The following is a 56,560-nucleotide window of genomic DNA, read 5'->3' as shown; positions in this document are numbered from 1 at the left end:
ACCGAACCCGAGACCGGCGCATCCACGAACTCGATACCACGCGCGGCAGCGTCGTTGGCCAGAGCCTGCGTATCGGCGGGGTTGGATGAACCCATGTCGACCACCACCGCACCACGCGCCAGCAGGGGCAGCAGGCGCGCCACGACGCCGTTGGTGATGCCGCTGTTGGGCAGCATGGTGATCACCAGGCCACAGCGCGCCAACCCTTCCAGGCTTTCGGCCCAATGCAGGTGCCGCCCCCAGGCACTCCAGCCCTGAAGGGTGGCGCGGTGGGTGTCCAGCGCATCGTGCGCCACGACGTCGAGGCCACCGGTACGGGTCAGGTTCTCGACCATGGGCATGCCCATCATGCCCAGGCCAATAAAACCCACGTGTGTGAAGTCAGGGATTGTGGAGGTCGTGTTCATGCCGCCGGGCACTGTACGGCGGCTCGCCAGATCTGTCGTATGTCAACTTGTCGGCGGCCTATGACCTTCGGTTATCCGCGCAACGCGGGATGCCTTTGCATGGCCTGCTCGCACACCATGCCACGCCAAGGTTCATCCGTGGTCGAAAACAGATGCCGTCTGCCAACGCCACACAGGACACGGGGAGACGACTAGCCTCCGTCAGCTCTCCACCACCGCCCTTGGGACACCACATGAACGAAGCCTCTTCACGTACCTGCCCCCGCTGCAAGGCCTCCATCCCCGGCCCGATGCTGGGCTGCCCCGCCTGCGGGGAATGCGACACGCCCGCCCCAGTCCAGCCGGCCTGGCAACCGATCCCGCTGGCCATCGTTTCTCTGCTCGGCCTCGTGCTCCTGACCGGACTGACCGCCCTGACCGTCGCCCACTGCTGGGGGGGCTGCCACCTGAAAACGAATGCGCTTCCCCTGGCCTTGCTGGCCATGGCCACGATGGCGGAATCGATGCTCAGCCTGTACGCCATCCGGCTGGCGCTGACCAGCTCGGGCACGCGCAAGGTCATGGCCGTGCTGCTGGCGGCACCCGGGGCCCTGTTCTCGCTGCTCCTGCTCTTGTGGATCGCGTTTGCCGTGTCCGGCCTGGGCAAACTGCTCAGCCTGTAGGCAGAACCGGCCTCAGCGCCCGGTGAGCGCAAGACCCAGGCCGAAGAGCGCGCAGACACCGATCAAGGGCAACACACCCACGCGCCAGCGGACCAGGGCGAACACGGCCGCGCCTGTGGCGAGTGCGGCCAGCGCGTCGAAACGGCCGCCCAGCCCTTGCGGCCACCAGACATGCCAGGCAAAAAATAGCGCCAGGTTGAGGATCACGCCGACCACGGCGGCCGTGATGGCCGACAGCGGTGCGGTAAAACCGAGGCGGCCATGCGAGGCTTCCACCAGCGGGCCACCGGCCAGAATGAAGATGAACGAAGGCAGGAAGGTGAAGAAGGTCACCACCGCCGCGGCCAGCGCACCGGCGGCAAACAGCGCGTCCGGGCCGAGCACCTGGTGCTGCCACCCACCCAGGAAGCCGACGAAGGCGACCACCATGATCAGAGGCCCGGGGGTCGTCTCGCCCAGTGCCAGGCCATCGATCATCTGCGGGCCGCTGAGCCACTGGAAGTGCTCCACGGCGCCCTGGTAGACATAGGGCAGAACGGCGTAGGCACCGCCGAAGGTGAGCAACGCGGCCTTGGTGAAGAACCAGCCCATCTGCGTCAGAGTGGCCTGCCAGCCCTGCCAGGCCACCAGCACGCCCATGGCCAGCAACCACAGCAAGACGCCAGCGCCCAGGACCCAGGCAAGCCGCGTGAACGAGAAGCGCGCATGTGCCGGTGCGGGCGTGTCATCGTCGATCAGCGCCGGCGCATGGGATGCCGGCACCGGACCGCCGTGCGCGCCCGCGCCAGCGCCGGGCGTGAACGCCGCTGGCGAGACGCGCGCACCCAGCCAGCCCACCAGCGCGGCAGCCGCCACGATGGCGGGAAACGGCACGTCCAGCGCGAAGATGGCGACAAAGGCGGTCACGGCGACGGCCCACAACCAGGCATTGCGCAGTGTGCGCGAGCCGATGCGCCAGACGGCGTGGATCACCAGCGCGGTCACCGCTGGCTTGATGCCGTAGAACACGCCCGCCACCGCAGGCACCTGGCCCCAGTTCAGGTACACCCAGGCCAGCGCCACCAGGATGAACAGCGAGGGCAGCACGAACAGCACACCCGCGACGATGCCGCCCCAGGTGCGGTGCAGCAGCCAGCCGATGTAGGTGGCCAGTTGCTGCGCCTCAGGCCCGGGCAGCAGCATGCAGTAGTTCAGCGCGTGCAGGAAACGCCGCTCGCTGATCCAGCGGCGGCGTTCCACCAGTTCGGTGTGCATGACCGCGATCTGCCCCGCCGGCCCGCCAAAGCTGACGCAGCCCAGCCACAGCCAAAAACGGAAAGCCGCCATGCGGCTCGGTGGTTCGGGTCGTTCGCTCGGTGGCATGCGGGCACTGTAAGCGAGCCGCGTGAAGGTGCCGTGTCGGCACACCATGCGCTTACACTGGCGCCTGCTCCGGGGTGCACGGACCTGCCCAGGTCCGGCGCTGAGATGGCTTGATGGCCGAACCCGTGAACTTGATCCGGCTAGTACCGGCGAAAGAAGAGCGCGCGCCTTTGGCAGGCGTGCATGGCACCCGACCCTCCTCGCGTGGGCCATGGCGCATGCACACCTCCCTGGGCGGTTCTCCGGAGCGTTTTTGCAACCCCGAACGGAGACCGCCCGACATGAACGCCCCCAACCTCTTCCCTTTCGCCACCCAGCTCGCCCAGAGCCGGACCCCCTTCCCCGCCTCACGCAAGGTGTACGAACACGGCCAGACGCCGGGCGTGCAGGTGCCCATGCGCGAGATCGCGCTCACCAATGGGGAGCGCGTGACCGTCTACGACACCTCCGGCCCCTACAGCGATCCAGGCGCGACCATCGACGTCCGGCAGGGCTTGCCGGAGGTGCGCACCGCCTGGATCGCGGCGCGCGGCGATACCGAGGCCTATGCCGGCCGCGAGCGCCAGGCGCTGGACGACGGCGTGAAGGCCGACAAGCACGAAGCCGGCCGCATGGAGGCGCTGCGGCAGCAAGCCGCCGCCCTGCAGCGCACACCCCGGCGCGCGCGCGCCGGCCACAACGTGACGCAGATGCACTACGCGCGGCGGGGCATCGTCACGCCGGAGATGGAGTACGTGGCCATCCGCGAGAACGGCCGCCGGGAATGGATGGCCGACTACCTGGCAGATGCCGCGCGAGAGGAGCGCCTGCGCGGCAACCCTTTGGGGGCAAGCACGCCGCAGCACATCACGCCCGAATTCGTGCGCGATGAGGTGGCACGCGGCCGCGCCATCATTCCAGCCAACATCAACCACACCGAACTCGAACCGATGGCGATCGGGCGCAACTTCCGGGTGAAGGTCAACGCCAACATCGGCAATTCCGCCGTCACGTCCAGCATCGAGGAAGAGGTGGACAAGCTCGTCTGGGCGATCCGCTGGGGAGCGGACAATGTGATGGACCTCTCCACCGGCCGCCATATCCACACCACGCGCGACTGGATCGTGCGCAATGCACCGGTACCCATCGGCACGGTGCCGATCTACCAGGCGCTGGAGAAGGTAGGTGGCGTCGCCGAAGACCTGAGCTGGGCCGTCTTTCGCGACACGCTGATCGAACAGGCCGAACAAGGCGTGGACTACTTCACCATCCACGCCGGCCTGCGCCTGCCCTTCGTGCACCTCACCGCCAACCGGCGCACCGGCATCGTCTCGCGCGGCGGCTCCATCATGGCGAAGTGGTGCATCACCCACCACCGGGAGAGTTTCCTCTACACGCATTTCGAGGAGATCTGCGAGATCATGAAAGCCTACGACGTGAGCTTCTCGCTGGGCGATGGCCTGCGCCCGGGCAGCGCGGCAGACGCCAACGACGAGGCCCAGTTCGCCGAACTGCGCACCCTGGGCGAACTCACGCAACTGGCGTGGAAGCACGATGTGCAGACCATGATCGAAGGCCCCGGCCATGTCCCCATGCACCTGATCCAGGCCAACATGGAGGAGCAGCTCAAGCACTGCCATGAGGCGCCCTTCTACACCCTGGGCCCGCTGACCATCGACATCGCACCGGGCTACGACCACATCGCGTCCGCCATCGGCGCCGCCATGATCGGCTGGATGGGCACCGCCATGCTCTGCTATGTCACGCCCAAGGAGCACCTCGGCCTGCCGGACCGCGACGACGTGAAGCAAGGCCTGATCGCCTACAAGATCGCCGCGCACGCGGCCGACGTGGCCAAGGGCCACCCGGGTGCGCGGGCACGCGACGATGCCATGAGCAAGGCGCGTTTCGAGTTCCGCTGGCACGACCAGTTCAACCTGGGTCTGGACCCGGACACCGCGCGCGACTTCCACGACGAGACCCTGCCCAAGGACAGCAGCAAGGAAGCGCACTTCTGCAGCATGTGCGGCCCGAAGTTCTGCTCGATGAAGATCACGCAGGACGTGCGCGACTACGCGGAGAAGGGCATGGCCACGAAGTCCGCCGAGTTCAAGGCCGCGGGCGGCGCCTTCTACGTGCCGGTGGCGTCGCTGGTGCAGAACTAAACTTCCCGGCATGACCGACGACGACCTGCCCACGCTGCTGCCCACGCCACCGGGCCTCTACCGCCACTACAAGGGTGGCTGGTACGAGGTGCTGGACACCGTGCGCTGCAGCGAGACACTGCAGGGCATGACGCTGTACCGGGCGCTGTACGGCGGCTTCGGCCTGTGGGTGCGGCCAGCGGCGATGTTCGCCGAAGTCGGCGTGTTCGAAGGGCGCGAGCAGGCACGCTTCAGCCGGCACGACCCGGCCACCGTGCCGCTGGTGGATCTGCCCACGGCACGCGCGCTGGTGGCCCACCTGCGCGGCCTCGCACGGCGCCAGGGCCAGGACCTGGACACCGCCCTGCGCCCGCCGCCACCGGAGCCCCAGACCTGTTGCGGACGCGGCTGCAACGGCTGCGTGTGGGAGGGTTACTACGCGGCGCTGGGCTTCTGGCGCGAGGACGCGCTGGCGGCCATGCCGGCCCTCCCGCTCAGAACAGCTCCTGCTGTGCCCGCAGCGCCTGCGGCCTGAACTGCGAGGCATCCAGCGGCTCCCTTTCGCGGTTCAAGCCCAGGCGGGCGCAGGCCTTGTCGAAGCGCTGCCGGATCAGGTCGGCCCAGATGCCGCTGCCGCGCATGCGCTGGGCGAAGTCGGCGTCGTAGTCCTTGCCGCCGCGCATCTCCTGCACGCGGGCCATCACGCGCGCGGCGCGGTCCGGGTAGTGCAGCTCCAGCCACTGGCGGAACATGGGGCTGAGCTCCCAGGGCAGGCGCAGCACGGTGTAGAAGGCACGCCGTGCGCCGGCCTCCCAGGCCGCCTCCAGCACCTGTTCCATGTCTTCGTTGATGAAGGGGATCTGTGGTGCCACGCTCACGCCCACCGGAATGCCCGCTTCGGACAGGGTCCGGATGGTGCGCAGGCGCCTGTGGGGCGCGGCCGCGCGGGGTTCCAGGGTGCGCGCGAGCTTCGGGTCCAGCGTGGTGACCGTGACGTAAACGGCGGCCAGCCCTTGCGCGGCCATGGGCGCGAGGAGGTCGATGTCGCGCTCCACGCCGCTGCCCTTGGTGACGATGGCCAGCGGGTGGCGCGACTGGGCCAGCACCTGCAGCACCTCGCGCATGAGCCGCAGCTCGCGTTCGATGGGCTGGTAGGCATCGGTCACGGTGCCGATGGCCAGCAGGCCGGGCACGTGCCTGGGGCTGGCGAGTTCCCGCCGCAACACCGCAGCGATGTTGCGCTTGGCGACGAGCCGCGTCTCGAAGTCCAGCCCCGGCGAAAGATTCAGGTAGCTGTGCGTGGGCCGTGCATAGCAGTACACGCAGCCGTGTTCGCACCCCCTGTAGGGGTTGAGGCCGAGTGCGAAGCCGACGTCGGGCGAGTCGTTGCGGGTGATGGCGCTGCGGCAGTCCTCCCAACTCACTTCGGTGGCCGGCGGGACGGCCTCGTCGCGCGCGCGGGCCGCCTCGTCCCATGCGCCCCAGCCATCGTCGAAGGCCTCGCGCGCGTCGCGCTCGAAGCGGTGGGCTTGCCGGTGGGACACGCCCCGGCCCTTGATGGCCTGAACGGGAATGGGGATGATGCGCATGGTCCGGACACTGTACACAAAAACAGTGCTAAAGTGCAGCGCCTCAGGAGACTCCATGCAACACCCTTCGCAGGCGGTGAGCACCGCCGACCCCATCGTGTCCGTGCGCGGCTTGAGCAAGACCTACGCCGGCGGGTTCCAGGCGCTCAAGCGCATCGACCTGGACATCCACCGCGGTGAAATCTTCGCGCTGCTGGGCCCCAACGGCGCGGGCAAGACCACGCTGATCAGCATCATCTGCGGCATCGCCAAGGCCAGCGAAGGCAGCGTGGTCGCCGACGGCTTCGACACCGTGCGCGACTACCGCGAGGCGCGCCAGGCCATCGGCCTGGTGCCGCAGGAGCTGCACACCGATGCCTTCGAGTCGGTCTGGGCCACGGTGAACTTCAGCCGCGGCCTCTTCGGCAAGGCGCCCGACCCCGCCCACGTCGAGAAGGTGCTCAAGGACCTCTCGCTCTGGGACAAGAAAGACAACAAGATCATGACGCTGTCGGGCGGCATGAAGCGGCGCGTGCTGATCGCCAAGGCACTCTCGCACGAGCCAAAGATCCTCTTCCTGGACGAACCCAGCGCGGGCGTGGACGTGGAACTGCGCCACGGCATGTGGCGCCTGGTGCGCGAACTGCGCGAGCGCGGCACCACCATCATCCTGACCACCCACTACATCGAGGAAGCCGAGGACATGGCCGACCGCATCGGCGTCATCAACCACGGCGAGCTGGTCGTGGTGGAAGACAAGCACACGCTGATGCGCAAGCTGGGCAAGAAGCAGCTCACCCTCACGCTGCAGCACGCCCTGCCGCAGTTGCCCGACGCGCTGGCGCGCTGGCCGCTCGAACTCTCGGGCAACGGCCTGGTGCTGACCTACACCTTCGACACCCAGCGCGACGACACCGGCATCGCCGAACTGCTGCGCGCGCTGGGCGAGCAGCACATCGCCTTCAAGGACCTGCAGTCCAGCGAGAGTTCGCTGGAAGACATCTTCGTCAGCCTGGTCAGCCAGGCCCGGGAGACCCACGCACCATGATCAACATCCACGGTATCAAGGCCATCTACCGCTTCGAGATGGCCCGCACCTTCCGCACGCTCATGCAAAGCATCGTGGCACCGGTGCTCACCACCTCGCTCTATTTCATCGTCTTCGGCACCGCGATCGGCTCGCGCATGGGCGAGATCGACGGCGTCACCTACGGCGCTTTCATCATCCCCGGCCTGGTCATGCTCTCGCTGCTGAGCGAAAGCATCTCCAACGCCTCATTCGGCATCTACATGCCCAAGTGGTCGGGCACCATCTACGAACTGCTGTCCGCGCCGGTTTCCTGGGTGGAGGTGCTGCTGGGCTACGTGGGGGCGGCGGCCACCAAGTCGGTCATGCTGGGACTGCTGATCCTGGGCACGGCGCGCGTCTTCGTGCCCTACGAGATCGCCCACCCGGTGTGGATGGTCGGCTTCCTGCTGCTCACCGCGGTCACCTTCAGCCTGTTCGGGTTCATCATCGGCCTGTGGGCCGACAATTTCCAGAAGCTGCAGGTGATCCCGCTGCTGGTGGTGACGCCACTGACCTTCCTGGGTGGCGCGTTCTATTCCATCCAGATGCTGCCACCGGTGTGGCAGACGCTCTCCCTGTTCAACCCGGTGGTCTACCTCATCAGCGGCTTCCGCTGGAGCTTCTATGGCGCGGCGGACGTGCACATTGGCGTGAGCACCGGCATGACGCTGGTCTTCCTGGCCGCCTGCCTGGCCGTGGTCTGGTGGGTGTTCAAGACCGGCTACCGGCTGCGCCGCTGAACCCGGAGTCCGCCATGGAGCCGCGCATCACCGTCATCACCCTGGGCGTGGACGACCTGGAGCGCGCCGTCGCCTTCTACCGCGACGGCCTGGGCTGGCCCACGCAGGGCATCATCGGCACCGAGTTCGAGAACGGCGCGGTCGCCTTCTTCTCGTTGCAGGGCGGCCTGCGCCTGGCACTGTGGCCGCGCCGCAGCCTCGCTGCCGACACCGGCCTGCCACCACAACAGCCCACCAGCGCGCTGGAGGTATCGCTGGGCCACAACGTGGACAGCCGGGACGCGGTGGACACCCTCATGCGGCGTGCCGCGCAGGCCGGCGCGCGCACCGTCAAGCCCGCGCAGGACACCTTTTACGGAGGCTATGCCGGCTACTTCCTGGACCCCGAAGGACACCTCTGGGAAGTGGTGTTCAACCCGGGGCTGGCCGCGCTGGGCTGAGGCCGGAACCTTCACGGGCATATGGCAGAACATGAACAAGCTGCTGTCCCTCCTCGCCTTGGCCACCGCCGTGACATGGGCCGCAACGGCCTCCAGCGCAGACGAATCACCGCCCATTCCCTTCATCGATGCCCATGTGCACCTCAACGACGAGGGCATGCAGCTCGAACTGATGCAGCGACATGGCATCGAGCAAGCCGTGGTGTTCTGGGGACGCCACAGCGACAACGGGTCCGTGGCCGCTGCCGCGCAGCGGCAACCGGAGCGCTTCATCCCCTTCGTATCGGTGTCACCGGAACGCGCCGCCTACCGGCAAGCCTGGGCACAGGACGATCCGCGCCTGCTGGACACGCTCGATGCGCTGCTGGCCTCGGGCCGGTTCCGCGGCATCGGTGAAATATCGGTCACGCACTTTCCTTCGCCCGGCCTGCCAGAGGCCGATTTCGACCCGAACGGCGCCACGCTGCGCGGCATCCTCGGCCTGGCGCGCAAGCACCGCGTGCCGGTGATGGTGCATGCGGAGTGGACACGCCTGCGCGAGTTCTCGGCCCTGTTGGCGGCGTTCCCCGACGTGCCGGTGATCTGGGCGCACGGTGGCTACACACCCCTCTTCGTGGCACAGCGGATGCTCGATCAGCACCCCAACCTGACCTACGAACTCAGTGCGCGCACCTGGCCGGTGCACCCCCGGTCACCCGACTACACCCTCCTGCGCGACGGCCAGAACGTGTGGCCCCAATGGCTGGCGCTCATCGAAGCCCGGCCGGAGCGCTTCATCGTCGGCACCGACGCCAGCCACCGTTCCGCCGAGAGCGAGGCCATGAAAGCCCGCAGCGTGCAGAACTTCCTGCGCCAGCTCAGTCCCTCGGCACAGACCCTGGTGGCGCGCGTCAACCTGCTCAGGCTGGTGACGCCGCCGCAAGAGCCGAAGCCTCTCAGAACACCAGCACCGCCCTGAAGTCGTTCACGTTGGTGTGCGTGGGCCCGGTGATGACGAGATCGCCGAGCGGCTCGAAGAAGCCATAGGCGTCGTTGCGGGCCAGGTGGTCGGTGAGCTTGAGGCCCAGGGCTTCGGCCCGCGCCAGCGTATCGGGCGTGACCACCGCGCCAGCGTTGTCCTCCACGCCGTCGATGCCGTCGGTATCGGCCGCCAGGGCCCAGACGCCGGTCTGCACACCCAGGGCCTGCGCCAGGCCCAGGCAGAACTCGCCGGCCCGGCCACCGCGTCCGCGGGCCTGGCCTTCGGTGCGGGGGCGCACGGTCACCGTGGTTTCACCGCCGCTGAGAATGACGCAGGGCCGCGCAAAGCTGCTGCGCCCCTGCGCGGTGGAACGCGCCAGTGCCCCGTGCACCTTGCCCACCTCGCGCGACTCGCCTTCGATCTCGTCGCTGAGCACCACGGCATGCAGCCCGAGCGCGCGGGCCGCCTCGGCGGCGGCTTCCAGGCTCTGCTGGGGGGTGGCAATGAGGTGGACCTCGTTCCCTTGCAGGCGAGGGTCACCGGGCTTGGGCGTTTCCAGGGTGCCGCGTTCGAGCTCGGCGCGCACGCCGTCGGGCACATCGATGCGGTAGCGGCGCAGGATATCCAACGCCTCGGCGCAGGTGCTGGCGTCGGCCACGGTAGGGCCGCTGGCGATCACGCTCACGTCGTCACCCGGCACGTCGCTGATGGTCAGCGTGACCACGCGCGCGGGCGCGCAGGCCGCCGCGAGCCGCCCGCCTTTGATGGCGGAGAGGTGCTTGCGCACGGTGTTCATCTCGCCAATGTGCGCGCCGCTTTCGAGCAACTGGCGGTTGATGCGCTGCTTGTCCTCCAGCGTGAGGCCGTCACAAGGCAGCGTGAGCAGCGACGAGCCGCCCCCCGAGATGAGGCACAGCACGAGGTCGTTGGCAGTGAGACCTTGCGTGAGCGCCAGGACGCGCTGCGCGGCCGCGAGACCTGCGGCGTCCGGCACCGGGTGCGCGGCTTCCACCACCTCGATGCGCTGCGCCAGGCCCGGCGGGCGCGGCGGCGTGTGGTGGTAGCGGGTGACCACCAGGCCACTGAGCGGCGCATCGGCGGGCCACAGCGCCTCCACCGCCTGCGCCATGGCGCCCCCGGCCTTGCCCGCGCCCAGCACCAGGGTGCGGCCCTGGGGCGGTGGCGGCAGAAAAGCGGCGGTGTTGTGCAGCGGCAGCGCACGGCGCACCGCCACGTCGTAGAGCTGGCGCAGCAAGGCGCGGGGATCGTTCAGGCAGGGCGGGTTGGGCATGGGGGATGAGTGTAGTGCGGGCCTGCGCCGGCACGCACCGGTTTCAACGGGTGGCCTGCCAGCCCCTGGCCCGTCTGAACGTTCCCGCCTCGTCAGTCCGGCGCGATGGCATGGTTGGCCGCGATCTCCAGGCTGCGGCACAGCGCCGAATGGTCCAGACCGGCCAGGCCGTGGGCTGCGCAGCTCTGCATGAGCTGGGCGGCGCTGGCGGTGTGCGGCAGGCTCAGGCCCAACTCGCGCGCACCCTGCAGTGCGAGGTTCAGGTCTTTCTGGTGCAGTTCGATGCGAAAACCCGGCTCGAAGGCGCGCTTGACCATGCGCTCGCCGTGCACCTCCAGGATGCGGCTGGCCGCGAAGCCCCCCATCAAGGCCTGGCGCACCTTGGCCGGGTCGGCACCGGCCTTGCTGGCAAACAGCAGGGCCTCGGCCACGGCCTCGATGTTCAGCGCCACGATGATCTGGTTGGCCACCTTGGTGGTCTGCCCATCGCCGTTGGCCCCCACCAGGGTGATGTTCTTGCCCATGGCCTCGAACAGCGGCCGGGCGCGATCGAAGGCGGCTTGCGGGCCGCCGACCATGATGGTGAGACTGCCAGCCTTAGCGCCCACCTCGCCGCCGCTGACCGGTGCATCCAGGTAGTCGCAGCCCAGGGCACCGATCTTCTGCGCGAAGGCCTTGGTCGCGGTGGGGCTGATGGAGCTCATGTCGATCACCAGCTTGCCCTTGCCGAGACCCCGGGCCACGCCGTTCTCGCCGAACAGCACCTCTTCCACGTGTGGCGTGTCGGGCACCATGGTGATGACGACATCGGCGCGGCGCGCCACCTCGCTGGCGTTGGTGCAGACCGTGGCGCCCTGTTCGGCGAACACCTCCGGAACGCGGCTGCGGCTGGCCACGAAAAGCGCGTGCCCGGCCTTCATCAGGTTCAGCGCCATGGGCGTGCCCATGATGCCCAGGCCGATGAACCCCACCTTGAGTCCGTCGCGGGTCATGCGTGTTCTCCCTGCAAGGCCTGGCCATGCGCCGCCACCCAGGCCAGCCCGACGTCGGTACCGCCCGCGCCGGCATCGCGCGGCCGGTATTCACAACCGATGCAGCCACCGTAGCCGAGTTCGTCGATCAGATCGAACAGGCTGCGGTAGTCCATGTCGCCGGTGCCGGGCTCATGGCGACCCGGCGAATCGGCGAGCTGCATGTGCGCGATGCGCGGCAACTGCGTGCGCAGGGTGCGGGCAAGGTCGTCGCCCATGCGCCAGGCGTGGTAGAGGTCGTACTGCAGGAACAGGTTGTCCGACCCCACCTCGTCCAGGATGGCCAGCGCCTGCGCCGGCCGGCTGACGAAGAAGCCTGGCATGTCGAAGGTGTTGATGGGTTCGAGCAGCACGCGGATGCCGTGTTCGCGCGCGGCCTGGGCCGCATGGCGCAGGTTGGCCACCAGCGTGGCCCGGGCCTGCGCCTCGCTCACACCCGCCGGCGCGATGCCCGCCATGCAATGCAATTGCGGCACGCCCAGCGCCTGCGCGCAGTCCAGCGCCTGCGCCACACCGGTACGGAACTCGGTCTCCCGCCCAGGTATGCAGGCGGTGCCGCGGTCACCGGCCGCCCAGTCGCCGGGGGGCATGTTGTGCAGCACCAGCGCCAGCCGGTTCTCGCGCAGGCGATGCGCGATCTCCTCGGTCGCGAAGTCGTAGGGAAACAGAAACTCCACCGCCTGGAAGCCGGCGCGCGCGGCGGCGCCGAAGCGGTCCAGAAAGGGCAGCTCATTCCAGAGCATGGAGAGGTTGGCGGCGAACTTGGGCATGGTGTCGGTCCTTGTCTTTCCTGTTCAATCCAGCAGGCCGGCGGTCTCCAGCCCCTGGGGCGCACGGCAGTCGATGGCCTCGAATTCGTTGACGCGATCGATCTCTGTCCCCATGGCGATGTTGGTCACGCGCTCCAGTATGCATTCCACCACCACCGGCACACGGTGCTGAGCGGCCAACTGCTGTGCCTGACGCAGGGCGCCCTGCAGCTGTTCCGGGTCGGTCACGCGCAGGGCCTTGCAGCCCAGGCCTTCGACCACGGCCACATGGTCCACGCCATAGCCGCGCAGCCCACCCGCTTCGTCGCTCACCATGTTCTGGTTGTCGAAAGCCAGTTGCACGCAGTAGTCCATGTCAAACCCCCGCTGGCTCTGGCGGATCAGGCCCAGGTAGGCGTTGTTCACCAGCACATGCACGTAGGGCAGGCGGAACTGCGCGCCCACGGCCAGCTCTTCGATCAGGAACTGGAAGTCGTAGTCGCCGGAGAGCGCGACCACCGGTTTCGTGGGTTCCGCCGCCACCACGCCCAGCGCGGCCGGCAGCGTCCAGCCCAGCGGGCCGGCCTGGCCGCAGTTGATCCATTGGCGCGGGCCGTACACATGAAGAAACTGCGCACCCGCGATCTGCGACAGGCCGATGGTGCTCACGTACACCGTGTCGCGCCCGAACACCTGGTTCATCTCCTCGTACACACGGTGCGGCTTCATGGGAATCTGCTCGAAATGCGTCTGCCTCAGCATGACGCGCTTGCGCTCCGCGCAGCGGCCGGCCCAGTCGGCGTAGCTTGGCCACTGTCCGGCTGCCTTGCGCTCGCGCGCCACCTCCACGAAGAGTTCGAGCGCGGCCTTCGCGTCGGAGACGATGCCGTAGTCCGGCTCGAACACGCGCCCGATCTGCGTGGGCTCGATGTCCACATGCACGAACTTGCGGCCGCGCGTGTAGGTCTCCACCGAACCGGTGTGCCGGTTGGCCCAGCGGTTGCCAATGCCCAGCACGAAATCGCTGGCCAGCAGCGTGGCATTGCCGTAGCGGTGGCTGGTCTGCAGACCGGCCATGCCGGCCATGAGCCAATGGTCGTCGGGAATGGCGCCCCAGCCCATCAGCGTAGGAATGACCGGTACGCCAGTGATCTCGGCGAACGACACCAGCAGGTCGGCCGCATCGGCGTTGATGATCCCGCCGCCGGCCACGATCAAGGGCTTGGTGGAAGCGGCCAGCAGGTCCAGCGCGCGCTCGATCTGGCGGCGGCTCGCCGCCGGCTTGTAGACCGGCAGCGGTTCGTAGGTCTCGGGGTCGAATTCGATCTCGGCCATCTGCACATCGAAGGGCAGGTCGATCAGCACCGGCCCCGGGCGCCCCGAACGCATGAGATGAAAGGCCTGCTGGAACGCGCGTGGCACCTGCGCAGGCTCGCGAACGGTCACGGCCCACTTGGTCACCGGCTGGGCGATGCGCTCGATGTCCACCGCCTGGAAATCTTCCTTGTACAGGCGTGCGCGCGGCGCCTGCCCGGTAACGCAAAGGATGGGGATGCTGTCGGCCTGCGCGGAGTACAGGCCTGTGATCATGTCGGTTCCGGCAGGGCCGCTGGTGCCCACGCACAGACCGATGTTGCCGGCCCTCGCCCGCGTGTAGCCCTCGGCCATGTGGGAGGCGGCCTCCACATGACGGGCCAGGATGTGCGAGATGCTGCCGCGCTGGCGCATGGCGGCGTAGAACGGGTTGATGGCGGCGCCGGGCACGCCGAAAGCCTGGGTGATGCCTTCCTTCTCCAGCACACAGATGGCGGCCTGCGCCGCGGTCATACGGGCCATGGTTCGATTCCTTACCAGCGTTGATGGACTGGGATCGATGCTAGGGAAGACCCGCTCTCTTGAGAATGCCACCGCCGGTACGTTGATTCGGTACCTGCAGTATGCAATGCACCTCTGGCGCGTTTAACATGCCGCCATGGACCGCTTCAAGGAAATCGAGGCCTTCGTGCAGGTGATGGAACACGGCAGCCTGGCCGCCGCCGCGCTGCATGCCGGTATCACGCCAGCGATGATGGGCCGCCGCATCGACGCGCTGGAACGGCGCCTGGGCACGCAACTCATCCACCGATCCACACGGCGCCTGGCCCTCACCGAACAGGGTGCGCGCTTCCTGGACGAGTGCCGCACGCTGCTGGCGCAGTGGGCGCAGGCCGAGGCCACGGTGTCGGCGCAGAAGCACCGTGCCAGCGGGCACCTCGTGGTGTCGGCGCCCGCGGCCTTCGGCCGGCTGCACGTGGCCCCGCACGCAGCGGCCTTTCTCAAGGCCAACCCGGAAGTGCGGATCTCTTTCAACCTGACGGACCGCGTGGTCGACCTGGTGCGCGAGGGCTACGACCTGGGCCTGCGCATCGGCGGCGCCATCGACCCGAACTTCGTGGCGGTGCGCCTGGCCACCAACCAGCGCGTGGTGTGCGGCACGCCGGCCTACTTCCGCAAGCACGGCAAGCCCAGGACACTGGACGACCTGCGGCAGCACAACTGCCTGGCCTTCAACCTGCAAGGCGGCCAGCAGCGGGGCTGGTACTTCCTGCAGGACGGACGGACCGTGACGGTGCGGGTGGAAGGCAACCTGGACTGCAACGACGGCGAGCTGCTGCACCGCTGGGTCAGCGAGGGCCTGGGGCTGGGCTGGCGCTCCACCTGGGAGATACAGGCACAACTGCGGCGCGGCGAACTGGTCACCGTGCTCGACGAATTCGCCCTGCCCGCCTACGACATCCTCGCCGTCTACCCGCAGCAACGCCACCTGCCGGCCAGGATCCGCTTTTTCATCGAGCACCTGAAGAAGGTGTATGCGCGTCCAAACTACTGGCTCGGCGCCTGACCCCACCCGCCATGACCCCAACCACCCTGCTCATCCGCAACGCCACCTGCATCGCCACCTTCGACCACGAAGAGCCGTCGCTGAGCCGGGAGTTGAAAGACGCCTCCCTGCTCGTGCGCGGCCATGCCATCGAATGGATAGGACCCGACGCCGAATTGCCCCCGGCTCTGCGCGATGCGGCAGACGAGGTGATCGACGCGCGCGGCCACCTGGTGACGCCGGGCCTGGTGAACACCCACCACCACATGTTCCAGAGCCTGACACGGGCCCTGCCCGGTGTGCAGGACGCCGAGCTCTTCGGCTGGCTGCGCGGGCTCTATCCGGTCTGGGCAGGGCTCACGCCCGAGATGGTGCAGGTATCCACCCAGGTGGCCATGGCCGAGCTGCTGATGAGCGGCTGCACCACCAGCAGCGACCACCTCTACATCTACCCCAACGGCGTGCGGCTGGAGGACAGCATCGAGGCCGCGCAGCAGATCGGCATGCGTTTCCTCGCCACGCGCGGCAGCATGAGCGTGGGCGCCAGCGCCGGCGGCCTGCCGCCCGACGGCGTGGTGGAACGGGAGGACGCGATCCTCAAGGACAGCCAGCGCCTGGTCGAGACCTGGCACGATGCCGCGCACGGCGCGATGCTGCAGGTGGCCTTGGCGCCGTGCTCGCCGTTCTCGGTCAGCCCGGACCTGATGAAAGAAAGCGCCGCCCTGGCCCGTTCGTTCAAGGGCATGGGCGTGCGCCTGCACACCCACCTGGCCGAGAACGACCACGATATCGCCTACAGCCGCGAGGCCTTCGGCCGCACGCCCGCGCAGTACGCGCAAGAACTGGGCTGGCTGGGCGACGACGTCTGGCACGCGCACTGCGTGAAGCTGGACCCGGAAGGCATCTCGCTGTTCGCCGCCACGCGCACAGGGGTGGCGCACTGCCCTTGCAGCAACATGCGCCTGGCATCGGGCATCGCGCCGGTGCGGCGCCTGCTGGACGCCGGCGTGCCGGTGGGCCTGGGTGTGGACGGCAGCGCCAGCAACGACGGCGCGCACATGGTCAACGAAGCTCGGCAGGCGCTGCTGCTGGCACGCGTGGGCCGCGCCCTGCAACCGCCAGAAGTGCGCGAGGGCCGCACCTTTTTCGGCTGCGACCTCGGTCCTGCAGAGATGACCGCGCGCGATGCGCTGCACATGGCCACGCGCGGTGGCGCGCGCGTGCTGGGACGCAGCGACATCGGACACCTCGCACCGGGCATGTGCGCCGACCTGGCGCTGTTCGACCTGCGCACCCTGGGCTTTGCGGGCGGCGCAGTCCACGACCCGGTGGCCAGCCTGCTGCTGTGCGCCAGCCCGCAGGCCTCCCACACCGTGGTGCATGGCCGGGTCGTCGTGCGCGACGGACAACCGACCACCGTGGACCTGGGTCCGCTGGTCGAGCGCCACAATCGGCTGGCCCGGACATTGCAGGACAACGCCGCATGAACAACGACTCGTACCGATCAGGTCACAACAAGGGCCCCTTCTCAGGCGGCAACTGGGACGCGTTCCAGCAAGGCCGCAACGATCGGGCGCGCTGGGACGATGAAATGGCACGCCGGCAGGGCGGTGGCTCGGGTGTCCCCATGGGGGGCGGAGGCGGTGGAGGCGGCGGCGCCCTGATCGTGCTGGTGCTCGCGGTCGCGCTGCTCCTGGTCATCGTGCCCTCGGCCGTGCTCGCGGTGCCAGGGGCCCTGGTGCTGATGCTGCTCACGCCTCTGATGGCCGGCAGCCTTCAGCGCCTGCCGCCCTTCGGGCGCAGCTACAGCACCGCGTTCTACGCCTTTCTCGCCTATGGGCTGATCCATATGGCACTGCAGTCCGGCCTGTTCTGGCTCACGCTCAACCACCTGCAACTGCCCGGCCTGCTGCGCGATGCCGCGATGGCCAGCTCGGTGCCCCACATGCTGCTGAACGACCTGTACCAGCAGGCCATGGGGCGTCCGGCGCACATGGCGCTCGACGCCGTCCTGCAGGCGCCCGGCGTGCGCGATCCGCGGGCCATCGGGCTGGCGCTGCTGGTCACGCAGGTGCCCGCGCTGCTGGTCATGGTGTTGATCCTGGGCCGGCGCATCGGTCCGCCGTACTGGGGCTGGCTGGGTGGCCTGCGTGCGCTGGCCACCGCCGTCGCGATGCTGCTGGTGAGCGTCTCGCTCGCCGCGGTACTGGCGGTCTGGCTGATTCCGCAGGCCCAGCCCCTGGTGCCAGGCCGGCGCCTGCCGCTGGACTGCCTGGGGCCGGCGGCGGCCACGTCCCTGGTGATATGGCTGCTGGTGAGCGCGGCGCTGCTGGCCTTTGCGCTGCGCCTGCTGCCGCGCGCCATGCCTGGCGGCCTGCGCCTGAGCGGCGGCTACGGCACCTGCCTGCTGGGCCTGCTGCTGCATGCCGCCCTGCTGCTGGGCGCAATCTATGCCTTTCGCGGTGGAGATGCGTTCCTTCACTGGCTGTGGTCGCTGCACGGTAGCGGCTGGCGCCCACCGGGCATGGAGGCGCTGCGTGGCTGGCTGCCTTGGCATGCGGTAGCGGCGGTGGCCACCGCTTCGGTGGTGTCGGTGCGCCTGGGCGGCCCTTACGGCGGGTTCTCGGGCTGGCTGCTCTCGCTGGTCTGGGCAGGCGGGCTGAGCATGCTGATGGCGCTGGTGGGGCTGTGGGCCACGCTGGCGGTCATGCCATCCCTCTGCCGTCTCTGAAACCGACTCGAACCCGCTTCAACCGGTGCTGTTGAACTTCTGCGGCCGCTCCTCGAACTCGGTGTTGAGCACCACCGTGCTGGTGGTGCGCGCTACGCCAGGAATCGCCTTGATCTGGTAGAGCACGTCTTCAAGGGCGCGCGCGTGCGTGGTGCGGATCTTGGCCAGGAAATCGAACTCTCCCGCCACGCTGTGCAGCTCCAGCACCTCGGGCAGTTCGCGCAAGCGCGGCGCAACCTCGCGGCAATGCACGCCGCCGTCGTTGCGAATGGCCACGAACGCGGTGAAGCGCAGGCCCACGCGGTCCGGGTCCACGCGCAGCGAGAAGCGCTCGATCACTCCGCGCTCGACCATTTTCTTCACCCGCTCGTGCACCGCGGCCGTGGACAGCCCCACCTCGGAAGCCACGTCGGCGTAGGAACGTCGGCTGTCTCCGCTCAAAGCCGTAAGAATTCTGGCATCCAACTCGTCCAACTGTATATTTGCTTGCATATCGGATGATTTCTGATCAAAATACGGAATCCATCTACCTCGCCGGAAATTATCCTCCCAACTCCCGGTCATGCCATCCATTTTCAACCTCAAACGCCTGGATCGCCAGACATGGCGGCTGGGCGGCGCCCTGCTCATCGTGTACCTCGTCTGGGGAACGACCTACTTCGCGCTCGACGTCGCCATGCAAACCCTGCCGCCGCTGCTGCTCAACGGGGCTCGCTTCGTGGTTGCCGGGTTGCTGATGCTGGGCATCGCACGCTGGCAGGGGCAGGCCTGGCCCAACGCGGCGCAATGGCGTGCGAGCGCGCTCATCGGCGCCTTGATGGCCTGCGTGGCCATGGGCCTGGTGATGCTGGCGCAGAAGCTGGGGATAGGCTCGGGCCTGATGGCCACGGTGGTCACCACCATGCCGATGTGGCTGGCGCTGTGGACGCGCTGGGGCGGCGAGCGGGTGCCGTTCACCAGTTGGATAGGCCTGGCGCTGGGCGCCGGTGGCGCGGTGCTGCTGGCGCTTGAAGGTGATTTCTCCACCACCCTGGCTGGCACGCTGTGCGCCTTCGGCGCGCCGCTGGCATGGAGCCTGGGCTCCTACGCTTCGCGCCGGCTGGCCCTGCCGCCGCCGGCCATGGCCTCGGGCGCGCAGTGGCTGCTGGGTGGCCTGCTGGGCCTGGGTGTGGCCTGGCTGTGGGAGCCCGCCGCGCACCAAGTGGCGTGGTCGCAGGTGTCGCTGGCGTCGGCGCTGGCCTGGCTCTACCTGGTGGTCATGGGCACCATGGTCACTCTCAACACCTACCTCTGGCTGCTCAAGAACACCTCGGCCGCGCTGGCCGCCAGCTATTCGTTCGTCAATCCGCTGGTGGCGCTGTGCGTGGGCGTGCTGCTGGGCGGCGAACGCCTGACCGGCTGGGTGTTCCTGGCGATGCCGCTGATCCTGCTGGCGCTGGCACTGATCCTGTATGGGAGAGACCTGGCCCGCTTCACGGGCGGGATCATGCGCCGCCGAGCACCTTCAACAGCCACGCGTTGAGGTCTGCCACCTCTTCGGCGCACACCGAGTGCTCCATGGCGTAGCTGTGCCACTGCACGGCGTACCCCAGGGCCTGCAACCGGTCCCGGGAAGCCTGGCCGCGCTCGATGACCACCATGGGGTCGTGTTCGCCATGCGCGAGAAAGATGGGCACGTCGCGGTTGGCGGCGCTGCATTCGCCAGCCGTGGTGTCGGCCAGCGGCAGGTAGCCTGAGAGCCCCGCCAGGCCCGCCAGCCGGTGGGGTGCGCGAAGGCCAGTCATGAGCGTCATGGCGCAGCCCTGCGAGAAGCCCATGAGCACGGTACGGTGAGCCGGTACGCCACGCGCGGCTTCGCGGTCCAGCAATCCCTGCACCAGCGCCTGCGAGGCACGCAAGCCCGGCTCGTCTTCCGGCCTGGGTTCGCCGGGCCGCGACGGCGGCGGGAAGATGTCGTACCAGGCGCGCATGCGGTAGCCCCCATTGAGGGTGACCGGGCGCACCGGTGCGCTGGGAAACACAAAGCGCACCGGGCCGTGGGCACGCAGGTCCAGTTCCTGCGCGATGGGCACGAAATCGTTGCCGTCGGCGCCCAGGCCATGCAGCACGATGATGGAGGCCACGGGTTCGGCGGTAGGGCTGCCGCCGCTGACCAGTTCCAGGACGTCGATCGGGGATGAAGCGTTCATGGGCCGCAGCATAGCGCCTGCCGCGGCCCGGGCGGCGGCGGGCGCTACTCGACAAACCCGGGCAGCCAGAGCGAGAGTGCGGGAAAGGCGCAGAGGATGAACAGGCGCAACACGTCCACCGCGATGAAGGGCATGGTCCCTTTGTAGATCGCACCCAGCGGCACGTCGCGCGCGATGGAACTGATCACGAACACATTCATGCCCACGGGCGGACAGATCATGCCGAAGGTGACGGCCATCACCACGATCACGCCGAACCAGATCGGGTCGAAGCCGAGCTGCATCATGGCCGGGAAAACGATCGGCACGGTGAGCAGGATCATCGCCAGCTCATCCATCACCGCGCCCAGGATCAGGTAGCCGATCATGACCAGCGCCAGCACGCCATAAGGCCCCACGGGGAGGTGCACCAGGAAGTCCACCGCGTTCTGCGTGAACTGCGTGATGGTGAGGAAGTAGCCGAACAGGTAGGCGCCGACGACGATCATCATGATGGCCGAGGACACGCGCAATGCACCGATGAGCGCCGCCCTGACCTGCGGCCAGCGCAGGCGGCGGCGCATCAGGCCGATCAGCAGCGTGCCGATGGCGCCCACGCCGGCCGCTTCCTGCACCGTGAAGAGGCCACCGTAGATGCCGCCGAGCACGAACATGAACAGCAGCAGCACCGCCCACAGCGCACGCAAGGAGGCGAAGCGCTCACCCCAGCCCACGCGTTCACCGCGCGGCATGGCCTGCGGCCGCAGCCGCGCCACGATGGCCACCACCGCACTGTAGAAGCCGATGGCCATCAGACCGGGAATGACGCCCGCCGCGAACAGCTTGGTGATGTCGGTCTCGGTCATGATGCCGTAGAGCACCATGATCACCGAAGGCGGGATCATGATGCCCAGCGTGCCCCCCGCGGCGATGAGGCCTGCGGAAAAACCCGGGCTGTAGCCTGCGCGGCGCATCTCCGGCAGCGCGACCTGGGTCATGGTGGCGGCGGTCGCGACCGAGGAACCGTTGATGGCCGAGAACCCCCCGCAGGCAGCGACCGACGCCAGCGCCAGCCCGCCGCGCCGGTGCCCGAGCCAGGCACGGCCGGCGGTGAACAGCTCGGTGCTCATGCCAGAGTGCGAAGCGAAAGCCCCCATCAGGATGAACATGGGAATGACGCTGAGGTTGTAGTCCGTCAGCACCGACAGCGGCACGTTCGCCAGCAGGTTCAGCGCAGGCTTGGCGCCCGACAGCAGCGCGAAGCCGCCCACGCCGGCGATGCCCATGGCGATGCCAATCGGCACGCGCAGGGCCATGAGGCCGAACATGGCCAGAAAGCCCACGAGGGCCACGACGTCACGATCCATGCGCGGCTCCCGGCACGTCTTCTTCCAGCGGCTCGGGGCTGGCTTCCCGCCCCTGCCACAACTGCCACAGGCGCACCAGCGCCAGCAGCGACGCCACGCTGGCACCCACGGCGCCCGCGCTGTAGAACCACTTGAGCGGCAGGCGCAAGTCCATGGTGCCCTGGCTGCCGGTACCACCCACCTTGACCCAGACCATCCAGGCCAGCGGAGCCAGGAACGCGGCGGTGACCACGGTGGCGAACAGGTCCACCCGGCGACGCCCTGGCCGCCCCAGGTGCTCCCACACGATGTCCACACCGATATGGGTGCCGTAGTAGGTGGCCAGCGCGATGCCCCAGAACATGGCTATGCCCTGCAGCATCTGCGTCCCGTCGAACCAGTCGGGAATCTGCATGCTGAAGGCGTAGCGCAGCAGCACGTTGCCCGCCGTCAGCAACGCGATCAGCAGCAGGAACAACGCGGCCACCGTTTCGATGGCCGAGAACAGGCGGCGCATCAGTTGCCGGCCTGCCGGGCTGCCAGTTCCTTGCGCAAAGCCTCCAGCGCAGCGGCACCGGGGTTGCCCGAGGCATCGGCCGCCTTGGTCCATTGCGCATACACCGGCTCCACCGCCTTCTTCCAGGCATCCAACTGGGCCGGTGTGATTTTCACGATGGTGTGGCCCGCGGTTTTCTCCAGCTTGCCCTGGCCCGAGTCCTCCTCGTCGCCCCAGGCACCGCCGACCTTGGCGGCCCATTCGTTGTTGCAGTGGTCGTCGATGACCTTCTTCTGCCCCGCGGCCAGCTTGTCGTACCAGGGCTTGTTCATCACCCACACGAAGTCAGACGCATAGAAGCGCATGTCGCTGTGGAACTTGACCGCCTTGTCGATGCCGAAGGTGACGATGGAGTTCCAGGGGAAGGTGATGGCATCGGCCACGCCCTTCTCCAGCGCGTCGCGCGCCTCGGGTGCCGAGACCTGCACATTGGTCGCGCCCAGCAGGGTCATGGTCTGCGCCACGGTGCCGTTGGCCGAGCGGATCTTCATGCCCTTGAGCTGACCCGGCTCGGTGATGGGCTTCTTGGCATGGAAGGTGCCGATGTGCACGTGCGCGAAGCAGAACTTCACATCTTTCATCTCGGAGCCTGCATAGGTGCGGTACCACTGGTCCAGCGCAGCCGATCCCGGGCCGGGTTTGGCGATCAGGAAAGGCAGTTCACCTGCGGCGATCATGGGAAAGCGACCGGCCTGGTAGCCCGGATTGACCCAGGTCATCTCCGCGATGCCGTCGCGCGCCATGTCGTAATGGTCGGCCGCCTTGCCCAGTTGCTGGGCAGGGAACAGCGCCACCTTGATCGACCCCTTGGATGCCGCCTCCACCGACTTGGCCCAAGGCTCGAAACCCAGTTTGGCCAGCGGGTGCGAGGCCGGCAGCCAGTGGGCGAACTTGAGTTCGACCGGCTTGTCCTGCGCCTGCGCTCCCAGCGCACCCAGCATCAAGGTGGCCAGGGCCACGGCGCGAACAGGGAAAGAGAGTCGGTGGATCATGGTTGTCTCCTGTGGTTGAAGTTCTCTCAAGGGAAATCGCATGCTGCGGACCATCATGCGGCTGGGGGAATGGGGGTTTCCCGGGGGGGCTTGGCGGCCCAGAAGACAGGCTGGGCCTTCACGCCACCGTCGCGGTGGGCCTGGTTGAGGCGGCCCTCGGGATCGGCGAGCGTGGTCTTGAGGGCCTCGCGCAGCCGGGCAGCCGCCTCGTCGGCGGGTACGTCGTTGCGCAAGGCTGGCTCTACCTGCGTGGCCCAGAGGCGCTGGTAGTTCTCTCGGCCACGCAGTTGCGTGTCGCCGTAGCCCTTGAGCACCTGCGGCAGCCCCGCGAGCGCCAGCGCCAGCGCGGGCGAGCGCGGCAGCACCTGGTGCATGGCGTCCAGCCAGACCGCCATGGCGGCATGCTCCTGCGCGTGGCGCAGCGAGCGAGGCCGCAGCGGGCGCAGGCGTGCCAGACCGCGCAGCATCAGGTAGCCCCACAGGCTGGACGAACGGATATGCAGGCCAACGTGGGCCTTGCCCGTCCAGCCACGGCGCTGCGCAAGTGCCAGCAGGCGTTCGCCCAGGGCGCGTGGCAGCACGGCCGCCACCTCATCGATGCCGGGCTTGAAGTGCTCGGTCACCCGCACCACGTCGGTGGTCTGTGCCTGTGCCTCGCGGCGCACGCGCTCGAAGCGGCTGCGGCGGGTCTTGAGGTCGGCCACGCGGATCACGTCCTCGAAGCACATCCACAAAGCAAGCTGGCGCACGGCTTCGTCCAGCGCCTGCGTGGCATCTGCCGGGCTCGCCCCGACCAGGCCCTGCACCTGCGCGAGAAAGCTGTCCGCCAGGCGCGCGTCCTGGTAGTCGAGGCAGCGCAGAGCACCGTGAGCGGCCAGCAACTGAACCGACGCGGGCCAGGGCCGCAGCATCCGTTCCCACGCCGATCGCTGCTCCGATGGCAGCGCGGCATCGGCCAGGACCTGCGCGGCTTCACGCGCCACCGGCGCCCGAGCGGGCGTCGGTTCGCGGGCCTGCTCGAAAGCGGCGGCGAAGCCCGCGAGGCTGGCCTGCACCCCCTTGCCCGATGCGCGGATCACCGTTTCACAGACCTCGCGCGGCCAAGGCAGTGTGCCGGCACCCGCCAGCGCGCCGAACATCACCGCCGACACCACCGTGCCATGCTGTACCGTCACCGCCTCCATGTCGAACAGCACGGCGCGGCGCGCCAGCGCGCGCGCGGCGTCGGCCAGCCGCTGCGGGTTCTGGCGGCCGTCGGCCATGTGCATCTTTTCCAGCGTGGTGTAGACCCGGTGCGTGGACGCCAGCAGCGTGGTCCGTTCGGTGACGAAGCCGCGCTCGACCATGCGCGCGGCTTCGAGCAGTTCGCTGGCCACCACCACGTCCACCCGGCCGGCCACGGGCGTGAGACCCAACACCGGTGCCGCCGAGCCAGGCGGCAGCGGTTCGGGAAGCAACTCGATGTAGTAGCTGGTCGCGCCAGTGCGCTGCGCCACGCCGGGCACCGAAGTGGCCTGGACGGGCAAGCCCTGTTGCCGCGCGCAGTGCACCAGCCAGTCAGCGAGCACGCCGCCGCCCTCGCCACCGAGGGCCGCGATCAGGATGCCGAAGGACTTGTCGTATGGGGTCATGTCAGTGGTCTATGGCACCGGAGCGCCACACGCATCGCATGAAAAGGTTCCGCCCTGGTATCGCCCCCATTCCAGGGGACAGTGCCGAAGGCGCGCCGGGGGTTTCTCATGCTATGCAGGCTGCAGCAGGCCGATGAAGAAGCGGTTGAGGCGGTCGGTGAGGCGGTCCCACCAGCCCGGATGGGTGATGACCTCGATCTTGTGGAACGAGGGACACAGCACGGCGGCGTCGGCCACCTCGCCGCACAGGCCGCAGCCGACGCAACCGTTGGTGACATGGGCCACGGGCTCGCGGCGCAGCGGATCGGCCGAGGTCTTGACGGTGAGCGTGGGACAGCCCGAGAGACGGATGCAGGAATGGTCACCGGTGCAGGTGTCCTCGTCCACGCCGTAGCGGGTGCGCACAGTGCGCAGGCCTTCCTTGAGGCGGCGCGCGCGGATGGGCCGCAGGCGGCGCTGACGCTCCAACTGGCACTCGCCTTCGGCGATCACCACCTTGAGGCCTGCGAATGGGGTGTCCACCGCTTCCCTGAGCGCGTCACGCACGCGGGAGACACGGTAGTTGTGCACCGTGCGGATCCACTTCACGCCCATGCCGCGCAAGGTGTTCTCGATGGTCACCTCGTCCGCCGTGGCGCTGGACCCTTCGGCCACCCGCTTGGCCTCGGAGGCCGGCGTGGACATGGTCTCCTGCGTGCCGGTGGCCGAGGTGTAGCCGTTCTTCATGATCACCAGCACACCGTCGCCCTGGTTCAACAGGGTCGAACTCACGCCGGAGAGCAGCCCGTTGTGCCAGAAGCCGCCGTCGCCCATGATGGCCACCGGGCGGCGGGCAGAGAAGTTCTTCACCGCCGCGCTGGACGCCATGCTCATGCCATAGCCCAGGATGGAATTGCCAAACGAGAAGGGCTCGAAGGTGGCGAAGGAATGGCAGCCGATGTCGGTGGAGATGTGCAGGCGGCCCACCTCGCGCTCCACCAGCTTGAGCGCGGCAAACACCGGCCGCTCCGGGCAGCCCGTGCAGAAATTGGGTGGGCGTGGCGGCACGGCACTGCCCAGCGCCGCCTGGGCCTGCTGCCGCACCGCAGCCAGTTCGGCACCGAAGCGCTGCGCGCCGCCACCGTCCAGACCAGGCAAGTGTTCACCCAAAAAGGCACTCAGGCCCGCCAACACGATCTCGGCGGTGTATTCGCCGCCCATGGGCAGCAGGTCCTTGCCATGCAGGCGGGTCTGCAGGTCGGCGCGGCGCAACTGCGTGGCGATGTCCTGCTCGATGAATTCGGGTTGCCCCTCTTCCACCACCAGCACCGCGCGCTTGCCCGCGCAGAACGCGGTGATCTGCTCCGGCACCAGCGGGTAGACCACGTTGAGCACCAGGATGGGCACCTCGGTCTCGCCCATGGCATTGGCCAGTCCGGCCTGCTGCAGCGCGCGGACGGTGGTGTTGTAGAGCCCGCCCTGCACGATCAGCCCCACTTCCGCATGGCGGCCATCAAAGTGTTCGTTGAGCCCCGCTTCGGCAATGAAGCGGCGCGCCGCCGGCATGCGCACCTCGTACTTGTGCTTCTCGTGCCGGAAGGTCGATGGCGGGTGCGACAGCCGGTCGTAGCTGAAGGAGGCCGCCTCCTGCTGCAGATGGCGGCTGGAAATGGCGGGAGCCACGTTGTCACGGGCCACGAAGCTGCCCTGCACATGGCAGGCGCGGATGCGCAACTCCAGCATCACCGGCGTGCTCGACGCCTCGGAGAGTTCGAACCCCTTCTCCACCATGCGCACGATGGTCGGCAGGTTGGGGCGGGGATCCATCAGCCACAGCGCAGACTTCATGGCGAAGGCGTGCGTGCGCTCCTGGATCACGCTCGCCCCTTCGCCATAGTCCTCGCCAACCACGATGAGCGCGCCGCCCATCACGCCCGGCGAAGCCAGGTTGGACAACGCATCCGACGCCACGTTGGTGCCCACCACGGATTTCCACGTGACCGCGCCGCGCACCGGGTACATGATGGACGCTGCCAGCATGGCCGCCGCAGAACTCTCGTTGGTGCAGGCCTCGACATGCACGCCCAGTTCGTCCATGTAGGGTTTGGCCTGCACCATCACATCGAGCAGGTGCGAGATCGGTGATCCCTGGTAGCCGCCCACATAGGTCACGCCGGACTGCAGCAGGGCCTTGGTCACCGCCAGGATGCCTTCGCCGTGAAAGGTCTCGCCATCGCCGAGCTTGAGCGCCTCGATCTGCGCGTGGAATGAACGTTCCAACCGTGGGTCTCCTGTCGTTATGCCGCGCAATGTAGGAGTCCGTCCGGCATCTGGCAAATAGATTGATCGGATGTCACTCATTCACAAAGCGGATAATCCGGGTCAACCCTAGGAGCCTGCACCATGAACTTCCGGCAGCTCGATCTCAACCTGTTGCGCGTGCTTTCGGCCATCCACCGCACCGGCTCGGTCACCGCGGCGGGCAAGGCACTGGCCCTGTCCCAGCCCGCCACGAGCAATGCGCTGGCCCGCCTGCGCGACTACTTCAAGGACGACCTGTTCGTGCGCTCCCCAGGCGGCCTGCAGCCCACGCGGCTGTGCGAACGCCTCGCACCCGAAGTACAGATGCAGCTCAAGTTGCTGGAGGCCGCGGTGACCCGGCGCGACGAGTTCGACCCCGCGAGCACCGAGATGCGCTGGCGCCTGTCGCTGTCGGACCTGGGCGAGATCATGTTCCTGCCCGGACTGGCTTCGGTGCTGCGCCAGCAGGCACCGCTGGCGCATCTGACCAATGTGTCCGTGGCCGCCGAGGACGTGCCCACGGCGCTGGAATCGCGTGAGATCGACTTCGCCATCGGCATCCTGCAGCCGCGCCACCGCGGCGTGCGTTCGGACCTGCTGTTCCGCGAGCACTACGTCGCCCTGACCTCGACCGGTTGGCGCCCCGCCTCCGGGAAGGTGGGCCGCACCCTGAGCGCGCGGCAGCTCGCCGAGGCCTCGCTGGTGGTGGCCTCGCCCACAGCCACGTTCCACGGCAGCGTGGAGAAGATGCTGGTGCGCCTGAAGCTTTCCGAACGCATCGTGCTGCGCGCACGCCACTTTGGCGCCCTGCCCGACCTCGCGCTCAGCACCGATCTGATGACCATCGTGCCCCAGATGTACGCCGCCAACCTGGGCCAGCGCCGCGACCTGCGTGTCTGGGAACTGCCGCGGTCGGCCGCACCGCGCTACGAAGTCCGGCTGGTCTGGCACGAGAGCACGGCCCGCGACCCGGCGCATCAGTGGATCCGTTCGCAGGTGCACCGGCTGTTTGGCCGCGCCCAGGCCGAGGCCTGACTATCATGCATCGCATGCCCCAGACGACTTCCGCCCGAACATGACGCCACAGGCCCTTCTCGACCACCAGGACCACGGCCACCTGTGGGACAGGCCGCTGACAGACCAGGCCGGCTTCGGCCTTGACGACGCCTACGCCAGCGCACTCGCGGTGCGCGCCCTGCGCATGGCGCGCGGCGAGCAACCCCGCGGCTTCAAGATCGGCTTCACCAACCGCACCATCTGGGACCGCTACAACGTGCACGCGCCCATTTGGGGCAGCGTATGGAACACCACACTGAGCCTGTGCGAGCAAGAAGGCCAGCTCTCGCTGGCGGCCACGTGCCAGCCCAGGCTGGAACCCGAGACCGTTTTCGGCATGAGAAGCTGCCCCGCACCGGGCGCATCGCTGCAGACGCTCTTCGAGGCCATCGAGTGGGTCGCGCCAGGCTTCGAAATCGTGCAGTCGCACCTGCCCGACTGGAAGTTCCTGCCGGCCGATACCGTCGCCGACGGCGCGCTGCATGCGCGCCTGCTGGTGGGGCGGCGCATCCCGGTGGACCAGGTGGCGAGCGATGCCGCGGAACTCGACGCGCTGCTCGCGCGCGCCACCGTCACCCTCTCGCGCGACGGTCAACGCATCGACCATGGCGCTGGCGCCCACGTGCTGGACAGCCCGCTCCGCGCCCTCCACCACTTCCTGCCTGCCTTGCGTGCCTGCCCCGGCGCGCCCGATGTGCAGGCCGGCGACGTGGTGACCACCGGTACCTGGACCGACGCCTGGCCCGTGGCACCGGGCGAACGCTGGACGGCCTGCTTTTCCGCACCGCTCGGGACCTTGACGGCCACGTTCAGCGATTGAGACGGTGCCTCCCGCCGCAACGTGCGCGGCCCTGACAGGTGAAACCCTCTAAACAGGCCGTGGCTGGCTTGGTAGATTCGTCCAGGCTACCCACACACAAGGAGACACCTTCATGAGCCATGTACCCCCCGAACTGCTGGCCCTTCAGCGCCTCTACCACTGGGAGAAAACGGCCCCCACCCGTGTCGCGCTGACACAGCCCATGGGCGACGGCACGGTGCAGGACTTCACCTGGGGCCAGGTCGGTGAGCAAGTCCGCCGCATGGCCATGCACCTGCAGTCCCAAGGCTGGGAACCAGGCTCCAAAGTGGCCATCCTGTCCAAGAACTGCGCCTGGTGGATGATGAGCGACCTCGCCATCTGGATGGCAGGCTACGTCTCGGTGCCCCTCTATCCCACGCTGGCGGCAGAGACGGTGCGGCAGATCCTCACCCACAGCGAGTCCAGGGCCTGCTTTGTCGGCAAGCTCGATGGCTGGGAGAGCATGAAGCCAGGCGTACCCGCCGACCTGCCCTGCATCAGCTACCCGCTTTCGCCACCCGATGCGCTGCAGGCCTACGAGGACTGGGACGCGGTATGCGCCCGCAGCGCACCGCTGCAAGGCCAGCCAGTGCGCGCGGCGGAGGAGCTGGCCACCCTGATCTACACCTCGGGCACGACCGGCATGCCCAAGGGCGTGATGCACAGCTTCGGCAACTTCGCCTGGGCCCTGGACTCGGGCCTCAAACGCATTCCCATGTCGGGCGGCGACCGCATGCTTTCCTACCTGCCGCTGGCTCACGTGGTCGAGCGCATGCTGGTGGAACACGGCTGGCTGCGCACTGGCATGCACGTGTTCTTCGCCGAGTCCCTGGACACGTTCGCGGCCGACCTGCAACGCGCCCGACCGACCATCTTCTTCTCTGTACCGCGCCTGTGGGTGAAGTTCCAGCAAGGCATACACCACAAGATGCCGCCGGCCAAGCTCAACCGCCTGCTGGGCATCCCCATCCTGGGCGGCATCGTGCGCAGAAAGGTCATGAAGGCTCTCGGTCTGGACCAATGCCACTTCGCGGCCGGCGGCGCCGCACCCATGCCGATCGCGCTGCTGCAGTGGTACAGCAGGCTGGGCCTGAACATCAACGAAGGCTATGGCATGACGGAGAATCTCGCGCTCTCCCACATCACCGAGCCAGGCAAGAACCAGCAAGGCACCGTTGGCCCGGTCTACGAAGGCGTGGAACAACGCATAGACCCCGACACCGGCGAAGTGCAGATGCGCAGCCACGCGCTGATGCTCGGCTACTACAAGGAAGCCGAGAAGAGCCGCGAGGCCTTCACAACCGACGGCTGGCTCAGGACCGGAGACAAGGGTGTCATCGATGCCCAGGGCCTGTTGCGCATCACCGGCCGGGTGAAGGACCTGTTCAAGACCGGCAAGGGCAAGTACGTCTCGCCAGCGCCTATCGAGGACAAGCTGGTCATGCACGAAGCGGTTGAGGCCTGCGTGGTCACCGGTGCCAACCTGGGACAGCCCCTGGGCATCGTGATGCTCAACGCCGACGCTGTCGCGCGCGCTGCCGACCCCGGCCAGCGGGCCGCGCTGGAGACCTCCCTGGCGGAACACCTCAAAGCCATCAACGCCACGCTGGATCCGCACGAACAGTTGCAGTGCATCGTGGTGGTCACCACCGCCTGGACGGTGGACAACGACATCATCACACCCACTTTCAAGGTCAAGCGCAACCGCATCGAAGACTTGTATTCACGCCACTACGAAGCGTGGGAAACGTCCGGAAAGCGTGTGATTTGGCAGAAGGACTGAGGCGCACGGCGACCCGTGGGCCTGGGCGGCCCTAACATACCGCCCCATGCACATCCTCCTCACCGGCGCGGCCGGCTTCATTGGCATGCACACGGCCCAGCGCCTGCTGGCGCGCGGCGACACGGTGCTGGGCATCGACAACCTCAACGACTACTACGAGGTGTCCCTCAAGCAGGCGCGGCTCGCCGCCCTCGCCGCGCACCCGGGTTTCGACTTACGGCAGATCGACGTGGCCGACCGCACGGCCATGGCCAGGCTCTTCGAAGGCCCGCGCTTCGACGCCGTGGTGCACCTGGCCGCACAGGCCGGTGTGCGCTACTCCATCAGCCACCCCATGGCCTACCTGGACAGCAACCTCGCAGGCTTCGGCCATGTGCTGGAGGGTTGCCGCGCGCAAAAGCCCGATCACCTCGTCTATGCGTCCAGTTCCAGCGTGTACGGCGGCAACACCAAGATGCCGTTCGAGGAAACGGACCCGGTGGACCACCCCGTGAGCCTGTACGCGGCGACCAAGAAAGCCAATGAACTGATGGCCCACACCTACAGCCATCTCTATGGCCTGCCCACCACGGGCCTGCGCTTCTTCACGGTCTACGGCCCCTGGGGCCGGCCGGACATGGCCTACTTCAGCTTCACACGTGCGGTGCTCGAAGGTCGGCCCATCCAGGTCTTCAACCACGGCCAGATGAAGCGCGACTTCACCTACATCGACGACATCGTGGAAGGCGTGGTCCGCGTACTCGACAAGCCCGCCACACCAGAAACGGCGGGCGGGGCACCCTACCGCATCTTCAACATCGGCAACCACGACCCGGTCCCGCTGCTGGACTTCATCGGCTGCATCGAAACCGCCCTGGGCAGGTCGGCTGTGAAGCAATTTCTCCCCATGCAGGACGGTGACGTGCCGGCCACCTATGCCAGCACCGATGCACTGCACCGCTGGGTCGGCTTCGCGCCGGCCACACCTTTGCGCGAAGGCATCGAACGCTTCGTGCACTGGTACCGCGGGTACCACCGGGTCTGACCCTCGCCGCCGGCATCAGCCCCGCTGCATCGCCACACGCCGCAGCACGCCTTCGCCGCCAGCCTCGCACAACCGCAGCACGACCATGAAGCCTTCGGCGTTGCCATAGTAGGGATCGGGCACCTCGCTGCCATCGGGCTGGCCGGCATAGACCAGAAAGAGGTGCAGCTTGTGCAGGTGCTCAGGCGGACACTGGCGTTGCAGGTGCGCCAGGTTCTGCCGGTCCATCGCCAGGATCAGGTCGAACGCTGCGAAATCCTCGTCACGCACGCGGCGCGCACGCAGGGCATCGATCTGCGGGTAACCCTGGGCCTTGGCCAGCTCGCGAGCCCGCCGGTCAGGCTTCTCGCCCTCGTGCCCACCATAGGTGCCCGCCGAGTCGATCGCCACCGCGTGCTGCAACTGCAAGCGGGCGACTTGGGCCTGCATCACCGCCGCCGCGGTGGGCGAGCGGCAGATATTGCCCATGCAAACAACCAGTATCCGGAACATGCACCGAGGTTACCAAAGCCACGAAGACAAAAAAGCCCGCCAGAGGCGGGCCTTGAGGTACTGAGCGCCGAGACTCAGATGCGGTAGCTGTCCAGGCTCTTGCCCGAGGCCAGCACCGCGCGCACCCACTCAGGCTTGCGACCCGGACCACCGGCCCAGAGTTCGCCGTTCGGGCCCCGGTACTTGGCCGGCGCGCTCGACTTGGATTTGCCCGCTTTCTTGCCACCCGAAGCACCTCCGAGGTCGGCAGTGGTGATGCCAAATTGTTTCATCTTGGCTTTGATGTCGGCAATCACGGAGGCGATTTCGTTCTTGCGGGCCTGCTCAGCCTGAGCCATCAGGTTCTGGGCTTGCGCCATCAGTTCGGAATACGTTGCCATTGAAAAGTCCTTCTTCGGATATCGGTTCGGAATCGACCATTGCATCCCAACGATGCGGCTGTCATTCTAAATAAGGTGGCATCGATTCCATCCAGTTTTGCAGCTCCGAAGGTAATTCAGTTTGTAACGCCACCACGGCCTGCGTGGCCGGATGGGTCAACGAGAGCCGCCAAGCATGGAGAAACATGCGGCGCATACCATTGCGTACCAATTGGCGATTGAGTTCGAAATCACCGTATTTATCATCACCCAGGATGGGATGGCCGGCGCTGGCCAGGTGCACCCGGATCTGGTGGGTCCGCCCGGTCTTGATGGTCACTTCCAGCAGGGAAAACCCCTCGGGCGCGGCCGTCGCCAGGTCCACCGGCGCCTTCCAGCGCGCAGCCACCTTCACCAGGGAGATGGCGCGCATGCCATCGGGATCGTCGCGGCCCGCCACCCGCACGCGGCGCTCGCCGTCCGGCAGCAGGTACTTGTGCAAGGGCTGGTCCAGCACCTTCAGGCGCGCGGGCCAGCGCCCCTTCACCATGGCCAGGTACGTCTTGCCGGTCACGCGCTCGCGGAATTGATCCTGCAAGCCTTTGAGGGCACTTTTTTTCTTGGCAATCAACAGCAGTCCGCTGGTTTCCCGATCCAGACGGTGCGCCAATTCCAGAAAACGGGCCTCCGGGCGCGACTGGCGGATTTGCTCGATAACGCCAAAACTCACCCCGCTGCCACCGTGGACCGCAACACCCGCGGGCTTGTCGATGGCCAGAAAGGACGCGTCCTCGTACACCACGGGGAATTCACGGGCGGGAGCCGGGTTGGCGCTTTTTTCCAACACTTTTTCAGACAACCGGATCGGTGGTATGCGCAGCAAATCACCAGCAACCACCCTGTCGTCCGCACCCACACGGCCCTTGTTGCGGCGCACCTCACCCGAGCGAATGATGCGGTAAATATGGGATTTGGGTACGCCTTTGAGGATACGTATGAGGAAATTGTCCAGACGCTGGCCGGTCGATTCCTCGTCGACCGTGATCAGGCGGACTTCCGCATGCGACGTGGGGCTTGACATGATGCGAAATGGGGCCACCAGGAAGGCGGGAGCTGACTATAATGCGTCACACCCGTCGTGTGCCGTAAGTGATTGATTTGTTTCGAGTTTAAGCCAGTCACCTGAAGCAGGGGCCTGATCTTGCCGGGCAAGAGGCCGCACACGGGTTGGTTGCCACCCTCAGCACCCAGGTCCGGCACCCAGGCTGCATGCCCCTTTGCGCGCTTGCAGAACTGGTGCGGACACGGTGGAAGCTGCGGGCGAATCCGCTGAAGACAACGCGAACCCGAATACGGAATACCCCAATCGCCCAGCCCCGGCACAGGAGGCTGGGCGAGGACCCCAGTGAAAACATCGAGACCGGCCAGATCCATGTCACCGACAGACATCGAGCCCTCCCTGTTCACCGAGCTCCACGCGCCTACGCCCTGACTTGGCGGTTCGATGCGCATGCACCCCGGTGCATGCCCGTCTGAACGCCCGAACCGCCAGTCAACGGCTCTCCGGCAATTCCTCCCTTCGTTCGCTTGCCCCGCTGATTCACGGCGAGTTGGCGCCTGGGTTTTTCGCCCAGGCGTCGTTGTGAGCTGGAACGAAGGACATTCATCATGAAACGCATGCTGATCAACGCCACGCAGGCCGAAGAGCGCCGCCTGGCGATCGTGGACGGGCAGAAACTGCTCGACTATGAAATCGAAATCGAAGGGCGCGAACAGCGCAAGGGAAACATCTACAAAGCGGTGGTCACCCGAGTGGAACCCTCGCTGGAAGCCTGCTTCGTGGACTATGGCGAGGACCGGCACGGCTTCCTCCCATTCAAGGAAATCTCACGCCAGTATTTCGCCCCAGGCGTCTCGGTCAACCAGGCACGCATCAACGACGTGATCAAGGAAGGCCAGGAACTGCTGGTGCAGGTGGAGAAGGAAGAGCGCGGCAACAAGGGCGCCGCGCTCACCACCTTCGTCAGTCTGGCCGGCCGCTATGTGGTGCTGATGCCCAACAACCCGCGTGGCGGCGGCGTGAGCCGCCGCATCGAAGGCGAGGACCGGCAGGAGCTCAAGCAGGCACTGGACCAGTTGGAATACCCCAATGGCATGAGCATCATCGCGCGCACCGCCGGCATCGGCCGCGACGCCGCCGAGCTGCAGTGGGACCTGAATTACCTGCTCAAGCTCTGGAACGCCATCGACGGCGCGGCCAAGAGCGGCAAGGGCGCCTTCCTGATCTACCAGGAATCCAGCCTGGTGATCCGCGCCATCCGCGACTACTTCAACAGCGACATCGGTGAGATCCTGATCGACACCGACGACATCTTTGAACAGGCTCACCAGTTCATGAGCCACGTGATGCCTGAGCACGGGCACCGCGTGAAGCGCTACCGCGATGACGCGCCGCTGTTCTCGCGTTTCCAGATCGAACACCAGATCGAGACCGCCTACAGCCGCATCGTGCAATTGCCCAGCGGCGGCGCCATCGTGATCGACCAGACCGAAGCGCTGGTCGCGGTGGACGTGAACTCGGCGCGTGCGATCAAGGGCGGCGACATCGAGGAAACCGCGACCCGCACCAACCTGGAAGCCGCCGATGAAGTGGCGCGCCAGGCCCGCCTGCGCGACCTTGGCGGCCTGATCGTGATCGACTTCATCGACATGGAGGAAAGCAAGAACCGCCGTGAAGTGGAAAACCGCCTGCGCGACGCGCTGCGCCAGGATCGCGCACGCGTGCAGTTCGGCTCCATCAGCAAGTTCGGCCTGTTGGAGATGAGTCGCCAGCGCCTCAAGCCCATGCTCAGCGAGGGCGCCTCCATCCCCTGCCCACGCTGCGGCGGTTCCGGCCACATCCGCGACACCGAATCGTCGGCGCTGCAGATCCTGCGTGTCATCCAGGAAGAATCGCTCAAGGAAAGCACGGCCGCCGTTCTGGTGCAGGTGCCCGTCGAAGTGGCCAGCTTCCTGCTCAACGAGAAGCGGACCGAGATCACCAAGATCGAACTCAAGCAGCGCATCAATGTGCTGCTGGTGCCCAACAAGTCGCTGGATACGCCCAACTACAAGCTCGAACGCCTCAAGCACGACGACCCTCGCCTGGACAACCTCGACTCCAGCTACAAGCTGGCGGAGGAGGTGGACGACGTTGCCAGCTTCACACGCCGCAGCCAGGAACGCACCAACAAGCAGGAGCCGGTGATCAAGGGCGTGTTGCCCGACGGCCCCGCCCCGGTGGCAGCGCCACGCCCCGAGACTCCGGCGCCCGTGGTGGTGGCCGCTGCGCCGGTCGCAGCCAAACCTGCGCCCGCACCGGCACCGGCTGAAAAGGGCTTCTTCGGCTGGCTCAAGAGCCTGTTCAGCGGCGAACCGGCCGCGCCCACCCAACCTGCGGCTAACGCAGGTACCGCGCCCAGCGGTGCGGGCAAGAGCGCGGCGGCGCGCGAAGAACGTGGTAGCGAAGGTCGCCGCGACGGCCGGGGCCGCCGCAATGGCCAGGAAGCCCGACACGGCGGTGGCGGCGAAGGACGTGGCAACCGCGAGGGTAGCAACCGCGAAGGCGGTAACCAGCGCAGTGGCCGTGGCGGCGAGGCCCGGGCCAACGGGGAGCCGCGGCAGGAAGGCCGACGCGGTGGAGAGAACGGTGGCCGCAACGACAACAACCGAGGCGGCGAAACGCGATCGCAGGGCAACCGCCGCGATGGCCGCCGCGACGCGGGCACCAGCACGGAGGTGACCACCGCTGGCATCGGCGTGAACGAGGGCGCGACCGGTACCGACACCGCGACGCAGGCCACCGAAGGAGGCCAGGCGCGTGGCGAACGACGCGGCCGCAACGAACAACGCCGCCGACAGCCTCGCGCAGAAGGCCAGGAAGGTGTGCGCTCAGAGGCCCAAGACGCCCAGGCCACACCCGCAGACGGTGCCAACGCGAGTGAGACCGTTGCAGCCGATACGCCACGCGCGCCGGACGCCGAGGGCAACGCGCCGCGCAGTGGCAACCGTGAACGCCGCAGCCGCGATCGCTATGGACGCGATCGCCGTGAGCGCGCACCCCGTGAAGGAGAAGCTGCGGACGCTGCAACCATCTCGAACGAAGCGACCACAGAAGATGCCCCGATGGTGAGTGCGCCTGCGGAAGCCGCGGCCTACGAAGCACCGATGCGCAGCTACTTCACCGTGCCGCCAGTGGCTCAGGACGTGGCTGTCAGCACGCCGGCGCTCACCACGCCGGACGCCACCGTGGTGGCCGTTGAAGCGCCCGCGGCAGCGCCGCTGCCCACGCCTGTCCCGCCACCACTTGTGGTGGCTTCTGCAGTCCCTGCGCCTCAGGCGGCAGCAAAAACAGAAGCGGTGAACGGACTGCCCAAGGTGCAGCCCTACACCCTCTCGGTCCAGGACCTGCTCCAGGTGGCCCAATCCAGCGGCCTCGAATGGGTCAACTCCGACCCGGGCAAGGTCGCTCAGGTCCAGGCCGCCATCGCGGCCGAACCCAAAGCCATCCACGTTCCCCGCGAACCCCGCCCGCCGGTGGTGATCGACGAAGGCCCGCTGGTGATGGTCGAAACGCGCAAGGATCTGCGCGGCATGGCTCTGCCTTTCGAAGAGAAATAAGTACGCCCCCACGCTCCGCCGCTTCGCGGGTCGCTGCCCCCCGAGGGGGCTGACCCCGCCTGGGGGCGGCCCGGCGGCGGGGTCCGTGGCCCCCACGCTCCGCCGCTTCGCGGGTCGCTGCCCCCCAAGGGGGCTGACCCCGCCTGGGGGCGGCCCGGCGGCGGGGTCTGTGGCCCCCACGCTCCGCCGCTTCGCGGGTCGCTGCCCCCCAAGGGGGCTGACCCCGCCTGGGGGCGGCCCGGCGGTGGGGTGGGTGGCCCCCACGCTCCGCCGGTGGCCGCATCGCCTTGTGGGCGCTGGCCTGTCTTGGGAATGTCTGGTGGTGGGATCTGAAGAGCCCCCGCGCCGGCCCGCTGTGTGCGTCGATCAGTCTTGCAGGGCGGCCTGTTTCCAGGCCGCCTGGGCGGCGGTGGCGTCGCCGCGCTCTTCGGCCAGGCGGGCCAGGCCGCGCCAGGTGCGGCGCAGCAGGGTGGCATCGCGCAGGCTGTGGCTGGCCTGTCCCAGCATCTGGGCGGCCTTGCCCCAGAGCTGGCGTTGCAGGCAGGCCTGTCCTGCCAGGTACTGCAGGCAGGCGTTCTGCGGCCATTGCCGCTGCCATTGTTCCAGTTGCGCAAGCCCTTGTGGCTCCATCAAGGCCAGCCCGGGTTCCAGTGCCAGCACCATCTGCCGTTGTTGCCCGGGGTCGAGTGCGTCGAATTGAGGCCACAGCGGTTCTAGCCAGATTCGCACGCGTTGCGCGGTGGGCGCATGTTCGGGCGCCTGGGCATCGGCTTGGACCGGGAGCAACTGATTGGCACGCCGCGCAGCAGCCAGGGCCAGGTCGGGCATGGCACGCTCGCTGGCATCGAGGTCGTTCCATGACGCGTCGAGCTGGGCCAGATCGTGCGCCTCGTTCAAGGCGGTGAGCGCCAAGCCGCGCACGATGCTGCGCGAGGCTTCGGGCGAAAAAGCGCGGTGCTTGGCGAGCAGACGGGCCGTTTCCAGGGCTTCGGCCGTGGCACCGCCCAGGCGCGCCACCCGCAGCTTGAGCCGCAAGGCCTGGATGCGCCGTGCGGCACCTTGCGGCAGTTCCGCCAGACGCGCTCGCGCGGCCTCGGCATCGCGGTCCTCCACGGCCCAGCGCGCGGCGCGCAGCAGGGCGCCTTCGCGGGCATCGGGGGCACTGCGCGACAGCCGTACGTCAAGTGCCGCCTGCAGGTTCTGGTCGCGGCGTTCGCGGTTCTGCAGCGACTGCGCGCTTTCAGCCACCAGCAGATGGGCCAGCAGTTGCATCTGATCGCGGCGCGGCCATTGACCGGCAGGCACCGAGCGCAATTGGTCCAGCGCATGCTGCGCCGCCGACTGGGCACGCACGAAGCGGCCTGCGAGTTGGTGGGACAGCGCATCCAGCACGTGGCCGACGACGACACGTTCCACCTGCTGGCTGCGCCAGCGCCGCGCCTGGGCCGGCAGCTCACGCAGGATGCCGATGGCGCGCAGCGCCGCGTAGAGCAGCACGAAACCCGCTATCAGGCAGAAGATGACGAAATTGAACGAGACATCGAACCGGTAGGGCGACCAGAACAGCGTGAGCGTGGCCTCGTTGTGGCCAACGAGCAGTGCCAAGGCCACGGCCAGCGCTGCCAGGCCCAGCAGCCAGAACACGCTGCGCATGGCGCCGCCGATGCGGGTCGCCATCAACGGCCTCCCGCGGCGGCGCTGAGCGCGGCCAGGGTCTCTTCAGGGCGTGGCATGTCGCTCTGTCCGAGTTCCTTGCGCAACTGGCTCAGGCTGGTCTGGGCCTGCTTGATCGAGGTGGCCGAGGTATCGAAATAGCGCACCAGGGCGGTTTCGACGGCGATGAGGTCGGCCTGCGCAGAGCGCATATGGCGGGCCAACAGCCCCAGGCGGGCATTGAGCAGCTTGAGCTTGAGGTTCTCGCGCAGGAACAGCGCCTGGTCCGGCGCCAGCAACAGGGCCTCGGGCCGGTCAATGCGGCTGACGCGCACGAGTTCGCGACCGCTGCGGGTGACGTCGGCCACGATGCGCTCCCACCACGTGGACCACCAGGCCGTGACACGCGTCCACCCTTGGGCAGGCGGGGCAGCATCCGCTTCGGTGGCCTGCACGTCCCGGGCCACTGGCTGGGTGGCTCCGGGTACTTCCTTGCGGGGCCTCGCAGGGGTCACCGGGTGGCCAGGTCCGACCTGGTTGAGCAGCGGCCAGTCGTCCACCTGGCGGGCGAGTTCGTCCAGTTGGAGGGCGAGGGACGGAATATCGGCCAGAGCCGAGCCACGCAAGCGATCGACATCCCTCGCAATGGCGCGCTGCACTGGGTTCAGGCGTGGCTGCGCGGCCCGCGCGATGCGCTGGTCCGCCGCCTGCAGCGCCGAGATCAGCGGCTGCGCGCTGCCGGTAAGCTGGGCATGTTGCAGTGCAAGCCGCAGCGCGGACTCCAGGTCCTGCACCAGGTTGTCGTCGCGCGAACGCGAGAGGGAGAGCATGAGCTCTTCAAGCTGGCTGCGCTGAAGGCTGACTTCCGAAAGCCGCAGCTCGGCCACGGCCAGCCGGGCCTGCAGTTCCTGTGTCAGGGCCTCTGCTTGCTCGGCCAGCCGACGCGCGTCCGCCGCTTCCGTGGCGGAGTCCTGAGCTCGGCGAGCCAGTTCCTGCTGCGTGACCGAGAGCTTTTGCCAGAGCAGGCCGGCAAACACCAGCGCCGCGACCGCCAGCGCCAGGCCCAGCAGGGCAAGGCCCACCCCGCCACCGCGTGTTCTGGGCGTGGGGTTCGGCGCGGCGGCGGGTTCGGCGGGCCGGACGGCAACGGGATCGTCTTGAGGAGAGGCACTCATGGTCGGTATCCAACCGATTCTAGGCTGCGAAGCACATCTTCCAGGGTCGGCCGTGTGGTGACCACCTGACCGAAGCCGGCTTCGAGCGCCGCCGTGGCGATGCGCGGATGGGTGACCAGCGCGCCCGCGGCGGACCAGCCGCCATCCGGAAACCAGGCTTGCAGGGGAGCGAGGGCCTCGGAGCTGCTGAACAGCCAGACGCTGCCGGCGCCACGGGCCTGCCGGGCGAGTGCCAGATCGGCATCCGTGGGTTGGGGCCAGCGCCGCACATAGGCAGCACAGCCTTCGACGCGCGCCCCAGCGGCCTGGCACTGGCGGATCAGCCAGTCGCGGCCGCGGCCAGGCACACCAGGGGCCGCAGCGCCCTCGGCTGGCGGGCTCGGCGGGCCCGCCGAGCCACCACGCACGATCAACACCTGTCGCCCGGGCCCCACCTGCGCCGACACCTGGGGCCAGAGGTGTTCGGAGTCGAACTGGCTGGCTTCGCTGTCCGGGGCATCGATGCGACCCGTCTCCAGCCCCAGGGCCGCCAGCGCCTGTGCCAATTGCCGCGCGGTTGCAGGCCCAGGTGCCCAGAAACGCGTGGCGTTGCCAGGCGGCGGCGAAGCCACGCCACCGGCGAAAAAGTGGCTCACGGCCGCGCCGCTGACGAACAGGATGGCGTCGGCCTGCGGCCAATGCGCGCGCCAGTGCCGCAGGCCTTCGCGTTCAGACGCCGACCCGGGTTCGGCGATCTCGATCAGCGGCAGCGCCTGCGCAGGCCAGCCGCGAGCGCGCAAGGCCTGAACCCACACAGCGGCTTCCGGCTGAGGCCGTGTCACGACGAGGCGCTCCAGCCGGCGCAGGCCGGCCGGCGTGTCCTGGGTCGCGGTCAAGGCTCAGGCCTCCTGGGCGGGCGGCCGGGCACCCGCCGCTCGCAGGTCGTCGGCCACGCGCCGACCGAGGGTCTCGGCCTCGTCGAGCGTACCCACCGCCGCCTCTCCCGAGGCGCGCACCAGGGGCTGGCGGCCGTCGGGATCCCCCCAGGCGGCCTGCAGACGCAGGCGGCCGTCTTCCCGCCAATCGGCGTAGGCGGCCAGGGGCATGGAGCAACTGCCGCCCATGGCGCGCGACACCGTGCGTTCGGCCGCGACGCGATGCCAGGTGGGCGCATGGGCCAGTGGCGCCAGCGCAGCGCAGAGGTCCGCGCGATCCGCCCGGACCTCGATGCCCAATGCCCCCTGCCCCGCCGCCGGCAACGAATCGGAGGGCTCGAAGATGCGGCGAATCCGGTGCGCCAGACCCAGCCGCTTGAGACCGGCGGCGGCCAGCACGATGGCGTGGTAACGGCCTTCGTCCAGCTTGCGCAGGCGGGTGTCGAGGTTGCCGCGCAACGGCTCGATGCGCACGTCGCGGCGACCCAGCGCATCCAGCGCGTTGCGCAAGAGCACCAGGCGGCGCAGGCTGGACGTTCCGATGACGGCGCCGGCGGGCAGATCGGCCAGCCCCGCGCACTGCGGCGACACCCAGGCGTCGCGCGGGTCTTCGCGTTCCATCACGCAGGCCAGCGCAAATCCGGGCGGAAGCTCCATGGGCACGTCCTTGAGCGAATGCACCGCGATATCGGCCCGCCCTTGTTCCAGTGCAAGCTCCAGTTCTTTGACGAACAGGCCCTTGCCACCCACCTTGGACAGGCTGCGGTCCAGGATCTGGTCGCCCAGGGTGGTCATGCCCAGCAGCGTCACCTGGTGGCCTTGTGCCTCCAGCAAGGCCTTGACGTGCTCGGCCTGCCAGAGCGCCAACCGGCTTTCGCGGGTGGCGATGGTGATGGCCAGGGGGGCTGTGCGAGAGGACATGGGGAAGGAAAAAAACAGCGTGGGCGCAGCATGCGCACTGGTACCCCACTGGTAACTGAAGAAAGACTTTTGGATGCTAGCATGGCCGTTTGCCCACGGCGAAGCAGCCCTCCCTCCCTGGAACGACATGACGACGCGCACTCCCTCCCGCACCGACAAGGACCAGCCGCTGATCGAGGACATCCGGCTGCTCGGCCGCATCCTGGGCGACGTCATCCGCGAACAGGAAGGCAAGGCGGCCTTCGATCTGATTGAGCAGATCCGCCAGCTCTCGGTGGCCTTCCGGCGTCACGCGGACCAGTCCGCAGACAAAGCGCTCAAGAAACTGCTCAAGGGCCTGAGTGGTGACCAGACCGTGAGCGTGATCCGGGCCTTCACCTACTTCAGCCACCTGGCCAATCTTGCCGAGGACCGCCACCACATTCGCCGCCGGGCCGTGCATGAGCGCACCGGCAGCCTGCAGGAAGGCAGCCTGGCGCGTACGCTGCAACGCCTGCGCAAGGCCGGCATCGCATCGGCCAAGGTCGTGGACGTGCTGGCGCAAAGCCACATCTCGCCCGTGCTCACCGCGCACCCCACAGAGGTGCAGCGCAAAAGCATCCTGGACGCGGAGCGCGCCATCGCCCGCCTGCTGGCGGAACGCGACGAGCGGGACATCGGCCTGCGCGAACGCGCCGACAACGAAGCACAGATCCGCGCCCGGGTCACGCAGCTCTGGCAGACACGGCTGCTGCGCTTCACCAAGCTCACGGTGGCCGACGAGATCGAGAACTCGCTGAGCTACTACGAGGCCACCTTTCTCAGCCAGATTCCACGCCTGTACCGGGAACTGGAAGAAGGCCTGGAGCTGAGCGGCGACGAGCCCGCCGGCCTGGCCCCGTTTCTGCGCATGGGCCAGTGGATAGGTGGCGACCGCGATGGCAACCCCAACGTCACCGCGCCAACGCTCGAACTCGCGCTGCGCAGCCAGGCCGAGATGGTGCTGCGGCATCACCTCACGCAACTGCACCATCTGGGCGCCGAGCTGTCGGTATCCGCCATGTTGACCAGCGTGAGCCCGGCGATGCAGGCACTGGCCGAACGCTCACCAGACACCAACGCGCACCGCCAGGACGAACCCTATCGCCGGGCCCTGACCGGCATGTATGCGCGCCTGGCCGCGACGCTGCGGCACCTCACGGGCGGCGAGGCCGCCCGGCATGCGGTGGCGCCACAGGACCCCTACGCCAGCGCCGACGAGTTGCTGGCCGACCTGCGCACCATTGAAGCCTCGCTGCGCGCGAACCACGGCGCCGCGCTGGCGCGCGCGCGGCTGCGCCCGCTGATCCGCTCGGTCCAGGTGTTCGGCTTCCACCTGGCCACCGTGGACCTGCGCCAAAGCTCCGACAAGCATGAGGAAGTGGTCGCGGAGTTGCTGGCCCAGGCACGCATCGAGCCGGCCTACTCGGCCCTCGACGAAGCCGCCAAGCGCGCGCTGCTGCTGCGCCAGCTCAACGATGCGCGGCCCCTGCGCGTGCCCGGCCTCCCGTATTCGGATCACACGCGCAGCGAACTTGCGATCTTCGACACCGCGCGCAGCGGCCGCCAGCGCTTCGGGCCGCAGGCCATCCGCCACGCCATCATCAGCCACACCGAGACGGTGAGCGACCTGCTGGAGGTGCTGCTGCTGCAGAAGGAGACCGGCCTGCTTCGCGGCACGCTGGGCGATGACGCCGTGTGCGACCTGATCGTGGTGCCGCTGTTCGAAACCATCGAAGACCTGCGCAACGCCGCGCCCATCATGCGCGATTACTACGCCCTGCCAGGCATCCGCGCGATGGTGCAGCGCGGTGCAGCCGATGGCTACGGCGAGCAGGACATCATGCTGGGCTACTCGGACAGCAACAAGGACGGCGGCATCTTCACCAGCAACTGGGAGCTGTACCGGGCGGAGATCGCGCTCGTCTCGCTGTTCGATGCGCTCAACCAGGAAAAGAACACCCGGCCGATCGCCATGCGCATGTTCCATGGCCGGGGAGGCACCGTGGGACGCGGCGGCGGGCCCAGCTACCAGGCCATCCTGGCGCAGCCGCCGGGTACGGTGCGTGGCCAGATCCGCCTGACCGAACAGGGCGAAGTGATCGGCTCCAAGTACGCCAACCCCGAGATCGGCCGCCGCAACCTGGAGACACTGGTGGCCGCCACGCTGGAGGCCACCCTGCTGCAACCCACGCGCGACGCCCCGGCCGCCTTCCTGGCCGCGGCCGACGAGCTCTCCCGCGAAAGCATGGCGGCCTACCGCGCGCTGGTCTACGAGACCCCGCGCTTCGCCGAGTATTTTTTCGCCGCGACACCGATTCGGGAGATCGCCGAGCTCAACATCGGTTCGCGCCCGGCCTCTCGCAAGGCCACCCAGAAGATCGAGGACTTGCGCGCGATCCCCTGGGGCTTCAGTTGGGGTCAATGCCGCCTCACGCTGCCGGGCTGGTACGGATTCGGGTCCGCGGTGCACGCCTTCCTGCACCGCGACGGCCCGCGCGGGGTGGCCCCGCGCAAGGCGCAACTGCAAAAGATGGTCAAGCAATGGCCCTTCTTCAGCACCCTGCTCTCCAACATGGACATGGTGCTGGCCAAGAGCGACCTCGCCCTGGCCTCGCTCTATGCCGAACTGGTCGAGGACCGTCGGCTGCGAACCAAGGTGTTCGCCGCCATCGACGCCGAATGGCGCCGCACGGCCGACGCCCTGGCCCTGATCACGGGCGAGAAGCAGCGCCTGGTGAACAACGCCGCGCTCCAGCGCTCCATGCGCCACCGCTTCCCCTACATCGATCCCCTGCATCACCTGCAGGTGGAACTGATACGGCGCTACCGCGCGGGCGAGAATCAGGCCGACCGCGACGAGCGCGTGCGACGGGGCATCCACATTTCCATCAATGGCATCGCCGCGGGTTTGCGCAACACGGGGTGACGCAGGCATCTTCAGCGAGATGCGCCGCTAAAACCTAGAATGGAACCGTGAACACCCTGACCAACGCCGACCTGCATTGCCATTCCGTCATCTCCGACGGCACGCTCGCGCCCGAGGTGCTGGCGCAGCGCGCCAAGGCCAATGGCGTGGAACTCTGGGCCTTGACCGACCACGACGAACTGGGCGGCCAGGACCGTGCCATCGAAGCCGCGCGCCAGATCGGTCTGCCTTACCTGACGGGCACGGAGATCTCGGTCACCTTCGCGGGGGTCACCGTGCACATCGTGGGACTGGGCATGGACCACCAGAACACCGCGCTGCTTGACGGCCTGCGAGCCACCCGCGGCGGACGCGAGGCGCGCGCCCGTGAGATGAGCGACGACCTGGCCCGCGTGGGCATCAAGGGTGTCTACGAAGGCGCGCTGAAGTACGTGGGCAATCCGGAACTGATCTCGCGCTCGCACTTCGCGCGCTACCTCGTCGAAGCCGGCGTCTGCAAGGACGTGAGCGAGGTGTTCCGCAAGTACATCACCGAGGGCAAGCCCGGCTATGTGCCTCACCGCTGGGCCAACCTGCGCGATGCCGTGGGATGGATCACCGGCGCCGGCGGCGTGGCGGTGATCGCCCACCCGGGCCGCTACAAGTTCACCCCGAGCGAAGAATACGCACTGTTCTCCGAGTTCAAGGCGCACGGTGGCCAGGGCGTGGAAGTGATGACCGGCGCCCATGGACAGGCCGACTACGCGAAGTACGCCGGTTTCTGCCAGGAGTTCGGCCTCGCCGCATCGCGCGGCAGTGACTTCCACAGCCCCGAGGAGAGCCACACCGACCTCGGTCAGTTGCCCGACCTCCCCGGCAGTGTCACGCCCGTATGGACGCTGCTGGCCTCGCGCGTCCTGTAACGCAGCCCCGAGACGCGCCTTCTCAGACGACCGCCCGCGCATGGATCTGCAAGCATTGAAACTGCTGGTCCAGGTGGTCGAGGCGGGCGGTGTGGCCAAGGCCGCATCCCTGCTGGGCATGCCTCAATCCCAGGTCAGCCGCCAGATCCTCGAACTCGAACGCAGGTACGGCGGCCAATTGCTCCACCGCACCGGTCGCGGCGTAACGCTCTCGGAGCTGGGCCGGATGGTCTACCCGCAGGTCTTGCAACTGCTCGCCGACGCCGACCGGCTCGAGCTGGCGCTGCGCGATGCCAGCGGCGTAGCCATGGGCGAGGTGGGCATAGGCATCCTCTCGTCTTTCGTCGAACCCATGGCCGTGCCCCTCTACGGCGAATTGCGGCGGGCGCTGCCTCAGGTGCGGCTGAAGATCTTTGACGGCTCCAGCGGTCAACTGGAAGAGTGGCTGGCCACCGGCAAGATCGACATCGGCATGGTGGTTCGCAACCAGGGTGCACGCGGTGCCGACTGGGTATTGCACGACGCCGTGGTGCTGCACCTGATTGGCGCACCGGGAGACCGGCTGCTGCAACGGGCCGACATCGGCGTGCGTGAGATGGCCGGACTGCCGCTCATCCTGCCCGGGCAACCCAGCGGCATCCGGCCGCTGCTCGACGATGCGGCCCGCCAGGCCGGCGTGCAACTGCGCGTCGAGCTGGAGACCGATTGTTTCTGGACCCAGTTGCATCTGGCCATGTCAGGGCGGCTGTACACCATCCTGGGGCCGTATGCCTTTCACAGCGCCATGCAGCAGGGCCGGCTTGGCGCGGCGCGCATCGTGGACCCCATGATCAAGCGATCGATCGGGGTCTCGATGACCAATACCCGCCCTGCCAGCCTGGCCTCGCGCGAGGCATCCCGCGTCCTGCGCCGCTGCATCGAGGACGTCACGCTGCGGACCATCGGCCTCTGACGCCGACGCGTGCCCGCCGCGCCGCTCGGTTCAGGCCTTCAGTTCAATCTGCACGCGCGGCAGTTCGCCGTCGAACTCGCTGCTGGTGATGCCGTAGTCGGGAGACACCGGGCTGATGGAGTCCGCGCCGATGTTGAAACTGTCCTGGTTGATGAAGGTCCTGAGCGTGCGCTGCAAGCGGCCCTGGGCGACCTCGGCGCCGTCCACCTGCAGCACGATGCGGGCACCGGACGCGGGCTTGTGTTCATCCAGCAGCACCTCCACCTTCAGGTGATGCCTGCCCGAGCTCAGCGGCGAGGCGGCAGCCACCTTGCAGTGGTGGGGCGCGATCGCGTTGTAGTAGAAGGTGGGCACGCCCTCCTGCAGGTAGAACGCATAGCCGTTGACGTTGCTGCCGTGGCTGACGATGACACCCTGGCCACCGTGCGGGCCCACCACCACCTCGCACTCGATGGAGAAGGACCGACCCACCGTGTGCGGCGCGGCATCGGAATGCACGCGGCGCACACGCCGTCGGTAGGTGAAAGAGGTGCGCGCCGCCGCGATGCTCGGGCGACCTTCGAAGGCCACCGTGGGCGGGTGGATGGGCAGGATCTTGTTCTCTTCCGCCAGGCGCCAGAACAGCGCCTGCATCTCGGCCAACTTCGCCGGCTCGGCTTGCGCGAGGTCGTGCGCCTGGCTGTAGTCTCGCTGCACGTCGTAGAGCTCCCAGTCTCGCTGGTCGGGCTGCGTGGGCTTGCGGGTGGATAGGCTGTCCCAGGGGTTGTTCGCCGGGGTGGTCGAGGCGAACCAGCCGTCGTGGTACACGCCAAAGTTCTCCAGGCACTCGAACACCTGGGTCTTGCGGCGCGATGGCGCACCGCCATCGGACATGGCGTACATCATGCTCACGCCGTCGATGGGGTCTTGCGGGACCCCATTGATCGACTCCGGCAGCACCGCGCCTGCCGCTTCCAGCACGGTGGGCAGAATGTCAGAGACAAAGTGGAACTGCGAGCGGATGGCGCCGGCTTCCCGGATGCCCTTGGGCCAGGAGACCACCAGTCCGTTGCGCGTGCCCCCGAAATGCGAGGCCACCTGCTTGTAGTACTTGAACGGGCTGTTGATGGCCCAGCCCCAGGCCGCGGGAAAGTGGTTGTAGGCCGCCGGTCCGCCGATCTCGTCCAGGTGCTGAAGCTGCTCCTCCAGCTCCTCGTCAAAGCCATTGGTCCAGGACTGCTCGAACAGCAGGCCGTTGAAGCCGCCCTCGGCACTGCCGCCGTTGTCACCCTGTATGAACATGATGAGGGTGTTGTCGAGCTCACCGCTCTCTTCCAGCGACGCCACCAGACGCCCCACCTGGTGATCCAGGTGATCGAGAGCAGCTGCGTAGGCCTCCATCAACCGCGCAGCCAGGATGCGCTGCCCGTCCGAAAGGGAGTCCCAGGCTGGCAGGTCGTCGGGCCGCGCGGTGAGTTCGGCATCAGAGGGAATCACGCCCATCTTCTTCTGCCGTTCGAACGTCTGTGAACGCACGGCGTCCCAGCCCTGGTCGAAGCGGCCACGGTACTTCTGCAACCATTTCGGCGGCGCGTGGTGCGGCGTATGCGCCGTGCCCGTGGCGTAGTAGACGAAGAAGGGCTTCTCCGGCGACAGGGTGCGCTGCTGCGCCATCCAGTCGGCCGCGCGCTCAGCCATGAGCTCGTCAAAATGGCGCGGCGGGTCCTCGTGCGGCGGTTCGATGTAGCTGGTGTTTTCCACCAGGTTGGGCGCCCACATGTTGGTGTCGTAACCCAGGAAGCCATAGAAGTAGTCGAAACCCAGGCCGGTCGGCCAGCGGTCAAAAGGCCCCAGCGGGCTCATTTCCCACTCCGGCGTGATGTGGCCCTTGCCAAACATGGCGGTGGTGTAGCCGGCCTGGCGCAGGATGTCCGCGACCGTGCCCGCCGACTTCGGAATCACGCTGGTGTAGCCGTCGTAGTACGTGGGCCGGTTGGTGATGCGCCCCATGCTCACGCGGTGGGGGTTGCGCCCCGTCAGCAGCGCGCCGCGCGTGGGCGAGCACATGGCCGTGGTGTGAAACTGGGTGAACCGCAGGCCACGTTCGGCCAGTCGGTCCAGGTGAGGTGTGTCTATCGGACCGCCAAAGGTGCTGCAGGCACCGTAGCCCACATCGTCGGTCAGGAAGACGATCACATTGGGGGCGCCCTCGCGGGCCTTTTTGCGTTGGGGCCAGGCTGGCCGCTGTGTACTGCTCACAAAAGGTTCCTTTTCCGTGTCTGGATCGCGGGTCATCACTCGGGTTTGAGCCCCAGCTCCTTGATCAGGGACGACCAACGCTCGGACTCTCGCTCCAGGTGCGTACCGAAGGCCGCCGCGGTGTCATACAGGGATACCCCGCCAAACGACTGCATGCGCGACTTGACCTCGGGCATCTGCATGACCTGGCCGATTTCGGCATTGAGGCGTTCGACGATCGCCGCCGGTGTGCCGGCGGGTGCGAGCACGCCGAGCCAGGCCGAGGCATAGGTACCGGCCATGCGGGTCTCGTCGATCGCGGGCACGTTGGGGATCTCTGGCACACGCTCCTTGTGCATGACCACCAGTCCGCGCAGGCGGCCTCCCTTGACGAGCGCGGTGGCGCTTCCGGTCTCGTTGAAGGCGAACTCCGTCTCGCCCGCCAGCACGGCGTTGAGCGCGGGGCTGGACCCCCGGTACGGCACGGAAGTGAACTCCAGCTTGTAGCGGCGCTTGAACATCTCTGCCGCCAGGCCGGGCACGGTAGATGGGCCAGGGCTGGCGTTGTTGTACTTGCCTGGCTGGGCCTGGATGTCCGCCGCAAGCATTTCCACCGACTGGTAGCGCGACTCCGGCTTGACCAGCAGCACGACGGGATAGGACACCAGGCCCGCCACCGGCGCGAAACTCTTGACCGGGTCATAGGCAACCTGCGGGTACATGGCCTTGGACCCCGCGTGCGAAGCGGCCGTCAGCAGCAGGGTGAGACCGTCCGGCGCCGCGCGAGCGACATAGGTGGCCGCCACCGTCCCTCCGGCACCGGTGCGGTTTTCCACGATCACCGGCTGCCCCAGACGCGGAGCGAGGTGCTGGGCCAGCAAGCGAGCCATCACGTCCGCCGAACCACCCGCGGCGAACGGGACCACGATCTGGACGGACCTGGAGGGAAAAGTCTGCGCGTGCAAGGGCAGCGCACCAGCGGCGAGCAAGGCGGCCAGCGCCAGGCGTCGGTTGAGAGCGTTCATGGGTTGTCTCCTAGAGGTTCAAGCACGGTCCGGAATGTCGGTTGGCGGCAAACGCCAGGCCCTTGGCCGGTTCGCGGGCAGTGTAGGTCTCGGGTGGGCCCGGGGTGCCCCATGAATATCGATATCAGCTATCCAGCCGGAGGCTCGCCGGGCCGACAATAGATCCATGTCTCAGTACTTCGAAGTCCATCCCGACAACCCCCAGCCGCGCCTGCTGCGCCAGGCCGTGCAACTGCTCGAGCGCGGCGGCGTGCTGGCCGTGCCCACCGACTCGAGCTATGCCTTGGTCTGCCATCTGGACGACAAGGCCGCCGCCGACCGGCTGCGACGCATCCGCCAGGTGGACGACAAGCACCACCTCACCCTGCTCTGCCGCGACCTGAGCGAACTGGCCAGCTATGCCAAGGTGGACAACCGGCAGTACCGCCTGCTCAAGCTCGCCACGCCCGGGCCGTACACCTTCATCCTGGAAGCCAGCAAGGAGGTGCCTCGGCGCGTGAGCCACCCCTCGCGCAAGACCATCGGCCTGCGGGTCCCTGACCACCGCACGCTGCGGGACCTGCTGGATCTGCACGATGCGCCACTGCTGGCCACCACGCTGATCCTGCCGGGCGAGGCGGCACCGCTGAACGATGCCCAGGACATCCGCGAGCGGCTGGAGCACGATCTGGCCGGGGTGATCGATGCGGGCGCCTGCGCACTCGACCCCACCACGGTGGTCGATCTCACGCCCATGGGCACGGGCGGCGAGCCCGAGGTGCTGCGCAGCGGCCAGGGAGCGCTGGCGCCATTGGGCCTCTGAAGGGCTCCGAGCCCCTAGCACCGGCCCGCGCACGCCCTCTGTGACAATACGCGTTTGCCTGTTGCCCCCCCACCTGCCATGGATTTCGCCCAGATCATCCAGACCGTTGCCATCTACGCCCTTCCGGTGCTGTTCGCCATCACCCTGCACGAGGCGGCGCACGGCTACGCCGCGAAGCATTTTGGTGACAACACCGCAGAAATGCTGGGGCGCATCACGCTCAACCCGGCCAAGCACATCGACCCGCTGGGCACGATCGCCATGCCGCTGCTGCTGTACTTCGCCACGGCGGGCAGTTTCCTGTTCGGTTACGCCAAGCCCGTGCCGGTCAACTTCGGCCGCCTGCGCAACCCCAAGCGCGACATGATCTGGGTGGCCCTGGCCGGCCCGGGCGCCAACCTGGTACAGGCCATCGGCTGGACCGTGGTGTTCTACGTGCTGCTGGCCACCGGGGTACAGGAGCCCTTTTTCCTCAAGATGTGCCAGGCCGGCCTGCTGGTCAACCTGGTGATGTTCGCCTTCAACCTCTTTCCCCTGCCCCCGCTGGACGGCGGCCGCATCCTGGTAGGGCTGCTGCCGTGGAAGCAGGCCGAACTGGTGTCACGCATCGAACCCTGGGGGTTTTTCATCGTCATGGCGCTGGTCATCACCGGTGTGGTGGGCAACCTCTGGCTGCGTCCGCTCATGGCACTCACGGGCAGCGCCATCGAAGCCCTGCTCACCCCCCTTCGCATGCTGCTGCTCTGACCACCGACCCCATGAAAACCCAACGCGTCCTCACCGGCATCACCACTTCAGGCACCCCCCACCTGGGCAACTATGTGGGCGCCATCCGTCCCACCGTGCGCGCCAGCCGCCTGGCCGAGGTGGAGAGCTTCTACTTCCTCGCCGACTACCACGCCCTCATCAAAGTGGGTGAGCCCGCGCGCGTGCAGCGGTCCACGCTGGAGATCGCGGCCACCTGGCTCGCCTGTGGCCTGGATCCCGAACGCGTGACGTTCTACCGCCAGTCCGACATCCCCGAGATCCCCGAGCTCACCTGGCTGCTGACCTGCGTCACCGGCAAGGGCCTGCTCAACCGGGCCCATGCCTACAAGGCCTCGGTGGACAAGAACACCGCCACCGGCGAAGAGCCCGACGCCGGCGTGACCGCCGGCCTGTTCATGTACCCGGTGCTCATGGCCGCTGACATCCTGATGTTCAACGCCCACCAGGTCCCGGTGGGCCGTGACCAGATCCAGCACATCGAGATGGCGCGCGACATCGCCGCCAGCTTCAACCACCTCTATGGCGAGCACTTCACGCTGCCTGAGGCCGCCATCGAGGAGCACGTGGCCACCCTGCCCGGCCTGGACGGCCGCAAGATGAGCAAGAGCTACGACAACACCATCCCGCTGTTCGCGCCGCGCGAGCAATTGCGCAAGCTCATCATGGGCATCGTGACCGACTCGCGCGCGCCTGGAGAGCCCAAGTCCACCGAAGGTTCGGCGCTGTTCCAGCTCTACCAGGCCTTCGCCACGCCCGAGGAAACCATGGCGCTCGCCAAAGCCTATGCCGATGGCATAGCCTGGGGCGATGCCAAGCTGCGGGTCTTCGAGCGCCTGGACCAGGAAATCGCCCCCATGCGGCAGGTGTACGACGAACTGATCCAGGACCCCGCCCGGATCGAGCAGATCCTGTTGGCGGGCGCCCGCAAGGCCCGCGCCATCGCCACCCCCTTCACCGCCCGGCTGCGCGAGGCGGTCGGACTGCGCCGCCTGGACAGTGCCCAGGCTGTCGTGCGGCAGACCAAATCGAGCAAGGCCTCGGCCCCGGCATTCAAGCAATACCGGGAATCCGATGGCCTTTTCTATTTCAAGCTGCTCGATGCCGCCGGGCAATTGCTGCTGCAAAGCAAAGGATTCGCGTCACCCCGTGAAGCCGGCCAGGCGATTGCCCGCCTGCAGCAACTCGGCAGCGGCGCATTGGAGACCCTTCAGCCCCAATTGGAGCCTGCGGCCGATTCCGGAGCGTTGGCCCAGGCCCTGGCCCATTTTCAGTCTGTGGAGGGCTGACTGGCAGGGAGGCACCACCGCAGAAAAGATATTCGTGGAAAATCCTCCCCGATATGTTCCTGAGTCATGTACATTCGTCCCTTAGCCGCTCATCCGGCTGGCTTTGGGTCATGGGTCAGATTAGTGATCCAAAAGCCATACAAAAGTAAAAAGAATGGCAGCATCCCGGCTGTGTTGGCTTTCGCTAGGCAAGACGGGCCGGGATACGCTGCTGGATTGAAGCGAAACCAATTATTACTACGCGCTTGACATGAGTATTTTCGTCATCGACGACCATCCGCTGATGCGCGAGGCCGTCGTCATGCTGCTTCGTCGTCTGCGAGCGTCCACCCAGGTGGTGGAGCTCGAGCGTCTGGCTGCGGTGAGCAAAGCCATCGCCGAACATGGCGAACCCGAACTGGTCTGTCTGGATCTCAAGCTGCCTGATACCAACGGCGTTTCCGGCGTGCGCGAAGTCCGCCAGATGTTGCCCGACACCTCACTCATCGTGTTGTCGGCGTCCCCTTCCTCCGACTATGAAGACCTGGCGCGCGAAGCCGGCGCCGACGCCTACGTGGAGAAATCCGCCGGCGCGGCCCAGATTGCCAAAGTGCTGCGCGAGTTCCTCGCCGACGAGGGCGATGACGAGAACGCACCGACCATCCCGGAGAAGCTGTCGAAACGGCAGAAGCAATTGCTCGTCATGCTCGACCGCGGCCTGAGCAACCGCGATATCGCAGAACAACTCCAGATCAGCGAGCACACCGTCAAGGTGCACCTGTGGCGCCTGTTCCGCCGCCTCAACGTGAAGAGCCGCTCGCAGGCCAGCCACCTGGCCCGCACGGCCGGGCTGCTGGACCTCTGACTGGCGCGCCCCTCGGCTCTCTTCAGGTGGCGCCCGCAGCCTGCGCGGGTGCGTCCTCCTTGGGCGGCTGCTGCGTGAACGCAGGCAACATCACCCGGAACACGCTGCCCCGGTTGGCCACGGAATTGAGCGCCAGCCGGTAGCCCATCAGCGAGGACAGCTTGGACACGATGGTCAGGCCCAGGCCCAGGCTGTCCTCCGTGCCCTGATGCTGCGACACGCGAAAGAACTCCTGGAAGATGGCCTGCTGGTGCTCGCGCGCAATGCCCACGCCACTGTCCCAGACCTCGAACACCAGCATGCCTTCACGGCGGCGCAACCCCAACAGAACACCGCCCTTGTGGGTGTGGCGCAGGGCGTTGGACAGCAGGTTACCCAGGATGCGCCGCAGCACGACCGGATCCGACCAGATCGTGCACGGCTGCGCGTACGTGCGCAGGCGCAGCGACTTGCCTTGGGCCACCGGTTCGAACTGCAGGGACAGATCGGCAAACAGCTTGCGCACATCCACATGCTGCAGGCGCACCTTGTAGTTGCCGGCGTCGATGCGCGTCAGGTCGAACAGCGAATCGAACAGCTCATTGATGGCACGGGTGGACTGCAGGATGCGCGGTGCGATGTCGCGCGCCATCTCGGGCTCGGTGGCCAGCCAGTCCGCATACAGACTCAGGGCATGCACCGGCTGGCGCAGGTCGTGGGCGGCCGACGCCAGAAAGCGGTTCTTGGTGGCCACCGCACGCAGCGAGGCGCGGGTTTGCAGCGTCAGGGAATCGATGAGCTCCTGGTTGGAGAATTGCAGCTCGAAACTGGAACGGTGCACCTCGTGCAGACGCCGCCCGGCAATGACCATCAGGCCCCAGAAAACCAGCAGCAAAGCCAGCAGCACCAGGCCGGTCTGCAGCGCATCGGGCTTGTGCAGCAACTGCACGGTGTGCCATGCCAGGCCCGCCGCCACGGACAACACCAGCATGCACGCATAAAGACGAAACACCGGTAGGTAGGCGCTGAAGGAAATCAGGGTCAGCAAGGCGTGGCCCAGCACCACCAGGCCGCAGATGAACTGGGTCACCAGCGGTGCTTCCTGGTAGCTCAGCAACACGGGCCCGCCCCACAGCAGCGCCGAGACGGTCCAGGTCCAGCGGTAGCGTTCGACAAAGGTTTCGCGCTGCGGGCCGTCCTGGCTGTCGTAGCGCACACGGTAGACCCCCATCAGGCGGTACCGGTAGACCAGCATCGCGGCCATCAGCACCGCCCAGACGGCCAACGCCCAGGTAGGGACCTGCCCCGCCATGAGGTAGACCAGCAACGGCACCGACAGCGCCGTCGCCATCAGCGAAGGCCCCACGTGGTCCATGAGAACACCAATAAGACGGGAATTCACCCACTGGTCGCGGACCTCGGGCGAAGCAGGCACGTGCTGGTAAGTGGCGGGCTGGGTATCGACAAGCATGGGAGTGGCGCAGCATCCGGAAGTGGGCGCATTGTCTCACCGCACGCGACAGCTTGCGCGAGCAGGCAGAGGCACTTCGGCCTGCTGCTAGAATGGCGGGCTTCGACGCGGAGAGATGGCAGAGTGGTCGAATGCGCGGGACTCGAAATCCCGTATACGGTTTTCCGTATCGAGGGTTCGAATCCCTCTCTCTCCGCCAGCGAGTCTGAGGCCCCTGCAGTGCAGGGGCTTTTTTGTTGGCGGCACGCCCGGCGCGGCGCGGGATTTCAGCCAGTTGCGATGTGCTTCTGGCTCTCAGAGATACCGCCAGCAGCTCTCTCAGCCCTGCTTGCAGGCAGACATCTCTCTGATTTGTAGTTTCGCCGATACACATACGGCGTAGGCGCACTGGATCGCTGATCTCAGCGCAGGTGTCATAGTGCCTCGCCCAAGGCGTGCTTCTCGAGCGGCAGATGTGCAGCGGGTGCGGTCCTCCGCTTTGCAGAATTCGACGCTCGCAAACGGTCGTCCAACGTAAAGGTGGCCGGCATGTATAGAGCTTTACCCGCGCCCGATGCCAGCTCTATCTCATGCTGCGGCTACTAGGTGGGGCATACGCGCTGCGGACTGCCCAAGTTGGCGCAAGAACGCCGTTCCGGCTGATAGAGCCAACACTGCCAACTCCTCGCTCGGCGAAACAGGGGCATGGGATCTTTGTCCATGTCTGTAGTCGTGCATTGCCTCTACCCAATACCCAAGGCTGGTGAACATGTTCGCAAGTACCTCGCGCTCCGTTGCGTCGTCCGGAGCTGTGTCCACGCAAGCCTCCTTGAGCTTCTGCACACATAGCCGTAGCTGGGCAGCTCGGCGATGTGCTCGCGCAGCTCGATCAGCAATTGCCCATCGCTTGCCGGAGTGCGTCTCTTGCGGCCATCGCTCCAGGACGCGGGTCGATGTTTGAGAGCGTGAACGTGCGAGCGCGCCAGCCCCAGTGCTTCGCAGACGGCTTTCATTGGCCATCGTCCTTGGGCAGCAAGGGCGAGCGCGCAATCCACTTTTTTTCGGCGGCGTACTCCACAGCCTCTTTGAGGATCTCGTTCTCCAGGGTCTTCTTGCCCAGCACGCGTTGCAGCTTGGCGATCTCGGCGCGCGCAGCGGCCAACTCGGAGGCGGGCACCACAGCCTCACCGGCAGAGACCGCCGTGAGGGCGCCTTGGCGCTCCAGCTTGCGCCACTGGAACAGCAGGCTGGCGGCCACACCGCTTTGACGGGCCACAAGGGAAACCGTCATTCCCGGCTCGTAGGTGCGTCGCACCAGTTCGGCCTTCTCTGCGACGGACCAGCGCCTGCGGCGCTGGTCCGTCGTCACCACTTCGATCGTCTCTGTATGCCTGGTCGTACTCACAGTCCTGCTCCTATCCAGAAGATAAGCGATGGACCGTGTCCGGTTATTCAGGGGGCTGGCTCAAACAGACGTTGCATTTCAGCAAACGGCTTGGCATAGTCTTCGGTCGACAAGCAACGGCAGGGCGGGCTGTGCATGA

The 56,560-nt window shown here is 67.5% G+C and carries 47 protein-coding genes, 1 tRNA gene, 2 pseudogenes and 1 riboswitch (1 of these 51 cut by a window edge); of the genes and pseudogenes, 25 read left to right on the top strand and 25 right to left on the bottom strand.

Annotated features, from left to right (window positions below):
• A protein-coding gene (locus KIT53_RS12160; RefSeq protein ID WP_297752713.1) for an NAD(P)-dependent oxidoreductase crosses the window boundary here: on the bottom strand, nucleotides 1–407 show its 5' end (the start). The gene continues 499 nt to the left of window position 1, outside the view; the window shows 407 of its 906 coding nt (coding positions 1–407); its start codon is at nucleotides 405–407; the stop codon falls past the left edge of the window.
• Nucleotides 408–640: 233 nt separating this feature from the next.
• On the opposite strand from KIT53_RS12160, the gene KIT53_RS12155 reads away from it, so the two are divergent.
• Entirely contained in the window at nucleotides 641–1,069 is a 429-nt protein-coding gene (locus KIT53_RS12155; protein WP_297752711.1) for a hypothetical protein, read from the top strand.
• 12 nt (nucleotides 1,070–1,081) lie between these two features.
• Here the strand turns inward: KIT53_RS12155 and chrA are convergent, their stop codons facing one another.
• A complete protein-coding gene (chrA, locus tag KIT53_RS12150; RefSeq protein WP_297752710.1) occupies nucleotides 1,082–2,431 on the bottom strand; it encodes a chromate efflux transporter in 1,350 nt (449 codons plus the stop codon).
• A gap of 60 nt (nucleotides 2,432–2,491) precedes the next feature.
• A riboswitch (TPP riboswitch) is annotated at nucleotides 2,492–2,606 on the top strand.
• Between the two features lie 106 nt (nucleotides 2,607–2,712).
• On the opposite strand from chrA, the gene thiC reads away from it, so the two are divergent.
• The 3 genes and pseudogenes from thiC (at nucleotide 2,713) to KIT53_RS12135 (ending at nucleotide 5,089) form a co-directional block, all read left to right on the top strand.
• Nucleotides 2,713–4,575 (top strand): phosphomethylpyrimidine synthase ThiC, encoded by a 1,863-nt coding sequence (thiC, locus tag KIT53_RS12145; protein WP_297752708.1) that lies wholly within the window; start codon nucleotides 2,713–2,715, stop codon nucleotides 4,573–4,575.
• 10 nt (nucleotides 4,576–4,585) lie between these two features.
• Nucleotides 4,586–4,813, top strand: a pseudogene (locus tag KIT53_RS12140) (DUF1653 domain-containing protein); the annotation flags it as partial.
• Nucleotides 4,814–4,861: 48 nt separating this feature from the next.
• Nucleotides 4,862–5,089, top strand: a complete 228-nt coding sequence (locus KIT53_RS12135; RefSeq protein WP_297752845.1) for an oxidoreductase-like domain-containing protein — start codon at nucleotides 4,862–4,864, stop codon at nucleotides 5,087–5,089.
• On the opposite strand, the gene KIT53_RS12130 is transcribed toward KIT53_RS12135, so the two are convergent.
• Entirely contained in the window at nucleotides 5,049–6,143 is a 1,095-nt protein-coding gene (locus tag KIT53_RS12130; RefSeq protein ID WP_297752706.1) for a PA0069 family radical SAM protein, read from the bottom strand. The two genes, KIT53_RS12135 and KIT53_RS12130, sit on opposite strands and share 41 nt — an antisense overlap.
• A 55-nt stretch (nucleotides 6,144–6,198) precedes the next feature.
• On the opposite strand from KIT53_RS12130, the gene KIT53_RS12125 reads away from it, so the two are divergent.
• From KIT53_RS12125 to KIT53_RS12110, 4 genes are read left to right on the top strand one after another with little or no spacing between them, the layout of a single operon-like run.
• Nucleotides 6,199–7,170: an ABC transporter ATP-binding protein gene (locus KIT53_RS12125; RefSeq protein WP_297752704.1), complete on the top strand. Its 972-nt coding sequence runs from the start codon at nucleotides 6,199–6,201 to the stop codon at nucleotides 7,168–7,170.
• Nucleotides 7,170–7,931, top strand: coding sequence for an ABC transporter permease (locus KIT53_RS12120; protein ID WP_297752843.1), 762 nt, complete (start codon nucleotides 7,170–7,172; stop codon nucleotides 7,929–7,931). Before KIT53_RS12125 ends, KIT53_RS12120 begins: the two co-directional genes overlap by 1 nt.
• A 14-nt stretch (nucleotides 7,932–7,945) precedes the next feature.
• The gene (locus KIT53_RS12115; protein ID WP_297752702.1) at nucleotides 7,946–8,371 is read left to right on the top strand and encodes a VOC family protein; all 426 of its coding nucleotides are present in this window, start codon (nucleotides 7,946–7,948) and stop codon (nucleotides 8,369–8,371) included.
• A 31-nt stretch (nucleotides 8,372–8,402) separates the two neighbouring features.
• Complete coding sequence (locus KIT53_RS12110) at nucleotides 8,403–9,329, top strand: TatD family hydrolase (RefSeq protein ID WP_297752700.1); 927 nt, start codon at nucleotides 8,403–8,405, stop codon at nucleotides 9,327–9,329.
• Here the strand turns inward: KIT53_RS12110 and KIT53_RS12105 are convergent.
• From KIT53_RS12105 to gcl, 4 genes are all read right to left on the bottom strand, one after another.
• Entirely contained in the window at nucleotides 9,307–10,623 is a 1,317-nt protein-coding gene (locus tag KIT53_RS12105; protein WP_297752697.1) for a glycerate kinase, read from the bottom strand. The two genes, KIT53_RS12110 and KIT53_RS12105, sit on opposite strands and share 23 nt — an antisense overlap.
• 92 nt (nucleotides 10,624–10,715) lie before the next feature.
• Nucleotides 10,716–11,615, bottom strand: coding sequence for a 2-hydroxy-3-oxopropionate reductase (locus KIT53_RS12100; RefSeq protein WP_297752695.1), 900 nt, complete (start codon nucleotides 11,613–11,615; stop codon nucleotides 10,716–10,718).
• Nucleotides 11,612–12,424 carry a hydroxypyruvate isomerase gene (gene hyi, locus KIT53_RS12095; protein WP_297752694.1) on the bottom strand — a complete coding sequence of 271 codons (813 nt, stop codon included), beginning with the start codon at nucleotides 12,422–12,424 and terminating at the stop codon, nucleotides 11,612–11,614. The genes KIT53_RS12100 and hyi overlap by 4 nt, the downstream gene beginning before the upstream one ends.
• 24 nt (nucleotides 12,425–12,448) lie before the next feature.
• The gene (gene gcl, locus KIT53_RS12090; protein WP_297752692.1) at nucleotides 12,449–14,239 is read right to left on the bottom strand and encodes a glyoxylate carboligase; all 1,791 of its coding nucleotides are present in this window, start codon (nucleotides 14,237–14,239) and stop codon (nucleotides 12,449–12,451) included.
• A 136-nt stretch (nucleotides 14,240–14,375) separates the two neighbouring features.
• Between gcl and KIT53_RS12085 the strand changes: the two genes are divergently transcribed.
• The 3 genes from KIT53_RS12085 to KIT53_RS12075 are packed head-to-tail and all read left to right on the top strand — an operon-like array spanning nucleotide 14,376 to nucleotide 17,994.
• Nucleotides 14,376–15,284 (top strand): LysR family transcriptional regulator, encoded by a 909-nt coding sequence (locus tag KIT53_RS12085; RefSeq protein WP_297752690.1) that lies wholly within the window; start codon nucleotides 14,376–14,378, stop codon nucleotides 15,282–15,284.
• An 11-nt stretch (nucleotides 15,285–15,295) separates the two neighbouring features.
• Nucleotides 15,296–16,750, top strand: coding sequence for an 8-oxoguanine deaminase (locus tag KIT53_RS12080; RefSeq protein WP_297752688.1), 1,455 nt, complete (start codon nucleotides 15,296–15,298; stop codon nucleotides 16,748–16,750).
• A complete protein-coding gene (locus KIT53_RS12075) occupies nucleotides 16,747–17,994 on the top strand; it encodes a hypothetical protein (protein ID WP_297752686.1) in 1,248 nt (415 codons plus the stop codon). The genes KIT53_RS12080 and KIT53_RS12075 overlap by 4 nt, the downstream gene beginning before the upstream one ends.
• 18 nt (nucleotides 17,995–18,012) lie before the next feature.
• On the opposite strand, the gene KIT53_RS12070 is transcribed toward KIT53_RS12075, so the two are convergent.
• Nucleotides 18,013–18,486 carry an Lrp/AsnC family transcriptional regulator gene (locus tag KIT53_RS12070; protein WP_297752684.1) on the bottom strand — a complete coding sequence of 158 codons (474 nt, stop codon included), beginning with the start codon at nucleotides 18,484–18,486 and terminating at the stop codon, nucleotides 18,013–18,015.
• A gap of 70 nt (nucleotides 18,487–18,556) precedes the next feature.
• Between KIT53_RS12070 and KIT53_RS12065 the strand changes: the two genes are divergently transcribed.
• Nucleotides 18,557–19,516 carry an EamA family transporter gene (locus KIT53_RS12065; RefSeq protein WP_297752682.1) on the top strand — a complete coding sequence of 320 codons (960 nt, stop codon included), beginning with the start codon at nucleotides 18,557–18,559 and terminating at the stop codon, nucleotides 19,514–19,516.
• On the opposite strand, the gene KIT53_RS12060 is transcribed toward KIT53_RS12065, so the two are convergent.
• The 6 genes from KIT53_RS12060 to KIT53_RS12035 form a co-directional block, all read right to left on the bottom strand.
• The gene (locus KIT53_RS12060) at nucleotides 19,479–20,183 is read right to left on the bottom strand and encodes an alpha/beta hydrolase (RefSeq protein WP_297752681.1); all 705 of its coding nucleotides are present in this window, start codon (nucleotides 20,181–20,183) and stop codon (nucleotides 19,479–19,481) included. The two genes, KIT53_RS12065 and KIT53_RS12060, sit on opposite strands and share 38 nt — an antisense overlap.
• Nucleotides 20,184–20,227: 44 nt before the next feature.
• Nucleotides 20,228–21,529, bottom strand: coding sequence for a TRAP transporter large permease (locus KIT53_RS12055; protein WP_297752679.1), 1,302 nt, complete (start codon nucleotides 21,527–21,529; stop codon nucleotides 20,228–20,230).
• Nucleotides 21,519–22,025, bottom strand: coding sequence for a TRAP transporter small permease (locus tag KIT53_RS12050; protein WP_297752677.1), 507 nt, complete (start codon nucleotides 22,023–22,025; stop codon nucleotides 21,519–21,521). Before KIT53_RS12050 ends, KIT53_RS12055 begins: the two co-directional genes overlap by 11 nt.
• Nucleotides 22,025–23,056, bottom strand: coding sequence for a TRAP transporter substrate-binding protein (locus KIT53_RS12045; RefSeq protein ID WP_297752675.1), 1,032 nt, complete (start codon nucleotides 23,054–23,056; stop codon nucleotides 22,025–22,027). Before KIT53_RS12045 ends, KIT53_RS12050 begins: the two co-directional genes overlap by 1 nt.
• A 53-nt stretch (nucleotides 23,057–23,109) precedes the next feature.
• Nucleotides 23,110–24,687 carry an indolepyruvate oxidoreductase subunit beta family protein gene (locus tag KIT53_RS12040; RefSeq protein ID WP_297752673.1) on the bottom strand — a complete coding sequence of 526 codons (1,578 nt, stop codon included), beginning with the start codon at nucleotides 24,685–24,687 and terminating at the stop codon, nucleotides 23,110–23,112.
• Between the two features lie 111 nt (nucleotides 24,688–24,798).
• Nucleotides 24,799–26,946: an indolepyruvate ferredoxin oxidoreductase subunit alpha gene (locus KIT53_RS12035; protein ID WP_297752671.1), complete on the bottom strand. Its 2,148-nt coding sequence runs from the start codon at nucleotides 26,944–26,946 to the stop codon at nucleotides 24,799–24,801.
• Between the two features lie 123 nt (nucleotides 26,947–27,069).
• Between KIT53_RS12035 and KIT53_RS12030 the strand changes: the two genes are divergently transcribed.
• The 4 genes from KIT53_RS12030 (at nucleotide 27,070) to KIT53_RS12015 (ending at nucleotide 31,671) form a co-directional block, all read left to right on the top strand.
• On the top strand, nucleotides 27,070–28,002 hold the full coding sequence (locus KIT53_RS12030) for a LysR family transcriptional regulator (RefSeq protein ID WP_297752669.1): 933 nt from the start codon (nucleotides 27,070–27,072) through the stop codon (nucleotides 28,000–28,002).
• 40 nt (nucleotides 28,003–28,042) lie between these two features.
• Entirely contained in the window at nucleotides 28,043–28,843 is an 801-nt protein-coding gene (locus tag KIT53_RS12025) for a hydratase (RefSeq protein ID WP_297752667.1), read from the top strand.
• Nucleotides 28,844–28,955: 112 nt separating this feature from the next.
• Entirely contained in the window at nucleotides 28,956–30,647 is a 1,692-nt protein-coding gene (locus KIT53_RS12020) for an AMP-binding protein (RefSeq protein WP_297752665.1), read from the top strand.
• A 46-nt stretch (nucleotides 30,648–30,693) separates the two neighbouring features.
• Nucleotides 30,694–31,671, top strand: coding sequence for an NAD-dependent epimerase (locus tag KIT53_RS12015; protein ID WP_297752663.1), 978 nt, complete (start codon nucleotides 30,694–30,696; stop codon nucleotides 31,669–31,671).
• A 15-nt stretch (nucleotides 31,672–31,686) separates the two neighbouring features.
• Here KIT53_RS12015 and KIT53_RS12010 read toward each other — a convergent pair whose 3' ends face one another.
• The 3 genes from KIT53_RS12010 to KIT53_RS12000 form a co-directional block, all read right to left on the bottom strand.
• Entirely contained in the window at nucleotides 31,687–32,163 is a 477-nt protein-coding gene (locus tag KIT53_RS12010) for a low molecular weight protein-tyrosine-phosphatase (RefSeq protein ID WP_297752661.1), read from the bottom strand.
• A gap of 74 nt (nucleotides 32,164–32,237) precedes the next feature.
• Nucleotides 32,238–32,588 (bottom strand): H-NS histone family protein, encoded by a 351-nt coding sequence (locus KIT53_RS12005; RefSeq protein ID WP_297752659.1) that lies wholly within the window; start codon nucleotides 32,586–32,588, stop codon nucleotides 32,238–32,240.
• 16 nt (nucleotides 32,589–32,604) lie between these two features.
• Nucleotides 32,605–33,603, bottom strand: a complete 999-nt coding sequence (locus KIT53_RS12000; protein WP_297752657.1) for an RluA family pseudouridine synthase — start codon at nucleotides 33,601–33,603, stop codon at nucleotides 32,605–32,607.
• 587 nt (nucleotides 33,604–34,190) lie between these two features.
• Here KIT53_RS12000 and KIT53_RS11995 point away from each other — a divergent pair.
• Nucleotides 34,191–37,181 (top strand): Rne/Rng family ribonuclease, encoded by a 2,991-nt coding sequence (locus KIT53_RS11995; RefSeq protein ID WP_297752655.1) that lies wholly within the window; start codon nucleotides 34,191–34,193, stop codon nucleotides 37,179–37,181.
• Nucleotides 37,182–37,547: 366 nt separating this feature from the next.
• Here the strand turns inward: KIT53_RS11995 and KIT53_RS11990 are convergent, their stop codons facing one another.
• Genes KIT53_RS11990 through hemC form a run of 4 tightly spaced genes read right to left on the bottom strand, consistent with a single transcriptional unit; the run spans nucleotide 37,548 to nucleotide 41,844 of the window.
• Nucleotides 37,548–38,858 (bottom strand): heme biosynthesis HemY N-terminal domain-containing protein, encoded by a 1,311-nt coding sequence (locus tag KIT53_RS11990; protein ID WP_366521915.1) that lies wholly within the window; start codon nucleotides 38,856–38,858, stop codon nucleotides 37,548–37,550.
• On the bottom strand, nucleotides 38,858–40,009 hold the full coding sequence (locus KIT53_RS11985) for a uroporphyrinogen-III C-methyltransferase (protein ID WP_297752653.1): 1,152 nt from the start codon (nucleotides 40,007–40,009) through the stop codon (nucleotides 38,858–38,860). Before KIT53_RS11985 ends, KIT53_RS11990 begins: the two co-directional genes overlap by 1 nt.
• Complete coding sequence (locus tag KIT53_RS11980) at nucleotides 40,006–40,884, bottom strand: uroporphyrinogen-III synthase (RefSeq protein ID WP_297752651.1); 879 nt, start codon at nucleotides 40,882–40,884, stop codon at nucleotides 40,006–40,008. Before KIT53_RS11980 ends, KIT53_RS11985 begins: the two co-directional genes overlap by 4 nt.
• Nucleotides 40,885–40,887: 3 nt before the next feature.
• Nucleotides 40,888–41,844: a hydroxymethylbilane synthase gene (hemC, locus tag KIT53_RS11975; protein ID WP_297752648.1), complete on the bottom strand. Its 957-nt coding sequence runs from the start codon at nucleotides 41,842–41,844 to the stop codon at nucleotides 40,888–40,890.
• A gap of 127 nt (nucleotides 41,845–41,971) precedes the next feature.
• Here hemC and ppc point away from each other — a divergent pair, with 127 nt between their 5' ends.
• The 3 genes from ppc to KIT53_RS11960 are packed head-to-tail and all read left to right on the top strand — an operon-like array spanning nucleotide 41,972 to nucleotide 46,645.
• Complete coding sequence (gene ppc, locus KIT53_RS11970; protein ID WP_297752641.1) at nucleotides 41,972–44,791, top strand: phosphoenolpyruvate carboxylase; 2,820 nt, start codon at nucleotides 41,972–41,974, stop codon at nucleotides 44,789–44,791.
• A 47-nt stretch (nucleotides 44,792–44,838) separates the two neighbouring features.
• Nucleotides 44,839–45,693: a 3',5'-nucleoside bisphosphate phosphatase gene (locus KIT53_RS11965; RefSeq protein WP_297752638.1), complete on the top strand. Its 855-nt coding sequence runs from the start codon at nucleotides 44,839–44,841 to the stop codon at nucleotides 45,691–45,693.
• A gap of 40 nt (nucleotides 45,694–45,733) precedes the next feature.
• Nucleotides 45,734–46,645, top strand: coding sequence for a LysR family transcriptional regulator (locus KIT53_RS11960; RefSeq protein ID WP_297752635.1), 912 nt, complete (start codon nucleotides 45,734–45,736; stop codon nucleotides 46,643–46,645).
• Between the two features lie 30 nt (nucleotides 46,646–46,675).
• Here the strand turns inward: KIT53_RS11960 and KIT53_RS11955 are convergent, their stop codons facing one another.
• Nucleotides 46,676–48,883, bottom strand: coding sequence for an arylsulfatase (locus KIT53_RS11955; protein WP_297752632.1), 2,208 nt, complete (start codon nucleotides 48,881–48,883; stop codon nucleotides 46,676–46,678).
• Nucleotides 48,884–48,918: 35 nt separating this feature from the next.
• The gene (locus tag KIT53_RS11950) at nucleotides 48,919–49,887 is read right to left on the bottom strand and encodes a tripartite tricarboxylate transporter substrate binding protein (protein ID WP_297752629.1); all 969 of its coding nucleotides are present in this window, start codon (nucleotides 49,885–49,887) and stop codon (nucleotides 48,919–48,921) included.
• A gap of 166 nt (nucleotides 49,888–50,053) precedes the next feature.
• Between KIT53_RS11950 and KIT53_RS11945 the strand changes: the two genes are divergently transcribed.
• The 4 genes from KIT53_RS11945 (at nucleotide 50,054) to KIT53_RS11930 (ending at nucleotide 53,587) form a co-directional block, all read left to right on the top strand.
• Nucleotides 50,054–50,689 carry an L-threonylcarbamoyladenylate synthase gene (locus tag KIT53_RS11945; protein WP_297752626.1) on the top strand — a complete coding sequence of 212 codons (636 nt, stop codon included), beginning with the start codon at nucleotides 50,054–50,056 and terminating at the stop codon, nucleotides 50,687–50,689.
• 78 nt (nucleotides 50,690–50,767) lie between these two features.
• Nucleotides 50,768–51,436: a site-2 protease family protein gene (locus tag KIT53_RS11940; protein ID WP_297752623.1), complete on the top strand. Its 669-nt coding sequence runs from the start codon at nucleotides 50,768–50,770 to the stop codon at nucleotides 51,434–51,436.
• An 11-nt stretch (nucleotides 51,437–51,447) separates the two neighbouring features.
• On the top strand, nucleotides 51,448–52,743 hold the full coding sequence (locus tag KIT53_RS11935) for a tryptophan--tRNA ligase (RefSeq protein WP_297752619.1): 1,296 nt from the start codon (nucleotides 51,448–51,450) through the stop codon (nucleotides 52,741–52,743).
• 250 nt (nucleotides 52,744–52,993) lie between these two features.
• Complete coding sequence (locus tag KIT53_RS11930; RefSeq protein WP_297752616.1) at nucleotides 52,994–53,587, top strand: response regulator transcription factor; 594 nt, start codon at nucleotides 52,994–52,996, stop codon at nucleotides 53,585–53,587.
• Nucleotides 53,588–53,609: 22 nt separating this feature from the next.
• On the opposite strand, the gene KIT53_RS11925 is transcribed toward KIT53_RS11930, so the two are convergent.
• Entirely contained in the window at nucleotides 53,610–55,037 is a 1,428-nt protein-coding gene (locus KIT53_RS11925; RefSeq protein ID WP_297752613.1) for a HAMP domain-containing sensor histidine kinase, read from the bottom strand.
• A 109-nt stretch (nucleotides 55,038–55,146) separates the two neighbouring features.
• Between KIT53_RS11925 and KIT53_RS11920 the strand changes: the two genes are divergently transcribed.
• Nucleotides 55,147–55,236: transfer RNA gene (locus KIT53_RS11920), tRNA-Ser, on the top strand.
• A 625-nt stretch (nucleotides 55,237–55,861) separates the two neighbouring features.
• Here KIT53_RS11920 and KIT53_RS11915 read toward each other — a convergent pair.
• Nucleotides 55,862–56,421, bottom strand: a pseudogene (locus KIT53_RS11915) (transposase); the annotation flags it as partial.
• Between the last annotated feature and the right edge of the window lie 139 nt (nucleotides 56,422–56,560).

The organism is Hydrogenophaga sp. (assembly GCF_026125785.1).
Taxonomy (GTDB): domain Bacteria; phylum Pseudomonadota; class Gammaproteobacteria; order Burkholderiales; family Burkholderiaceae_C; genus Hydrogenophaga.
The sequence above is the reverse complement of the archived record's forward strand: the minus strand, read 5'-3'. Positions and strand labels throughout refer to the sequence as shown.

Excerpts from the sequence above, each read along its gene's own strand:
- KIT53_RS12155 (WP_297752711.1), top strand. The coding sequence starts at position 641 with ATGAACGAAGCCTCTTCACGTACCTGCCCCCGCTGCAAGGCCTCCATC.
- chrA (WP_297752710.1), bottom strand. The coding sequence starts at position 2,431 with ATGCCACCGAGCGAACGACCCGAACCACCGAGCCGCATGGCGGCTTTC.
- thiC (WP_297752708.1), top strand. The coding sequence starts at position 2,713 with ATGAACGCCCCCAACCTCTTCCCTTTCGCCACCCAGCTCGCCCAGAGC.
- KIT53_RS12130 (WP_297752706.1), bottom strand. The coding sequence starts at position 6,143 with ATGCGCATCATCCCCATTCCCGTTCAGGCCATCAAGGGCCGGGGCGTG.
- KIT53_RS12125 (WP_297752704.1), top strand. The coding sequence starts at position 6,199 with ATGCAACACCCTTCGCAGGCGGTGAGCACCGCCGACCCCATCGTGTCC.
- KIT53_RS12115 (WP_297752702.1), top strand. The coding sequence starts at position 7,946 with ATGGAGCCGCGCATCACCGTCATCACCCTGGGCGTGGACGACCTGGAG.
- KIT53_RS12110 (WP_297752700.1), top strand. The coding sequence starts at position 8,403 with ATGAACAAGCTGCTGTCCCTCCTCGCCTTGGCCACCGCCGTGACATGG.
- KIT53_RS12105 (WP_297752697.1), bottom strand. The coding sequence starts at position 10,623 with ATGCCCAACCCGCCCTGCCTGAACGATCCCCGCGCCTTGCTGCGCCAG.
- KIT53_RS12100 (WP_297752695.1), bottom strand. The coding sequence starts at position 11,615 with ATGACCCGCGACGGACTCAAGGTGGGGTTCATCGGCCTGGGCATCATG.
- hyi (WP_297752694.1), bottom strand. The coding sequence starts at position 12,424 with ATGCCCAAGTTCGCCGCCAACCTCTCCATGCTCTGGAATGAGCTGCCC.
- gcl (WP_297752692.1), bottom strand. The coding sequence starts at position 14,239 with ATGGCCCGTATGACCGCGGCGCAGGCCGCCATCTGTGTGCTGGAGAAG.
- KIT53_RS12085 (WP_297752690.1), top strand. The coding sequence starts at position 14,376 with ATGGACCGCTTCAAGGAAATCGAGGCCTTCGTGCAGGTGATGGAACAC.
- KIT53_RS12080 (WP_297752688.1), top strand. The coding sequence starts at position 15,296 with ATGACCCCAACCACCCTGCTCATCCGCAACGCCACCTGCATCGCCACC.
- KIT53_RS12075 (WP_297752686.1), top strand. The coding sequence starts at position 16,747 with ATGAACAACGACTCGTACCGATCAGGTCACAACAAGGGCCCCTTCTCA.
- KIT53_RS12070 (WP_297752684.1), bottom strand. The coding sequence starts at position 18,486 with ATGCAAGCAAATATACAGTTGGACGAGTTGGATGCCAGAATTCTTACG.
- KIT53_RS12065 (WP_297752682.1), top strand. The coding sequence starts at position 18,557 with ATGCCATCCATTTTCAACCTCAAACGCCTGGATCGCCAGACATGGCGG.
- KIT53_RS12060 (WP_297752681.1), bottom strand. The coding sequence starts at position 20,183 with ATGAACGCTTCATCCCCGATCGACGTCCTGGAACTGGTCAGCGGCGGC.
- KIT53_RS12055 (WP_297752679.1), bottom strand. The coding sequence starts at position 21,529 with ATGGATCGTGACGTCGTGGCCCTCGTGGGCTTTCTGGCCATGTTCGGC.
- KIT53_RS12050 (WP_297752677.1), bottom strand. The coding sequence starts at position 22,025 with ATGCGCCGCCTGTTCTCGGCCATCGAAACGGTGGCCGCGTTGTTCCTG.
- KIT53_RS12045 (WP_297752675.1), bottom strand. The coding sequence starts at position 23,056 with ATGATCCACCGACTCTCTTTCCCTGTTCGCGCCGTGGCCCTGGCCACC.
- KIT53_RS12040 (WP_297752673.1), bottom strand. The coding sequence starts at position 24,687 with ATGACCCCATACGACAAGTCCTTCGGCATCCTGATCGCGGCCCTCGGT.
- KIT53_RS12030 (WP_297752669.1), top strand. The coding sequence starts at position 27,070 with ATGAACTTCCGGCAGCTCGATCTCAACCTGTTGCGCGTGCTTTCGGCC.
- KIT53_RS12025 (WP_297752667.1), top strand. The coding sequence starts at position 28,043 with ATGACGCCACAGGCCCTTCTCGACCACCAGGACCACGGCCACCTGTGG.
- KIT53_RS12020 (WP_297752665.1), top strand. The coding sequence starts at position 28,956 with ATGAGCCATGTACCCCCCGAACTGCTGGCCCTTCAGCGCCTCTACCAC.
- KIT53_RS12015 (WP_297752663.1), top strand. The coding sequence starts at position 30,694 with ATGCACATCCTCCTCACCGGCGCGGCCGGCTTCATTGGCATGCACACG.
- KIT53_RS12010 (WP_297752661.1), bottom strand. The coding sequence starts at position 32,163 with ATGTTCCGGATACTGGTTGTTTGCATGGGCAATATCTGCCGCTCGCCC.
- KIT53_RS12005 (WP_297752659.1), bottom strand. The coding sequence starts at position 32,588 with ATGCAATGGTCGATTCCGAACCGATATCCGAAGAAGGACTTTTCAATG.
- KIT53_RS12000 (WP_297752657.1), bottom strand. The coding sequence starts at position 33,603 with ATGTCAAGCCCCACGTCGCATGCGGAAGTCCGCCTGATCACGGTCGAC.
- KIT53_RS11995 (WP_297752655.1), top strand. The coding sequence starts at position 34,191 with ATGAAACGCATGCTGATCAACGCCACGCAGGCCGAAGAGCGCCGCCTG.
- KIT53_RS11990 (WP_366521915.1), bottom strand. The coding sequence starts at position 38,858 with ATGGCGACCCGCATCGGCGGCGCCATGCGCAGCGTGTTCTGGCTGCTG.
- KIT53_RS11985 (WP_297752653.1), bottom strand. The coding sequence starts at position 40,009 with ATGAGTGCCTCTCCTCAAGACGATCCCGTTGCCGTCCGGCCCGCCGAA.
- hemC (WP_297752648.1), bottom strand. The coding sequence starts at position 41,844 with ATGTCCTCTCGCACAGCCCCCCTGGCCATCACCATCGCCACCCGCGAA.
- ppc (WP_297752641.1), top strand. The coding sequence starts at position 41,972 with ATGACGACGCGCACTCCCTCCCGCACCGACAAGGACCAGCCGCTGATC.
- KIT53_RS11960 (WP_297752635.1), top strand. The coding sequence starts at position 45,734 with ATGGATCTGCAAGCATTGAAACTGCTGGTCCAGGTGGTCGAGGCGGGC.
- KIT53_RS11950 (WP_297752629.1), bottom strand. The coding sequence starts at position 49,887 with ATGAACGCTCTCAACCGACGCCTGGCGCTGGCCGCCTTGCTCGCCGCT.
- KIT53_RS11945 (WP_297752626.1), top strand. The coding sequence starts at position 50,054 with ATGTCTCAGTACTTCGAAGTCCATCCCGACAACCCCCAGCCGCGCCTG.
- KIT53_RS11940 (WP_297752623.1), top strand. The coding sequence starts at position 50,768 with ATGGATTTCGCCCAGATCATCCAGACCGTTGCCATCTACGCCCTTCCG.
- KIT53_RS11935 (WP_297752619.1), top strand. The coding sequence starts at position 51,448 with ATGAAAACCCAACGCGTCCTCACCGGCATCACCACTTCAGGCACCCCC.
- KIT53_RS11930 (WP_297752616.1), top strand. The coding sequence starts at position 52,994 with ATGAGTATTTTCGTCATCGACGACCATCCGCTGATGCGCGAGGCCGTC.
- KIT53_RS11925 (WP_297752613.1), bottom strand. The coding sequence starts at position 55,037 with ATGCTTGTCGATACCCAGCCCGCCACTTACCAGCACGTGCCTGCTTCG.